61 protein-coding genes and 4 tRNA genes (1 of these 65 only partly in view) are annotated in these 57,671 nt (G+C 45.7%); 54 read left to right on the forward strand and 11 right to left on the reverse strand.

Annotated elements, in window-relative coordinates; translation table 11 throughout:
* From carB to QF041_RS30300, 17 genes are all read left to right on the forward strand, one after another.
* Positions 1-2,322 carry the 3' portion of a carbamoyl-phosphate synthase large subunit gene (gene carB, locus QF041_RS30220; RefSeq protein ID WP_047843734.1) on the forward strand. Its footprint begins 897 nt before the window's first position, so only the last 2,322 of its 3,219 coding nucleotides appear in the window; its start codon lies beyond the left edge, outside the window; its stop codon occupies positions 2,320-2,322.
* A gap of 103 nt (positions 2,323-2,425) precedes the next feature.
* Complete coding sequence (pyrF, locus tag QF041_RS30225; protein WP_272907465.1) at positions 2,426-3,166, forward strand: orotidine-5'-phosphate decarboxylase; 741 nt, start codon at positions 2,426-2,428, stop codon at positions 3,164-3,166.
* Entirely contained in the window at positions 3,163-3,804 is a 642-nt protein-coding gene (pyrE, locus tag QF041_RS30230) for an orotate phosphoribosyltransferase (RefSeq protein ID WP_036674850.1), read from the forward strand. Before pyrF ends, pyrE begins: the two co-directional genes overlap by 4 nt.
* 272 nt (positions 3,805-4,076) lie before the next feature.
* The gene (locus QF041_RS30235) at positions 4,077-5,024 is read left to right on the forward strand and encodes an ABC transporter ATP-binding protein (protein WP_307416753.1); all 948 of its coding nucleotides are present in this window, start codon (positions 4,077-4,079) and stop codon (positions 5,022-5,024) included.
* On the forward strand, positions 4,987-6,096 hold the full coding sequence (locus QF041_RS30240) for an efflux RND transporter periplasmic adaptor subunit (protein ID WP_307416754.1): 1,110 nt from the start codon (positions 4,987-4,989) through the stop codon (positions 6,094-6,096). Before QF041_RS30235 ends, QF041_RS30240 begins: the two co-directional genes overlap by 38 nt.
* The gene (locus QF041_RS30245) at positions 6,096-9,017 is read left to right on the forward strand and encodes an ABC transporter permease (protein WP_307416755.1); all 2,922 of its coding nucleotides are present in this window, start codon (positions 6,096-6,098) and stop codon (positions 9,015-9,017) included. The genes QF041_RS30240 and QF041_RS30245 overlap by 1 nt, the downstream gene beginning before the upstream one ends.
* A gap of 2 nt (positions 9,018-9,019) precedes the next feature.
* Complete coding sequence (locus QF041_RS30250) at positions 9,020-9,883, forward strand: ABC transporter ATP-binding protein (RefSeq protein WP_307416756.1); 864 nt, start codon at positions 9,020-9,022, stop codon at positions 9,881-9,883.
* 21 nt (positions 9,884-9,904) lie between these two features.
* On the forward strand, positions 9,905-11,356 hold the full coding sequence (locus tag QF041_RS30255; protein ID WP_307416757.1) for an ABC transporter substrate-binding protein: 1,452 nt from the start codon (positions 9,905-9,907) through the stop codon (positions 11,354-11,356).
* 106 nt (positions 11,357-11,462) lie between these two features.
* On the forward strand, positions 11,463-11,654 hold the full coding sequence (locus tag QF041_RS30260; protein WP_047843730.1) for a hypothetical protein: 192 nt from the start codon (positions 11,463-11,465) through the stop codon (positions 11,652-11,654).
* A gap of 71 nt (positions 11,655-11,725) precedes the next feature.
* A tRNA-Met gene (locus tag QF041_RS30265) sits at positions 11,726-11,799 on the forward strand.
* Positions 11,800-11,855: 56 nt separating this feature from the next.
* Positions 11,856-11,929: transfer RNA gene (locus QF041_RS30270), tRNA-Ile, on the forward strand.
* 183 nt (positions 11,930-12,112) lie between these two features.
* On the forward strand, positions 12,113-12,535 hold the full coding sequence (locus tag QF041_RS30275) for a hypothetical protein (RefSeq protein WP_307416758.1): 423 nt from the start codon (positions 12,113-12,115) through the stop codon (positions 12,533-12,535).
* A gap of 177 nt (positions 12,536-12,712) precedes the next feature.
* Positions 12,713-14,269 (forward strand): tetratricopeptide repeat protein, encoded by a 1,557-nt coding sequence (locus QF041_RS30280; protein WP_307416759.1) that lies wholly within the window; start codon positions 12,713-12,715, stop codon positions 14,267-14,269.
* A gap of 141 nt (positions 14,270-14,410) precedes the next feature.
* Positions 14,411-14,578 (forward strand): hypothetical protein, encoded by a 168-nt coding sequence (locus QF041_RS30285; RefSeq protein ID WP_307416760.1) that lies wholly within the window; start codon positions 14,411-14,413, stop codon positions 14,576-14,578.
* A 176-nt stretch (positions 14,579-14,754) separates the two neighbouring features.
* Positions 14,755-15,429, forward strand: a complete 675-nt coding sequence (locus QF041_RS30290) for a carbon-nitrogen hydrolase family protein (RefSeq protein WP_307416761.1) — start codon at positions 14,755-14,757, stop codon at positions 15,427-15,429.
* A gap of 116 nt (positions 15,430-15,545) precedes the next feature.
* On the forward strand, positions 15,546-15,668 hold the full coding sequence (locus QF041_RS30295) for a sporulation protein YjcZ (protein WP_083679583.1): 123 nt from the start codon (positions 15,546-15,548) through the stop codon (positions 15,666-15,668).
* Between the two features lie 159 nt (positions 15,669-15,827).
* Positions 15,828-16,157: a DUF1904 family protein gene (locus QF041_RS30300; protein WP_017687348.1), complete on the forward strand. Its 330-nt coding sequence runs from the start codon at positions 15,828-15,830 to the stop codon at positions 16,155-16,157.
* 41 nt (positions 16,158-16,198) lie between these two features.
* On the opposite strand, the gene QF041_RS30305 is transcribed toward QF041_RS30300, so the two are convergent.
* Both QF041_RS30305 and QF041_RS30310 read right to left on the reverse strand, forming a co-directional pair.
* Positions 16,199-17,422: an MFS transporter gene (locus tag QF041_RS30305; RefSeq protein ID WP_307416762.1), complete on the reverse strand. Its 1,224-nt coding sequence runs from the start codon at positions 17,420-17,422 to the stop codon at positions 16,199-16,201.
* A gap of 140 nt (positions 17,423-17,562) precedes the next feature.
* Complete coding sequence (locus QF041_RS30310) at positions 17,563-17,751, reverse strand: DUF6199 family natural product biosynthesis protein (RefSeq protein ID WP_051447369.1); 189 nt, start codon at positions 17,749-17,751, stop codon at positions 17,563-17,565.
* Positions 17,752-18,064: 313 nt separating this feature from the next.
* On the opposite strand from QF041_RS30310, the gene QF041_RS30315 reads away from it, so the two are divergent.
* Both QF041_RS30315 and QF041_RS30320 read left to right on the forward strand, forming a co-directional pair.
* Positions 18,065-19,213, forward strand: coding sequence for a sensor histidine kinase (locus QF041_RS30315; RefSeq protein ID WP_307416763.1), 1,149 nt, complete (start codon positions 18,065-18,067; stop codon positions 19,211-19,213).
* A gap of 109 nt (positions 19,214-19,322) precedes the next feature.
* A complete protein-coding gene (locus QF041_RS30320) occupies positions 19,323-19,805 on the forward strand; it encodes a NucA/NucB deoxyribonuclease domain-containing protein (RefSeq protein ID WP_307416764.1) in 483 nt (160 codons plus the stop codon).
* Positions 19,806-19,999: 194 nt separating this feature from the next.
* Here QF041_RS30320 and QF041_RS30325 read toward each other — a convergent pair whose 3' ends face one another.
* Entirely contained in the window at positions 20,000-20,224 is a 225-nt protein-coding gene (locus QF041_RS30325; RefSeq protein ID WP_017687353.1) for a hypothetical protein, read from the reverse strand.
* 207 nt (positions 20,225-20,431) lie between these two features.
* On the opposite strand from QF041_RS30325, the gene QF041_RS30330 reads away from it, so the two are divergent.
* From QF041_RS30330 to QF041_RS30340, 3 genes are all read left to right on the forward strand, one after another.
* Complete coding sequence (locus QF041_RS30330) at positions 20,432-20,881, forward strand: general stress protein (RefSeq protein WP_124116048.1); 450 nt, start codon at positions 20,432-20,434, stop codon at positions 20,879-20,881.
* A gap of 234 nt (positions 20,882-21,115) precedes the next feature.
* Positions 21,116-21,201: transfer RNA gene (locus tag QF041_RS30335), tRNA-Leu, on the forward strand.
* Between the two features lie 370 nt (positions 21,202-21,571).
* Positions 21,572-24,493, forward strand: a complete 2,922-nt coding sequence (locus QF041_RS30340; RefSeq protein ID WP_307416765.1) for an insulinase family protein — start codon at positions 21,572-21,574, stop codon at positions 24,491-24,493.
* Between the two features lie 218 nt (positions 24,494-24,711).
* Here QF041_RS30340 and QF041_RS30345 read toward each other — a convergent pair whose 3' ends face one another.
* Positions 24,712-25,353: a helix-turn-helix domain-containing protein gene (locus QF041_RS30345; RefSeq protein ID WP_307416766.1), complete on the reverse strand. Its 642-nt coding sequence runs from the start codon at positions 25,351-25,353 to the stop codon at positions 24,712-24,714.
* 250 nt (positions 25,354-25,603) lie between these two features.
* On the opposite strand from QF041_RS30345, the gene QF041_RS30350 reads away from it, so the two are divergent.
* From QF041_RS30350 to QF041_RS30370, 5 genes are all read left to right on the forward strand, one after another.
* Entirely contained in the window at positions 25,604-26,824 is a 1,221-nt protein-coding gene (locus QF041_RS30350) for a MalY/PatB family protein (protein WP_307416767.1), read from the forward strand.
* A 233-nt stretch (positions 26,825-27,057) separates the two neighbouring features.
* Positions 27,058-27,726 carry a uracil-DNA glycosylase gene (ung, locus tag QF041_RS30355; protein WP_221825406.1) on the forward strand — a complete coding sequence of 223 codons (669 nt, stop codon included), beginning with the start codon at positions 27,058-27,060 and terminating at the stop codon, positions 27,724-27,726.
* A gap of 19 nt (positions 27,727-27,745) precedes the next feature.
* Positions 27,746-28,165, forward strand: a complete 420-nt coding sequence (locus QF041_RS30360) for a hypothetical protein (protein WP_017687369.1) — start codon at positions 27,746-27,748, stop codon at positions 28,163-28,165.
* A gap of 231 nt (positions 28,166-28,396) precedes the next feature.
* Positions 28,397-28,981 (forward strand): LOG family protein, encoded by a 585-nt coding sequence (locus tag QF041_RS30365; RefSeq protein WP_307416768.1) that lies wholly within the window; start codon positions 28,397-28,399, stop codon positions 28,979-28,981.
* Positions 28,982-29,101: 120 nt separating this feature from the next.
* Entirely contained in the window at positions 29,102-29,230 is a 129-nt protein-coding gene (locus QF041_RS30370; protein WP_255319930.1) for a hypothetical protein, read from the forward strand.
* A gap of 221 nt (positions 29,231-29,451) precedes the next feature.
* Here the strand turns inward: QF041_RS30370 and QF041_RS30375 are convergent, their stop codons facing one another.
* The gene (locus QF041_RS30375) at positions 29,452-29,718 is read right to left on the reverse strand and encodes a hypothetical protein (protein ID WP_036614763.1); all 267 of its coding nucleotides are present in this window, start codon (positions 29,716-29,718) and stop codon (positions 29,452-29,454) included.
* Between the two features lie 230 nt (positions 29,719-29,948).
* Here QF041_RS30375 and QF041_RS30380 point away from each other — a divergent pair, with 230 nt between their 5' ends.
* The 9 genes from QF041_RS30380 (at position 29,949) to QF041_RS30420 (ending at position 38,250) form a co-directional block, all read left to right on the forward strand.
* A complete protein-coding gene (locus QF041_RS30380) occupies positions 29,949-30,686 on the forward strand; it encodes a glycerophosphodiester phosphodiesterase (protein WP_307416769.1) in 738 nt (245 codons plus the stop codon).
* A gap of 272 nt (positions 30,687-30,958) precedes the next feature.
* Entirely contained in the window at positions 30,959-32,014 is a 1,056-nt protein-coding gene (locus QF041_RS30385; protein WP_036614761.1) for a FecCD family ABC transporter permease, read from the forward strand.
* Positions 32,015-32,016: 2 nt separating this feature from the next.
* Positions 32,017-33,048, forward strand: coding sequence for a FecCD family ABC transporter permease (locus tag QF041_RS30390; RefSeq protein ID WP_307416770.1), 1,032 nt, complete (start codon positions 32,017-32,019; stop codon positions 33,046-33,048).
* A gap of 44 nt (positions 33,049-33,092) precedes the next feature.
* Entirely contained in the window at positions 33,093-34,808 is a 1,716-nt protein-coding gene (locus tag QF041_RS30395; protein WP_307416772.1) for an ABC transporter ATP-binding protein, read from the forward strand.
* A 231-nt stretch (positions 34,809-35,039) separates the two neighbouring features.
* Positions 35,040-35,369 (forward strand): hypothetical protein, encoded by a 330-nt coding sequence (locus QF041_RS30400; RefSeq protein ID WP_307416773.1) that lies wholly within the window; start codon positions 35,040-35,042, stop codon positions 35,367-35,369.
* A gap of 125 nt (positions 35,370-35,494) precedes the next feature.
* Positions 35,495-36,076 (forward strand): DUF3221 domain-containing protein, encoded by a 582-nt coding sequence (locus QF041_RS30405; protein ID WP_307416774.1) that lies wholly within the window; start codon positions 35,495-35,497, stop codon positions 36,074-36,076.
* A gap of 179 nt (positions 36,077-36,255) precedes the next feature.
* The gene (locus QF041_RS30410) at positions 36,256-37,341 is read left to right on the forward strand and encodes a DUF3626 domain-containing protein (protein ID WP_307416775.1); all 1,086 of its coding nucleotides are present in this window, start codon (positions 36,256-36,258) and stop codon (positions 37,339-37,341) included.
* A gap of 295 nt (positions 37,342-37,636) precedes the next feature.
* Entirely contained in the window at positions 37,637-37,816 is a 180-nt protein-coding gene (locus QF041_RS30415) for a ribbon-helix-helix domain-containing protein (protein WP_017687382.1), read from the forward strand.
* 140 nt (positions 37,817-37,956) lie between these two features.
* Positions 37,957-38,250: a DUF6809 family protein gene (locus QF041_RS30420; protein ID WP_047843715.1), complete on the forward strand. Its 294-nt coding sequence runs from the start codon at positions 37,957-37,959 to the stop codon at positions 38,248-38,250.
* 210 nt (positions 38,251-38,460) lie between these two features.
* On the opposite strand, the gene QF041_RS30425 is transcribed toward QF041_RS30420, so the two are convergent.
* Positions 38,461-39,363, reverse strand: coding sequence for a manganese catalase family protein (locus tag QF041_RS30425; RefSeq protein WP_036614750.1), 903 nt, complete (start codon positions 39,361-39,363; stop codon positions 38,461-38,463).
* Positions 39,364-39,624: 261 nt separating this feature from the next.
* On the opposite strand from QF041_RS30425, the gene QF041_RS30430 reads away from it, so the two are divergent.
* From QF041_RS30430 to QF041_RS30445, 4 genes are all read left to right on the forward strand, one after another.
* Positions 39,625-39,933, forward strand: coding sequence for a hypothetical protein (locus QF041_RS30430; protein ID WP_307416776.1), 309 nt, complete (start codon positions 39,625-39,627; stop codon positions 39,931-39,933).
* A gap of 56 nt (positions 39,934-39,989) precedes the next feature.
* A complete protein-coding gene (locus tag QF041_RS30435) occupies positions 39,990-40,310 on the forward strand; it encodes a DUF3889 domain-containing protein (RefSeq protein ID WP_307416777.1) in 321 nt (106 codons plus the stop codon).
* 147 nt (positions 40,311-40,457) lie between these two features.
* Entirely contained in the window at positions 40,458-40,679 is a 222-nt protein-coding gene (locus tag QF041_RS30440; protein ID WP_017687387.1) for a hypothetical protein, read from the forward strand.
* Positions 40,663-40,944, forward strand: a complete 282-nt coding sequence (locus tag QF041_RS30445) for a hypothetical protein (protein ID WP_307416778.1) — start codon at positions 40,663-40,665, stop codon at positions 40,942-40,944. Before QF041_RS30440 ends, QF041_RS30445 begins: the two co-directional genes overlap by 17 nt.
* 422 nt (positions 40,945-41,366) lie before the next feature.
* Here QF041_RS30445 and QF041_RS30450 read toward each other — a convergent pair whose 3' ends face one another.
* From QF041_RS30450 to QF041_RS30460, 3 genes are all read right to left on the reverse strand, one after another.
* Positions 41,367-41,603, reverse strand: coding sequence for a DUF3892 domain-containing protein (locus QF041_RS30450; protein WP_017687389.1), 237 nt, complete (start codon positions 41,601-41,603; stop codon positions 41,367-41,369).
* A 112-nt stretch (positions 41,604-41,715) separates the two neighbouring features.
* Positions 41,716-42,159 (reverse strand): GNAT family N-acetyltransferase, encoded by a 444-nt coding sequence (locus tag QF041_RS30455; RefSeq protein WP_237175710.1) that lies wholly within the window; start codon positions 42,157-42,159, stop codon positions 41,716-41,718.
* A 238-nt stretch (positions 42,160-42,397) separates the two neighbouring features.
* Positions 42,398-42,655: a hypothetical protein gene (locus QF041_RS30460; RefSeq protein WP_307416779.1), complete on the reverse strand. Its 258-nt coding sequence runs from the start codon at positions 42,653-42,655 to the stop codon at positions 42,398-42,400.
* Positions 42,656-42,799: 144 nt separating this feature from the next.
* Here QF041_RS30460 and QF041_RS30465 point away from each other — a divergent pair.
* The 7 genes from QF041_RS30465 to QF041_RS30495 all read left to right on the forward strand — a co-directional run bounded on the left by QF041_RS30465 (position 42,800) and on the right by QF041_RS30495 (position 47,999).
* A tRNA-Val gene (locus QF041_RS30465) sits at positions 42,800-42,872 on the forward strand.
* 188 nt (positions 42,873-43,060) lie between these two features.
* Positions 43,061-43,366, forward strand: coding sequence for a hypothetical protein (locus QF041_RS30470; RefSeq protein ID WP_307416780.1), 306 nt, complete (start codon positions 43,061-43,063; stop codon positions 43,364-43,366).
* Positions 43,367-43,397: 31 nt separating this feature from the next.
* Positions 43,398-45,272: a M1 family metallopeptidase gene (locus QF041_RS30475; RefSeq protein ID WP_307416781.1), complete on the forward strand. Its 1,875-nt coding sequence runs from the start codon at positions 43,398-43,400 to the stop codon at positions 45,270-45,272.
* Between the two features lie 341 nt (positions 45,273-45,613).
* On the forward strand, positions 45,614-45,871 hold the full coding sequence (locus tag QF041_RS30480) for a hypothetical protein (protein ID WP_253501849.1): 258 nt from the start codon (positions 45,614-45,616) through the stop codon (positions 45,869-45,871).
* 1 nt (position 45,872) lies between these two features.
* Positions 45,873-46,871: a glycoside hydrolase family protein gene (locus tag QF041_RS30485; protein ID WP_307416782.1), complete on the forward strand. Its 999-nt coding sequence runs from the start codon at positions 45,873-45,875 to the stop codon at positions 46,869-46,871.
* A 2-nt stretch (positions 46,872-46,873) separates the two neighbouring features.
* Positions 46,874-47,560, forward strand: a complete 687-nt coding sequence (locus QF041_RS30490) for a hypothetical protein (RefSeq protein ID WP_307416783.1) — start codon at positions 46,874-46,876, stop codon at positions 47,558-47,560.
* A gap of 31 nt (positions 47,561-47,591) precedes the next feature.
* Complete coding sequence (locus QF041_RS30495) at positions 47,592-47,999, forward strand: GNAT family N-acetyltransferase (protein ID WP_192134129.1); 408 nt, start codon at positions 47,592-47,594, stop codon at positions 47,997-47,999.
* A gap of 220 nt (positions 48,000-48,219) precedes the next feature.
* Here QF041_RS30495 and QF041_RS30500 read toward each other — a convergent pair whose 3' ends face one another.
* Positions 48,220-49,431 carry a chromate transporter gene (locus QF041_RS30500; RefSeq protein WP_307416784.1) on the reverse strand — a complete coding sequence of 404 codons (1,212 nt, stop codon included), beginning with the start codon at positions 49,429-49,431 and terminating at the stop codon, positions 48,220-48,222.
* Positions 49,432-49,688: 257 nt separating this feature from the next.
* On the opposite strand from QF041_RS30500, the gene QF041_RS30505 reads away from it, so the two are divergent.
* From QF041_RS30505 to QF041_RS30520, 4 genes are all read left to right on the forward strand, one after another.
* Positions 49,689-50,108: an organic hydroperoxide resistance protein gene (locus tag QF041_RS30505; RefSeq protein WP_307416785.1), complete on the forward strand. Its 420-nt coding sequence runs from the start codon at positions 49,689-49,691 to the stop codon at positions 50,106-50,108.
* A 145-nt stretch (positions 50,109-50,253) separates the two neighbouring features.
* On the forward strand, positions 50,254-50,433 hold the full coding sequence (locus tag QF041_RS30510) for a hypothetical protein (RefSeq protein ID WP_017687398.1): 180 nt from the start codon (positions 50,254-50,256) through the stop codon (positions 50,431-50,433).
* Positions 50,434-50,907: 474 nt separating this feature from the next.
* Positions 50,908-51,462 (forward strand): stalk domain-containing protein, encoded by a 555-nt coding sequence (locus QF041_RS30515; protein ID WP_036614723.1) that lies wholly within the window; start codon positions 50,908-50,910, stop codon positions 51,460-51,462.
* Between the two features lie 97 nt (positions 51,463-51,559).
* On the forward strand, positions 51,560-51,877 hold the full coding sequence (locus QF041_RS30520) for a DUF1292 domain-containing protein (protein WP_036614722.1): 318 nt from the start codon (positions 51,560-51,562) through the stop codon (positions 51,875-51,877).
* Between the two features lie 209 nt (positions 51,878-52,086).
* On the opposite strand, the gene QF041_RS30525 is transcribed toward QF041_RS30520, so the two are convergent.
* On the reverse strand, positions 52,087-53,562 hold the full coding sequence (locus QF041_RS30525; RefSeq protein ID WP_047844430.1) for an aminotransferase class I/II-fold pyridoxal phosphate-dependent enzyme: 1,476 nt from the start codon (positions 53,560-53,562) through the stop codon (positions 52,087-52,089).
* Between the two features lie 177 nt (positions 53,563-53,739).
* Between QF041_RS30525 and QF041_RS30530 the strand changes: the two genes are divergently transcribed.
* The 3 genes from QF041_RS30530 (at position 53,740) to gndA (ending at position 57,467) form a co-directional block, all read left to right on the forward strand.
* Entirely contained in the window at positions 53,740-55,032 is a 1,293-nt protein-coding gene (locus QF041_RS30530) for an MFS transporter (protein ID WP_133385500.1), read from the forward strand.
* Between the two features lie 253 nt (positions 55,033-55,285).
* Entirely contained in the window at positions 55,286-55,885 is a 600-nt protein-coding gene (locus QF041_RS30535) for a hypothetical protein (RefSeq protein ID WP_036614719.1), read from the forward strand.
* Between the two features lie 172 nt (positions 55,886-56,057).
* Positions 56,058-57,467, forward strand: a complete 1,410-nt coding sequence (gene gndA, locus QF041_RS30540) for an NADP-dependent phosphogluconate dehydrogenase (RefSeq protein ID WP_036614715.1) — start codon at positions 56,058-56,060, stop codon at positions 57,465-57,467.
* Positions 57,468-57,671: the final 204 nt, after the last annotated feature.

Consider the following 57,671-nt stretch of genomic DNA (forward strand, 5'->3'; position numbering starts at 1 on the left):
AACCCACGGGTAAGCCGTTCATCAGCTCTGGCTTCCAAAGCAACGGGTTATCCGATTGCAAAAATGGCTGCCAAAATTGCCATGGGTTACACGTTGGATGAAATCGTGAACCCGGTAACAGGCCAAACGTATGCTTGCTTCGAGCCTACGCTGGATTATATCGTGAGCAAAATCCCACGCTGGCCGTTCGACAAGTTCATCTCGGCGAACCGTAAACTGGGAACTCAGATGAAAGCAACAGGCGAAGTGATGGCTATTGGCCGGACATTCGAAGAGTCGATTCACAAAGCCGTTCGTTCCCTGGAAATTGGCGTACATCGCCTCTACCTGAAGGATGCCGAAACGCTGGACGAAGCTACGCTGAACGAGCGTCTGATCAAAGCAGATGATGAGCGTATCTTCCTGATTGCCGAAGCATTCCGCAGAGGTTATACGCTGCAACAGCTACAGGATCTGACCAAGATTGACTGGTGGTTCCTGGACAAAATCGAAGGTCTGATCGCATTCGAAGATCGCATTCGCGAAGAATCCGAATTGTCTTCCGACATTCTGTATCAAGCGAAACGCCTTGGATTCACAGACCGTGCCATTGCTGAACTGCGTGCGCAAGGTCAACCAGGAGGCACATTAACAACTGAAGCGGAAGTTAGAACTCGTCGGGAAGCAGAGAACCTGCGCCCAGTGTACAAAATGGTAGATACATGTGCGGCTGAGTTTGAAGCAACAACGCCATATTACTACTCAACTTACGAGACAGAAAATGAAGTAATCCCTTCAGACAAGAAAAAAGTTGTGGTACTGGGTTCAGGACCAATCCGGATCGGTCAAGGGATCGAGTTCGACTACTCTACTGTACACGCAGTATGGGCATTACAAAAAGCAGGCTATGAAGCAGTCATTATCAACAATAACCCGGAGACGGTGTCTACGGACTTTAATACATCGGATCGCCTGTACTTTGAACCGCTCTTCTTCGAAGATGTCATGAACGTGATTGAACAGGAGAAACCAGTAGGGGTTATCGTACAGTTCGGTGGTCAAACGGCCATCAACCTGGCAGCACCACTGCGTAATGCAGGTGTAACCATTCTCGGAACGGATCTGGAAAGCATCGATGAGGCGGAGGATCGCAAGAAGTTCGAACGTCTGCTCTCCCGTCTGGAGATTGCACAGCCAAAAGGTAAAACGGTCATTTCGGTTGATGATGCAGTAGAAACAGCTCAAAGTCTGGGCTACCCGGTACTGGTTCGTCCTTCCTACGTACTCGGCGGTCGTGCGATGGAGATTGTATACTCCGATGCTGAATTGCTGACATACATGGAACAGGCGGTTAAAATCAATCCGGAGCATCCGGTCCTGATCGACCGTTATATGATGGGGAAAGAAGTTGAGGTTGACGCCATCTGTGATGGTGAAACGGTATTGATTCCGGGAATCATGGAACATATCGAGCGTGCAGGGGTTCACTCTGGTGACTCCATCGCGGTATATCCTCCTCAACATCTGTCCCAGGATTTGAAAGAGAAAATTGTAGAGATTACAATCAAAATTGCGAAAGAACTGAAAACAGTAGGTTTGGTCAACATCCAGTTTGTTATCCATGATGGCCAAGTGTACATTATCGAGGTGAACCCGCGTTCATCCCGTACCGTACCATTCCTGAGCAAAGTAACCAACATTCCGATGGCGAACTTGGCAACACAAGCCATTCTGGGTGTGAAACTGAAAGATCTTGGCTATGTTGATGGACTGTGGCCTGAATCGGATCATGTATCTGTCAAAGTTCCGGTCTTCTCCTTCGCGAAGCTGCGTCGTGTAGAACCAACCCTCGGACCTGAGATGAAGTCTACAGGTGAGGTTATGGGCCGTGACCCGAATTACGCTAAAGCGTTGTTCAAAGGCCTCATCGGCGCAGGAATGAAAATCCCGGCAACCGGAGCGATTGTTGTGACTGTAGCAGACAAAGACAAGGACGAAGCGGTTCCTTTGCTCGAAGGTTTCTACAGACTGGGTTACAAAATCATGGCGACCGGCGGAACAGCAGCTGCGCTTGAAGCAGCGAACATTCCGGTAACGACTGTGAACAAATTAAGTGAAGGTTCGCCGAACATTCTGGATATGATTCGTAGCGGCGAAGCAAACTTTGTCTTCAACACACTCACCAAAGGCAAAACACCGCAACGTGATGGATTCCGTATCCGTCGTGAAGCGGTAGAGAACGGCATTGTATGTATGACTTCATTGGATACGATTCGTGCGCTGCTGATCATGCTGCAAACGATCAACTTCTCTTCGGAAGCAATGCCTGTCTTTGTAAAATAAATAACTCTCTGATGAAGGACATCAGTCAGCCTGCGGGCTGGCGGGATGTCCTTTATATCGGGCAAAAACGGAAAAAATGAGCAAGTGGAGGGGAGCGCTGGTGATGAATCAAGCGAGTTTCAATGAAATGGCTGGCCGTCTGATGGTGGCACTGGATTATCCTGGAGCGGAAGAAGCGAAAGCATTGGTACAAGCTCTTGAAGGCATTCCCTGTTATCTGAAGGTGGGCATGCAGCTGTTCTACGCAGCAGGACCGGACTTTATTCGGGAGCTGAAATCCAAAGGTTACTCCGTTTTTCTGGATGTGAAAATGCATGACATTCCCAACACCGTTCGTGGCGGTGCTGAGAGTATCACACGTCTTGGGGTAGACATGTTCAATGTACATGCAGCGGGTGGAGCCCTCATGATGCGTGCTGCACGTGAAGGTGCTGAGGCAGCAATCGCTGCCGATCCTTCCCTTAGCAAGCCCGAGATCATTGCAGTCACCCAACTGACCAGTACAAGTCTGGAAACGATGAATAACGAGATTGGCATCCCGGGAAGTGTGGAAGCTGCTGTGGTCCGTTATGCAGGACTAGCCCAAGAGGCCGGACTCGATGGGGTTGTTGCTTCTCCACTGGAAGTGCCCGCAATTCGGGCAGCGTGTGGCAGTGCTTTTCATACCGTTACACCAGGAATTCGTCCAGCGGGTAGCGGTCTGGGAGATCAGACACGCGTCTTGACGCCAGGTGAAGCCATCGCCAGAGGCAGTCATTACATTGTTGTAGGCAGACCCATTACAGGCGCTCCCAATCCGCGTGAAGCGGCAGAAACCATTTTGAAGGAGATGTTGAACGCATGATCGAACTGAATGAGATTCCGAATCATATTGCTTCCCAACTGTTGAAAATTAAAGCCGTGGCGTTACGTCCGCAGCAGCCATTTACATGGACATCCGGCATCAAATCACCAATATACTGCGATAACCGTTTAACGATGTCCTATCCCGAGATTCGTAATGATATCGCTGAAGCCTTTGCAACGATTATTCGGAACCAATACCCGGATGCAGAAGTCATTGCAGGTACGGCAACAGCAGGTATCCCGCATGCTGCCTGGGTGGCCCAGAAGCTGAATCTGCCGATGGCCTACATTCGTGATAAAGCGAAAGGACACGGCAAGGAGAACCTGATCGAAGGTCTGATTACCGAAGGACAGAAAGTAGTTGTCATCGAAGATCTGATCTCCACAGGTGGAAGCTCGATCAAAGCAGCCGAAGCCGTACGTGTAGCAGGTGCAACCCCTCTCGCCGTTCTTGCGATCTTCAGCTATCAGCTGGATAAAGGTGTTAAAGCATTTGAAGATGCTGGAATTCCACTTCAGACGTTGTCCAATTACACCGCGCTGATGGATGTGGCTTTGGCTCAGGGAACGATTCAGGAGAGTGACTTTGAATTGCTCAAATCTTGGCGTGAAGATCCTTCTTCATTTGGTAAATAATATCATTGATAACTCGAAAAAATGTTCAAGATTGAACGGTATCAAAATTGTAATGATTGCCGTCATAGCGGCAAAACCATCGAATATGCTAGAGGCATCCCGTACTTTGGGGTGCTTTTTTTGTTTGTTCATCAAAATATTAACTTTTTCACTCTACCGTTGTAAAAAGCTTGTAACTTTTAGTTGGGATCGGTCGTTTATAATTCAGTGTAGGTTGGAACAGATTTCTAATTTTAGGTTTTTTGAAGAAATGATCGGGATATCAAGAAAGGATGAGCGTGATTGCTGGCATGAAGAATTTATTTCTCAGAAAAAGACCTGCCAAAAGCCAGTCAGGCGATGAACATCAACAGGGGGAAACACCGTTGGAGGCATTGACGGAGTCGGGAGAAAATACATACATAAGTGAACCAGCGCACCCGACAAGTGAAGTATCTTTATCTGAAAGTGAAATCGCTTCGGATGAATTGACTGCAGCTACTGTCACCACCGTTGATGAACCCCAGAAGAAGATCAAACCAAAGAAGGATATGTTGCCTCCATATGATGGACCTGTACTGGAGGTGCGTAACGTGCATCGCAGTTTCCAGACAGGCAGTCGCATTATCCATGTGCTCAAAGGCATTGATATGGAAGTGAATCCGCAACAACTGGTCATGCTGAAGGGGCGATCGGGCTCAGGCAAAACAACACTGCTGAATATGCTCGGTGGACTGGATCAGCCTTCAAGTGGAGACATTCTGTTCTCTGGCCAGCCTCTTCAGGATTGGGGAGACCGGCGGCGGACCGCTTTGCGGCGCAAAGAGATCGGTTTTATTTTTCAGGCATATGCACTCATGCCCTTATTATCTGCTTGGGAAAATGTAGAACTGTCGCTGCGCATGGCGGACGTTCCGCGAGCGGAATGGAAGGACAGGGTTGGTCACTGTCTGGATCTGGTTGGACTATCCAAACGGGTGAAGCACCGACCTTTCGAGATGTCCGGGGGAGAGCAACAGCGGGTGGCTATAGCCAAGGCGATTGCCCATAGACCCAGATTGTTGCTTGCGGATGAGCCTACAGCGGAACTGGATTCCAAGATGGGCGCTCAGGTCATGGCCGTATTCCGCAATATTATTGAAGTAGAACAAGTAACAATATGTATGACTACACACGATCCTACAATTTTGGAGGTTGCGGACCATGTTTATGAAATGGCGGACGGCAGATTTATCAAGTAAAGGGGCCGCTCCGAAGAGGGGGAAACGCGCAGCACTTGTTGTACTTGGTGCAATAATGGTTGCAACGATGTCCGGCTGCTCATTGCTGCCGTCAGAAACAGAGGAAGAAGTGCTTCCGCCTATCACACCACCAACGATCTCCAAGAAACCGGAATATGAAGTCCGGACGGAAACGTTGGAGAAAAAAGTAAGTGGCAGCGGTAAGATGATGAGTCAGCGGGAAGAGAAGGTGTACTTCACGCTTGATGGCATGCATGTCAAAGAGTTAAATGTTAAACCAGGGGATAAAGTGAAAAAGGGTCAACTTCTTGCTGTCCTCGATGTGGAGAGTGTAGAGAAGGAGATCCGTGGCAAGAAACTGGCTATTCGCAAATCCGAAGTTCAAATGAAGGAAACACTCCGCAAGAAGGATGAGATGGACCCGGTAGAGTTCGAAGAATCAACGATTGCGTTTGAAGAACTACGCCAGGAACTCGCTGATCTGGAGGAACAACTGGGCAAAGCCACGTTGACAGCTCCGTTTGGTGGCACAGTTATTGCTGTGCAGGTAGAGAAGGGTGCAGCCGTGAAAGCGTATGATCCGATTGCTACGATTGCGGATACATCCAATCTGGTTGTGGCAGCTACCTTTGCCAAGGAAGATCTGGAGAAGTTCTCCGCTGGTATGAAGGCAGAAGTAGATATTAATGGAGCTGGAAAAGTCGCTGGCAAAATTAAAGTCATGCCTATCGCGGAAGCATCGGGAAGCGGCAGTGGCGAAGGGACGGGGGAAGGCGGTACGCCTCCAACCAAGGAAACGCTGGATAAGTATGTCATCGTTACACTTGCAAAAATGCCAAAAGGCGTCGAACGTGGCACACCACTATCGGTCTCAATTGTAACGCAGCGTACCGAGAACGCGATTGTGATTCCTGTATCCGCTTTACGCTCCATCGGTTCAAGAACGTATGTACAAGTCGTGGAGAGTGATGGCAGCAAGCGTGAAGTGGACGTTGAAGTTGGACAGCAGACATCGACAGATGTCGAGATTCTGAAAGGTCTGACCGTAGGTCAGAAAGTAGTGGGACGCTAATGGGGCTGCCATTGCTTCGGCTGCTGTTCCGCAAAATGTGGAACACGCGCTGGATGACCTTCAGCACACTGATCGGATTGATTGTGGCGGTAGCGTTCACCGTCAGTATTCCAATGTATGCCGATGGTGCGTTGAAACGGGTCGTCGCGCAAACGCTGCAGGATAACAGTGAAGGGTTGCCAGCCGGTTCGTTGCTTATGAGTTATCAGGCACCCGGTGGCGTGAAGACAGACACACGGGGTCTGGATGAAGTAGATCGTTATATTCGTGAGGATGTTCCTCGCGACATCGGGTTTCCTTTTCATACGTATGTGAATTCAAGGTCTATTCGCAGCACAGAGGTGAGCCCTGAAGATCCAACCAAAGTGGATGCCAGCAGGGCGCGCAGTATGAGTCTGGGTACGATGAGTGGGCTGGATGCACAGGTGAATTACTCTGCCGGGGTGAAACCTGGAAACCAGGTCAAAGATGACACGATCGAGGCAGTCATGTTGGAAGAGGGTATGTACCGTAACGACCTGCATATCGGTGACATTCTGGAATATCCGGTGTATAGCGGTCTTGATATCACGTTACGTGTGAAGATTACGGGGTCCTTCAAGGCAGATGATCCGAACAGCCCTTACTGGGTACAAGGATTTGACGGCATGATGAATGGACTATATGTGGATGAATCGGTATTTAATGATGTTTTACTGAAGGAAAAAGGGATTCCACTTCAGAATTCACGCTGGTATTATGCCTTTGATCTGAAAGAAATTCAAACCAGCCAGTTATCAGGTCTGACTTCCATGCTGGAAAGGCTGGATATCGATCTGTACCAGCGGCTGAAAGATACAAAAGTGGACATCACCTTTGGTGATCTGCTTAAGCAGTTCCGCAGTCAGAGTCTGCAACTGCAGACGATGTTGTTTACCTTGGCAGCACCGATGATTGCGATGGTCTTTTATTTTATTGCGATGAATGCCAGACAGTCATTACAAAAGCAAGAGAGTGATATTGCGGTATTGCGCAGCCGTGGAGCTTCAGCTCGGCAGATCTTCTCTCTCTACCTGCTTGAAGGCATATTTCTGGGCGCTATTGCACTGGTTATTGGGCCGTTGCTTGGTTGGTTTATGGCCAAAAGTATCGGTTCAGCAAGTGGCTTTCTCTCGTTCGTAGATCGGAAGTCTATTCCGATCGGTGTATCAAAAGAAGCTATCCTCCTGGGCGTAGCAGCGGTCCTTGTTGCGATCATCGCATCACTTATCCCTGCAATAACCTATGCACGGGCAACCATTGTATCTGCCAAACGGCGGCAAGCACGGACAGACCGTGCTCCAGTATGGCAACGCTGGTTCCTGGACGTTGTGTTGCTGGGCCTGGCTGGATATGGATACTACCTGTTCTATGAACGTCAGATGTTGACCTTCCAGACCGGAATGACAACCGATCAGTTGCAGGTACAGCCGTTTCTATTCTTTGTACCCGCACTCGCGATCTTTGCGCTTGGACTATTCTTCCTGCGCTTGTTCCCGTGGATATTGAAGCTTATTCAGCTGATCGGTCGCAAATTTCTCCCGGTCCCGCTGTATCTGACATTAACGCAGTTATCGCGTTCTTCATCTTCTTATTATCCGCTGATGATCCTTCTTGTATTGACACTGGGACTTGGGGTGTACAACTCGGCTGCGGCTCGGACGATTGATCTGAATTCCACTGAGCGTACCTTGTACCGTTATGGTTCTGATGTGATTATGCAGACTGTGTGGGAAGGAACACCTGAGGTTAAACCCGGTGGTTCCGGACAGAACGGCGGTACGGGTGGAGGTCAACAAGGTGGTGGCAATGGAGGAGGAGGTTCTGCTGGTGGTGGTTCCGGCGGAGGTAATGGCGGTGGAGGTGCTCCAGGTGGTGGCGGCGGTTCTTCGCAGCCATCCAAAGTCATCTACTCCGAACCTCCATTCGAAGTGTTCCGCAGATTAGACGGGGTTGAACATGCAGCACGAGTGCTGCAGACCAAAGGCAACATTATCGTCTCTGGTAAATCGGGCGGACAGGGGATGCTGGTCGGAATTGATAATGTAGACTTTGCTCAAGTGGCATGGTTCCGCAACGATCTGTTCCCGGCACATCCTTACAAGTACCTTGACTTGCTTGGAAAATATGAAGGGGCTGTATTGATCTCTTCCAAATTTGCTGACAAATTTAAGTTGAAAACCGGAGACCTCGTCTCTATGGGTGTACAGGGACAGGCGATTGAATTCGTCGTGTTCGGGATCATTCCTTATTGGCCAGCCCAGTATCCGGATCAGATGCCATTCTTCGTGGCGAATCTGGATTATATCTATGATCAGGTGCCTTTGATTCCTTATGAGGTATGGCTGAAAATGGAACAGGATGCCAAAGTGGCTCCGTTAATGGAGAAACTTGCAGCAGAAGGTATCGAGTTATCTTCGGTGCGTGACGTCCGCACCGAATTAGTATCTCAGGGTAAACATCCGTCACGAGGTGGCGTATTCGGGATACTGAGCCTTGGATTCCTGGTATCGGTTATTATCTCGTTGATCGGATACGTCCTGTACTGGTTCTTCAACTTGTCCGGACGTGTTGTGCAGTTTGGTGTATTACGGGCCATGGGGTTATCCCGGGCTCAACTGAGCGGTATGCTGCTGCTGGAGCAGGTGTTCACAGCGGGGCTATCGATCCTGCTAGGTATTGGGATTGGTCAGGTATCCAGTCGTTTATTCCTGCCATTCCTGCAAACGACGGATAATGTATCTGCTCAGGTACCTCCGTTCCGAATTGTGTTTGAACAGCAGGATATGTTGCAACTGTATGGGGTCACCGTGGTGATGCTGGTCATTGGTGCAACAATGTTGCTCTGGCAGATTCGCAGATTGCGGGTTCACCAGGCAGTCAAAATGGGAGAGGAGAGGTAAACGTGATCCAATGCGAAGGACTTGTCAAAATTTTTAAATCCAGCGATGTGGAAGTCGTTGCTCTTCAGGGTCTCAACCTGACTGTCAATCAAGGTGAAATGATGGCCATCATCGGTAACAGCGGTAGCGGTAAATCCACACTGCTGAATATTCTGGGCGGGCTTGATCGTCCTACGGCTGGTACGGCCGTTGTGGGAGACTGGGATTTGCTCAAGATGACAGATGCCCAATTGGTCGAATACAAACGTCATACGGTAGGTTTTATCTGGCAAAATAACGGTCGTAACTTGCTGCCTTATCTCACTGCACTGGAAAATGTGGAGACTCCCATGATTCTGGGAGGCAAGCGTGATCGTGCTTACGCGAAACAGTTGCTCGAGTGGGTAGGCCTTAAGGATCGGATGCATAACAAATTGCATCAATTGTCAGGAGGAGAGCAACAACGGGTAGCGATTGCGATCTCATTATCCAATCGTCCCAAAATTCTGCTTGCAGATGAACCTACCGGTTCGGTCGATTCCGAGACATGTGATACAATCATGGGCATTTTCCGAAGAATGAACAAGGAACTCGGCGTCACGATTGTCATCGTTACCCATGACTTGACACTTGCTGGCAAGGTAGACCGGATCGTTGCGATTCGGGATGGCTTGACCAGTACCGAGTTTGTGAAGCGCAACCCTAATTTGGATGAAGAGCATAACTTGTCCGAAGCGGGTATGCCGGACATTCACGAAGCATTTGTCATTATAGACCGTGCAGGTCGGCTTCAGGTGCCAAAAGAGTATCTGGAGGCCTTATCCATTGATAACCGGGCTACATTGGAATTTGACGGTGAACGTATTGTTATTACACCGCCAAGATAATTAATGAGGGGGAATTGGAAGATGAAGAACAGGTTATGGGGAAAACGTGTGCTGGCTGTCATCGCTACTGCGACGCTGGCACTGCCGCTGATTGCCGGCTGTACGGCAAGTGAGGCCAAGGATACGGAGCAGCGTGTATTACGTGTGGCTACGTTGTGGGGAGGACAGGATGACAGTTACTTCCGTCAGCAATTTACCGATGCTTTTGAATTGACACATCCCAATGTAACCATCGAAATTGTAGCTGCTGTTGATCAGAGCAGTATGTATGGGTATGGCAACACGGAAGAACAGCCGGAAGTTCCGGATACGATGGAGAGTCTGAAGAAGATTATGACTGGGGATAACCCGGTTGACGTTATCGTGGCCGATACCGCCACAGTGAAATCATTAATTCAGGAGAATCTGGTGAAACAGCTGGACCCACTGATGCAGGAAGATAAGTTTGATACCAGTGATATCGTGCCTAGTGTACTGGAGGGAATTAAGGACCTTGGGGATCAGAGCATTTATGCATTGACACCAACGTTCTCCTCATCGGCTTTGTTCTATAACAAGGGTATGTTTGAAAAAGCAGGCGTGGAACCGCCAACGGACAACATGACATGGGATGATATTTTCAATTTGGGTACCCGTCTAACGAAAGGTGAAGGTAAAGATCATGTATTTGGTTTCTCCTTCACGACATATCAGGGTGGTTCGCCGTACTACTCCATGCAGCAGTACTACAGCTCGTTGCAGCTGAAGACGTTTGATGACAAAGCAGAGAAGATGACAGTAGATTCTCCTCAATGGGAGAAAGTGTGGAGCACCATAAGCAAACTTGCGATTGACAAAGTTATTCCTAAAGGCGACGAACCACAGGATCAGGATCCGAGTGGGCGTTATGATCCAGTACAGGGTGACCTATTCCTGAGTGGCAAGTCAGCCATGGTTATTGGCGATTACAGCTATATTAATCAATTAATTGATGCTAATAAAAATGCGGATAAAATGAAAGACTTTACGAAAGTGGATTGGGATGTGGTAACACCTCCAGTTCACCCGGAAGCTCCTGAAATTGGAGGTAGCATCTACCTGAGCAACCTCATGGCGATTAATAGTGCGGCTCAGAACCCGGATGATGCATGGGAACTGATCAAGTACATGAACAGTGAGGACTGGGCTAAGATCAAAGCACGTAGCAGCTATGAGATGGTATCACGGAAGAGCTTCATTAAGCCCAAAGACGGCCTGGATTATAACATTCAAGCATTCTATGCGCTGAAGCCGATTCCGCCAACCAATACCAATCTGGATAAAATGTATCAAAAATCCCCGGGCTTATGGCAAGTCAATGAAAAAGGTATGGAATATTTCAACCAAGTACTGGAGAACAAAAAGACACCAAAAGAAGCGCTTGGTGAGTGGGCAGCTAAAGGAAACGAGATGCTGGAGAAATTGAAAAAGGATCCTAAAGCTACGTTCCAATGAGATTTGACGAAGTAGTCATAACATAAGTTAAGGATAGCCGCTGAAGATTTTAATCTTTGGCGGCTATTTTTATGAAAATGGGGCATTCTACAAAAAGCAGGAATAAATGACGACTCCGGAAAGGACGAGCGGTATGCACTGGGTATATTTCAGCAAATTGTATGCAACCAAATTTCAGGCAGGATGTCTGGCCAAACGTATGGAGCAGGATGGATGGATTTATGGTCATAATGAACCAGCGGAAGTAGAAGTTTATCGATCACGTAAAGGACGTTACGGTGTACGTTTTATTCCCTGACATTACCCCTTGACTTATTAGGATAGAATGGTGTATATTAATTAAGTCGCTGTTTTAATATTTCTTACTGACGCGGGGTGGAGCAGCCCGGTAGCTCGTCGGGCTCATAACCCGAAGGCCGCAGGTTCAAATCCTGCCCCCGCAATTTAGTTTCACTTGGATGATTCACAGCCATCATCTGCACGTTATACATTATGTCTAGGGCCCTTAGCTCAGTTGGTTAGAGCGGTCGGCTCATAACCGATTGGTCACAGGTTCGAGTCCTGTAGGGCCCATACTCTTAAAACCCTTGCCTAGCAAGGGTTTTTTTCTGTCTGCATGTAAGGCTCTGGAGTAGAAGGTATCTTGTTAATGGTGTCTTTCTAGAATGCCCTTTTTTTCGAATCTCATTGTATGTCCATGCCATCTACCAAATCTCGCATATACTATCCTATTCCAACCCATAGGAGGTAGATTTCATGAGTCAATTTCTTGATGCAAGAACATCTCAGAATGCGAGTTTGGCTAACTCTATTGCAATACCAATCCTGGTTATTAACACACCACAATTATTCGGTCAGATTGGTCTGCAAACAGCAGGAGCAGGGGCAAACCCACGGGTACAATTCAAAGGAACGGTGTCTGTGCAACTTCCTTTGGCACTCGTTGGTATAACCATCGCAATTGTTAGGGGAACTTTGGCTACGGACCCTGTGATTTATTCCGCAACATCTACGTTTAGCTTAAGTGTCCTTGCACCACAGATTATTACGTTCTCTGCAGATGACTTCAATCCGCCTATCACGCCTCAATTGACGTACACTGCATTTATCAGTTCCAACTTGCTCGGTACGATCCGTGTAGGCCCTGAGAACTTTGATGGAGCCCTGTATTCCGACTAAGGACCTGCCCTCAAAAGCAGGTTTTTTTCCTGTTGAAGGGGAAAACTGAACTTCATCGAGTAGGTAGTGTTCTATGATATAATGCATTACAGAGATTGAATGGTATTAGACATAAAATAGTACATGAACATCTGAGAAAACTTATGAAATTAGCGATAGAAAGCAGGTTTCCGTTTAATGACGTCAAATGAAAGTCAACGTTTTCGTTACAGTGAAGCACCGGTCTGGGATTGGCAGAGAGCTTATTATGAACAGAAGGGGCTACAAGCTTGGACAGAGAACCAAGTCCCTCAATATATTACCAGTAATCCGATGATTGCCACGGCGTATGCAGAGATGATCTTTGGCTTTCTTCAGGACCTCTCGAACAAAGGAAAGATCAGCGAGACCGTAACCATTCTTGAACTTGGAGCGGGTGTAGGGCGTTTGGCACACCAAGTTCTCCTGAAACTGCTTGAGTTAAAGGAATTTGCTGGAATACAGTTACCGCCTTTCAGATATGTGATGACGGATCTCGTAGCGGAGAATGTGCTGGGTTGGCAGGAGCATCCATCCATGCAATCCTTTATTCAACAAGGTATAGTGGATTTTGCACGTTTTGACGCTGTAGCGGATACAGAATTGAATCTGGCCGTTGCAGGTACGGTTATTCGGCCCGGTGATCTGGAACAACCGTTGTTGTTGATTGCTAATTACTTTTTTGACAGCATTCCACAGGAATTAATCTACATTGGGGATGGCGGGATCTATGAGTGTGATCTGCTTGTACAATCTCCGGATCGTCGTCTTGATCTTGAGCCTGCTGAGATGCTGAAGAACATGACGCTGAGTTATGAGTATCGCCGAGCGCCGGAATACAGTGCGGATAACTATCCGTATCAGGAGCTTATCACATTGTACAAAGAGGAACTGGAGGATTCGCACATTCTGTTCCCTGCAATCGGGTTATCCTGTCTCGAAAGGTTGAACAAGCTGTCACAGTCAGGTTATGTGTTGATTACCGCTGATAAAGGGGATCATCGCCTGGATAACTGGAAGTTCGCAGAGCCACCTGAATTTGTTCTTCACGGGAGTTTTTCTCTAACGGCTAACTACCATGCCATTCAATATGTCTTGGAACAACAGGGTGCCCATACACGATTCACAACACATCATTATAAAGATCTGAATGTTGGATGCATGTTGATGGTTGAAGAACCCATTAGTTATGTGAACACACGTCTGGCCTACCATCGATTTGTTGAACGTTTTGGACCAGATGACTTTTTCAGCATGAAACAATGGGTAGACTCTCGAATAGAAAGTATGGAGTTGAAGCATATTTTACCATTTTGGCGTCTGGGCGGGTATGATGCGGAGTTCTTGATCCACAGTGCGACGCACATTTCCAGTCTTCTTCCTGATGCAAGTGATGAGGAAATGCTCGATATTCAGTCAGGAATTCATACGATGTGGTCGTCCTACTATATTATGGAGCAGCAAGGAGGTCTGGCTTTTCTGGCAGGGCAGTTATTATATGAGATGTATATGTATGAGGATGCAAAACGGTTTCTGGAGATATCGTTGGTTGCAGATCCGAGTAACCATAATCCAGCCGTCTTATACGATTTGGCTGTGTGCTGTTATGAACTTGAACTGGAAGAAGAAACCCTATCATATACCCGAAAGGTACTAGCTCTGGAACCTGATCATGAAGAGGCGGCAGCGTTGCTCCAGAGTTTCGAGTTGATCTGAACGGAACAATTGTAGTTTGTCTCCTGTATGCAGGATGTAATTGGTAATGTTTATATAGAAATTGAAACCTTTAATTGAACTTCATCGTATTAATGGGATATTCAACCAATTATTTCTATAGTACATAAAGGAGACAGAGCTATGAAGAAAATGTTATCCGTTGCATTATATCCACTTGCTTGGGTGCTGGGGGCCCTGAGTATCTTATCTGGAAATGCAGACAGCGCTCTATTCGCTAAGGATATCGCTACAGATCGAAGCTATGATGGGCAGGCTATATATGATAGTATTGAACGTAGAAATGCCTAACTACATATCATTCAACTGTAAAGGTAATTGTGTCGTCGAGCAATAACATGAGAAACAATTACTCTTGAAGCGAAGTACGGTGAGCAGGAGTTCTGTTCTGTCCGTACAACCTTTAAGCCGGTTTCGTACCTTATTCAGGTATGAACCGGCTTTTATTTATGAATGGGGGATACCAGATGAAAACTATCATTGGACAACCGAGGTTGGAACAGGATTTGTTGCAGCTTGAAGCCGAACTCAAGCAACACCCTGATGCGGATATATTGTTTTTTCCTGAAGGTTATCTGAACCAGAATGTTGAGGAAGCTTGCAGGTTAGCGGCTGAATATGGGACCATGATTGTATCAGGTCATCGCAGACTGGACGAACGTCCAAAGGACCGATCGGTTATGATCAGTAAGGCTGGAGAGATTGTATTGGAGAAAGCAAAATATACACCTGCTGAGACGGTTGAGGAACAGGGTTGGGTAATAAGCACTTTGTTGTGTGATGAGCTGGTCCTGCAAGGATTTCGCAACGAGAATATAGGAAATGTGGACATTGTGATGCATTCCATTGGTGTGGGGATGTTCAGTGAAGAGCAGTACAGTGAGTGGGTCGAAGAGGCTCGGCAGATCGCCTTGAAGCATCAATGTATTGTCATGGGGACTAGCCATGCGGATGGTTCGTACCGTGATAGCGAGATCTCCATTCCGATCGCCTACTGTATAACACCTGCTGGAGAGGTTGTTCTGGCATCCCGAAGTGATACACGTACTCGTACAATCCTTCTGGACAGAGGAAATACAGCCCCTTCACCTCAGGAGTCACAAGAAAAACAACTGAGAATCTCCATCGACCCATCTGGTTAAGTTACCAGGCATGAATACCAGATGAATGGGCTGATGAACTTGCCGAATCGCCCGGTCACTTGCGCGGAATACGCATATGTTATGGCATACCTTGAAATTCAAAGGAGGCCAATCAAATGAGTCAAGTTGGATACGGTTGTGGCAATGTTGGTGGATTCGGCGGCGGATGGACTTCCACAAGTGCAATTCTCGTGCTTTTCATCCTGCTCGTGATCATCACAAAATCTTTCTGGCTGTAAGTCACGTGTAGAAACGTGCAAACAGTGGCTCCGCTGAGACTTCAGCGGGGCTTTTCCAGTTTATAAGAAGCAACATATGCCATCCATGACATTTGACAACTGAAAACAATGTGCTTAAAATCACATAAGAGACTATTAACAGAGATTGAAGGGATAGCAATGCCGTTTATTCGCTTTAAAGGATTCACAGGTCCTCAGCTAGAGGAAGTTGTACCCCAAATTACAGAGCAGATGGCCCTAATTACTCATATTCCAAGGGAGAGAATGAAGGCAGAGCGTCATGATGTACAAGCGCTAACACCTTCTCCGGCTTCTATAGAGATTCTGATGTTTCAACGTGACCAGGAGATTCATAATCGGATTGCATCGTCGGTGCAAGCTATTTTGGAAGAAGCATACATGCCGGATGTGCATATTTTCTTCAATATATTGTCACCTACTTTGTATTATAAAAAAGGCAGGCCGCTGACAGATTATCGATTGGATTGAGATTGTGAGGGACGAGCAGAATGTTGCTCGTCTCTTTTGATTTACATATTTTTCGTATGTTTAGCAATGGTATGGTTCCTGTGAACCCTGCTCAACGATAATGAGCATATCGCAGATACAATAAACAAGGCTCCACCGATAAGGTATACCCATCGAACGCCCAGTTGATCGGCGACTAGACCAAAGATAACTATGGATACACTCATAACCGTGGATATCAAGACGCCATGAGTGGCGTATACCTTGGTTAGGGATTCGACAGGTACACTGTTCTGAAGCGCTGTCTGCTGAGCCACATCACGAATCTGATGAATTGGACCCATGAGTATGCATAACACCAGAGCGAGCCATGGCAGGTTGTTTAGACCATAAACGACGGTCAGCAGGCTGAAGAGAAGAGAACCTATGGTCATACTAGCGATTAGATGCTTCTGAATACGTTTGGCCAGTGCAAGAGCCAGAATACCTCCAAGCATGGTTCCAGCAGCGTAACTCGAGTTCATGAGTCCCCACCAACCTTCTCCTCGTCCCAGAGCTTCTTTTGCAAAGGCCAGCGTAACAGCTCCGATCCAGATGGAACCTGCAAGAGCCTGGGCAATGTCCATAAGCGTAATCAGTCGTAATGATGGATTGTTCCAAAATATACTCCAACCTTCCCTCAATACATTCCGCGATACAGCAGATTTCTGGGGTTGTTCTACATTCCGTGTGAGCGAGCCCATAGCAATCATGAAGATCAGAACGGCCCAGGACAGGCTTGTAGCTGCCCAGAAGGTCTGTGACGCCCCCCAGTTCATCACGGCAAATCCCGTCATGGCGTAACCGACAATGGTTACAGTCTGATTGGAGAAAGATAGCAGGCTATTTGCTTTTATAAGGTCTTCACCTTGAACCAATCGTGGCGTTAAAGTCTTCAGTAACGGAGTTTCCCATCCGTCCAAGAAGGATAGTATGATCACTCCGAGAAATAGAAGCGGAAGTTGTGAAATCAAGTGATTCAACGAAATGGCTATACAGGTCATGATTAATGTTTTGGCTATAGAAATGCTGATCAATAGTCTGGAGAATGGGAAACGGTTCACAAGTAATGGCAAAGTGAAACCAGCCATTATGCGTGCAATGATCTGAATAAGTGGAAACATTGCAGCTGAAAGTACCGATCCAGTGAGACCGTATATAAACGTAGTAATGACCATGATATATATGACATTAATAAGCGAGAGCAGCGTTTTGGCGGCCCAGTACGGATAAAATGCAATGTTCATGCCAATGTTGTCCTTTCCGAAACGATATATCTATATTACGGGCATTGTCATCATTGCACCACAAACAAAGTTATCATTTTCCCGTCATTTCACCACAAAAAAACTGCCCAACAGGGCAGTCATCTTCTAATGCCTATAGTTCATGCCATAGCGAGTGTAAAGGCGATAAGCAACATCAGCAGGCTGGTCGTTCTGACCATAGTCATATAAGGCCTGCTGGGTTCGGCTTCACCCCGGGAAATCCAGCCATAACGCAGATACCAGCCGAATTTTGGGAAACAGAGATTGATGATACAGAGTACCATGAATATAAAAAAGAGGGTTCTCATACCCATCTTCCTTTCTCGCTTACATAACGGATCTCATCTTAACGTTTGCGTCTGGTAAAAAAGACTACAATCAAAATGATAATGATGATAATTAACAGAAATTTCATGTATGTTCCTCCTGATGAGTAGTTAGGTTATTGTGTAATGTTAGTTATCAACTATTACCCAAGAACCACATGACTTGAATAACTGTGTTACAATTAAAATATATTGATTTAATATCAACACATTCCGTTTGGTTAGTTTTCTCTCCTTATAATGTACGATTGCAGAATATATAAACATTAATGTGTGTGAGATGAAGGAGGAAGGCATGAGCCAACATAATCAACTCTCATTACAATGGGAATTTATCATCTCGAAAGTGAAATCCTCCGTGACGGTGGTCGATGCTACCTTGCCTGAGCTTCCGCTCATGTATGTAAACGAACACTTTACCCAACTGACAGGATACACGTATGAAGAGTCTGTCGGACACAATTGCCGATTTTTGCAAGGGCAGGATACAGACCCCGAAACGGTAATGCAGATTCGTGATGCATTAAAGAAACAACAATCCATTAAGATTGATATTTTAAATTATACAAAAAGTGGTCAGAAGTTCTGGAACGAACTGAATATTGATCCGATCTTTAATGAATCCGGAGAGTGTTTATATTTTGTAGGCATTCAATACGATATTTCAGAACGGAAGTATGCCGAACAGCAGTTGAAGTTTGCAACTTCCATGGCTGAGATGAACAGCAGAGGGCAATTGGAATTCATCGGCAAGCTGAATCACGAGCTTCGTACCCCGCTTAACGGCATTATGGGCATGATTGAACTTGCCAGTATGGGTGAAACTACGGATGAGCAGAAAGAATATCTGGAGCTAGCACGTCAATCAGGTGAGGCGCTCCTTAACATCATTAACAATAGCCTGGATATGGCGAAACTGGGCAGAGGCAAAATGGATGTTGAAAACATTGAATTTCAGCCGTTGAAGCTGATCCAACAGATTGTGAAGACACATGAACCTGCGGCACAGAATAAACACATACGTCTGCTCTGTCATGCTGATCTGAATATTCCTGATGTGCTTATCGGTGATCCGCTAAGACTTCGGCAGGTACTGGATAATTTGCTGAGTAATGCAATTAAGTTCACAGAACAAGGTGAAGTGCAGTTACAGGTGGATGTGAGGCAACAGCTGATGGATACCGTTGTATTGGTATTCTCTGTACGTGATACGGGAATTGGCATTCCTCAGCATCAGATCGAACAATTGTTTGATGCATTTACCCAGACCGACATCTCCCATGCGCGCCGATTTGGCGGAAGTGGTCTTGGTCTGACCATCTGCAAAGAACTGCTGGAACTGATGAATGGTCAGATTTCGGTGGAGAGTACAGAGGGGAAAGGTACACAGTTTGAGGTGACACTGCCCTTGCTGCGCCAACAGGCCATTCCCAATGTAGGATAATTAATCAAGCAGGACAGCCGGGTGGTCTCGGCTGTTTTTTTATTTTATTGGATTGTTTTACGAACGGGCGTTCTGTTATAATGCAAGTGTTGAATGGGGGAGACACAGCATGAGTAAGAGACGCACAAGAAGTAAACGCAAAGGCAAGCAAGGTTTCAAAAAGCAGGTTCTGACGCTGGTAGCGATGCTGCTGGTAGCCCTCTACGCCTGGGCTGGGGGAGAATGGCCCGAGGAGATACCTAATCCATTCGCTGGGACTAATAAGAGTGTTGACCATACCATTACGTTCCCTTCAGAGCGTTATCCCGAAACGGCCAACCATATTAAAGCGGCTATCAAGGCAGGGCATTCGGATGTATGCACCATTGATCGTAATGGAGCGGAAGGCAATCGGGATTTATCACTTAAGGGTGTTCCAGTCAAAAAAGGTAAGGATCGTGACGAGTGGCCCATGGCGATGTGTGCTGAGGGAGGAACAGGTGCAGATATCCAGTACATTACCCCGAAAGATAATCGTGGTGCAGGTTCATGGGTAGGGAATCAGTTAAGTACATATCCGGATGGAACACGAGTGAAGTTTGTAGTGAAGTAACAACAGGATATGGTTGGGCAGAAATAAGGATTGTAAGGCCTTTGTTGTGAGGTCAGTGGCAGCGTGGTACAGGATAAGTAGAAGAGAAGAACCAGACGTGCATGCGTCTGGTTTTTTGGTATAAAGTGCTGGCATAAATAGATCTAGTTAACGTATCTATACGGGAACTGGAGTTTCTAGGATTACAGAGCCGACTAAACGAGTTGCATTCCGCTTAAATGATGAGACCGGATGCTTAACAGACGCGTAACATGTTCCACCTCATCAAACGGTATCCACAGACTGCCGTGAACCGTACGTAAGGAGAGAATGGATGTATCAGCGGTACGCTCGGGAAATCCGGTTACCGTCTGACCGCTTGTATTACGAACCATGATCTGTTGCTTGCGCCGGATGGCAATTTCTACCTCTTTTTTCATAAGTCATTGCTCCTGATTATGAGATGTTAAATCCATATGTCAATGTTTTCAATGGTTAATTTGTCTTCTTTATCTAGTCTATCAGAACTAGGTATAGATTTCCAGAAGAGAAATCAACATTCTTCTAGGTGATTTGTCTTAGCTGTGGACGATCCGTTTTTGAATGGGGATTACGGGGTTATATTAGGGTAAAAGGAGGGGAACGGAATGACACAATTGATTATTGGGCTGGCCCGTACCGAGAACGAGGCTATATTGATGCTGAATCAGGTGAAAGAGGAAGGCATCAAGGATAAATATTTGGGGGCGGTGGCGAAGGAGCAGCTTAATCTGGAGCTGGTGAGCGAAAAGACGGGGCTGCCCAAACCTTTGAAGGGTGCCGGAACAGATGGTGCCTTTGGCGCTCTGAAAGGCATATTGGCTGGTCTGGGGAAGCGAATGGATCAGACGATGTCGATCGGAAATGCAGTGCGCAGACTCGCTGGTAATGAGATTGGGAGTGAGACCGATGATTTGGTGCTTACACTGACTGAAGCGGGGATCTCGGAGGAGGATGCGCGGTATTACGAAGATTGGCTGTTAAAGGACCATATCTTGGTTATCGTGGAGTGCAGTGAGGAAGAAGCGGCTCGTGTTCGACCTATTTTACTTTTTTAGTTTAATTTAAGGCTGATTTTAGGTTTCTTTAATGTTGGGGAGGTATTCTTATCTCACACCTCCCTTAATATAGATTGGTTTACCGGAAGTCCGGGACCGCAACTCGGACTTTCTAGGCACTGTGAGCTGACGCTTGCAGTGCCTGTTTCATTTTTTTATTATTTTTAATAAAAGTGTTGCAAAGTTAATTAGTTCATGGTAAGATATTTCTTGTCGCCAAGAAATAATATCCATGCCGGGGTGGCGGAATTGGCAGACGCACAGGACTTAAAATCCTGCGGTAGGTGACTACCGTACCGGTTCGATCCCGGTCCTCGGCATCTTAAAGAAAAGATCGTATGACGCTTGTTAACCAAGCTGCATGCGATCTTTTTTTATGTTCATTAATATCAATGTCACTTCATTGATGACCACTTCACCATGCAGCTCATAAACATAAACCCTGCATAATACATATCAGAAGGTACATTTATCTGACTTTTATGAAGAGACGGGACAATGGTGTATACTATCCGTAGGCATATATTACCTTCACTTGCTGAACGATATAGGTTCAACTACACATTTACACGATAACGGAGAGGACAGCTGTTGTTCTGTCATCGGAGTGCCCGTGTAAATAACCATATTTGAACTTATGTAGAGTCACAAAACCAATAAAACAATCTTATGGACGGAGGACTCAAGTTTATGTTGAAACAGCTTAAGCCATACAAGGTGTTACAGGAGCGCAGAATCGAAGAACTGAAATCGGATGCGTATCTGCTTGAACACCAGAAATCCGGGGCCAAAATTGTACTTTTGTCCAATCAGGACGACAACAAAGTATTCAGTATCGGTTTCCGTACACCTCCCGAAGACAATACAGGGGTAGCCCATATCCTCGAACACTCCGTGCTCTGTGGGTCCAAGAAATTTCCGGCCAAGGATTCTTTTGTTGAGTTGCTGAAAGGTTCATTGAATACATTCCTTAACGCCATGACGTATCCCGATAAGACGATCTATCCGATCGCAAGTCGTAATGATCATGACTTCCATAACCTGATGGATATATATCTGGATGCGGTATTAAATACAAATATTTATGAGAATGAAAAGATATTTTTGCAGGAAGGCTGGAACTACAACCTGACCTCTGCTGACGATGAGTTAACCTACAACGGTGTTGTATATAACGAGATGAAGGGTGCCTTTTCTTCACCGGAACGAATGGTGCGCAGAGAAGTGCTGAACTCCCTTTTCCCGGATACTACATACTCCTCCGAGTCTGGTGGATTCCCGGAAGCTATTCTGGATCTAACGTATCAGGGGCTGCTGGATTTCCACACGAGATATTACCATCCTTCCAACAGTTACATCTATCTCTACGGGGATATGGATATGGAAGAGAAGCTGCAATGGCTGGATGAGAACTATCTGAGTGCATATGATCGAATCGAGATTGATTCGGCCATTCAACTTCAACCTGCCTTTGCAAAACGGGTAGACACGGTTAAGACTTACTCTGCGGGAAGTACGGAATCGGAAGTGGATAACAGCTTCTTGACCTATAACGCGGTGATTGGCACAAGTCTGGACAAGGAACTGAATATTTCGTTCCAAATTCTGTTATACGCCCTTCTGAACGCTCCGGGAGCGGTATTGAAACAGGCTTTGCTGGATAAAGGAATTGCGAAGGACGTCTATGGTTCGTATGATGACAGCCTGTATCAGCCTGTGTTCACTGTGGGACTGAAGAAGAGCAATCTGGCGAGCAAAGAGGATTTCCTGGGAACGGTCCAAGAAGTGCTTGAGCGTGTGGTAAAAGAAGGCTTTGATCCTAAGGCACTGCTTGCAGGCATTAACTCATATGAGTTCAATCACAGAGAAGCGGACTATGGCAGAATGCCGAAAGGCCTGATCTACGGATTCTCCTCCCTGCAAAGCTGGTTGTACGATGAAGAAGCACCTTTCACCCATCTGGAAGCCAATGACGTATTTGCTGAACTGCGGACAAAAATGAACGAAGGTTACTTCGAGCAACTGATTGAGAAATATATTTTGCAGAACACACATACTTCTTTTGTGGCGCTTACCCCGGATAAGGGGCTGAACTCACGCAAGGATGAGGCGTTGAAAGCACGTCTGAAAACTATTCAGGCCAGTCTTAGCGAGGAAGAAGTTCAGACGTTGATTCAGAAAACGGAAGCACTCGCCGAATATCAGAATACACCTTCAACCAAAGAGCAGCAGCAGGTCATTCCGACGTTATCGATTGAAGATATTGAACCGAAGGCCTCTACGTTGCATCAAACGGTGAACCAGGTCGATGGCACAACCATTCTCCATCATAACCTTTACACCAACGGAATTGGTTATCTGAGACTGTTGTTTGATATCAAAGAAGTGCCACGTCATCTCCTGCCGTATGCAGGATTGCTCAAGAATGTGCTGGGTTACGTGGACACTCAAAACTACTCGTTCAATGAACTGTCCAATGAAATCCATATCCATTCAGGCGGTATTCATAGCGGGATTGGATCTTATGCCAACGCGCATAAGCACAATGAATTCAAGGCGACCTATGAGTTCAACGCAAAAGTGTTATATGACAAGCTTGGATTTGCTTTTGATATGATCAAAGAAATTGTGTTCACGTCCCAATTCGATAATTCGAAGCGGTTATATGAGATCATCTCCCAGATGAAAGGTAATCTGCAACGTAATCTGATCAATAGCGGACATTCTGCGGGAATTGGCCGGTCTTCGTCCAAACATTCAGCAGTTGCCGATTTCAGGGAAGCTGTAAGTGGCATTGCCTTTTACCAGTGGCTTGAGGATCTTCAGGCGAATTTTGAGGCGAGAAAAGAAGAGTTATCTTCCAGCCTGCAAGAGTTGACGGGGTATATTTTCAGACCAGAGAACTTGCTTGTCAGTTACACTGCCGATGAGCAGGGATATGAAGGACTGGAACAACAGGTGTCTGATCTGAAAGCGAAGCTGTTCACACATGAGGTTGCCAAGGAAGAATTTACATTCACACCGGCTACTCATAAGGAAGGATTCCGATCTCCTTCGGAGGTGCAGTACGTGGTGCAAACGGGCAATTATATCGACAAAGGATATCAATACACCGGTTCACTACGGGTCTTGCAGGGAATCCTGTCCCTGGATTACTTGTGGACCAATATCCGCGCCAAAGGTGGAGCTTATGGCTGCATGTCAGGCTTCAGACGAAACGGAGACAGCTACGTTGCATCGTATCGTGATCCGAACCTCGATAAAACGTACAAAGTATATGAAGAGATACCGCAATATTTGACCGATTTCCGGGCAGACGAGCGGGAAATGACACGTTATATCATTGGTGCCATTCAGGACCTCGATACACCGAGAACACCTTATGGCGAAGGGGCATTCTCCCTGGAGTGTTATCTGTCGAATGTGACTGAAGCGGATCTGCAACAGGAACGGGACGAAGTGTTAAGCACAAAGGAAAGCGACATTATTGGTTTTGCTGAGCTTTTATCGGCCATACTTGAACAGCAACAGCGCTGTGTGATTGGGAATGAGAACAAGATTGAGGAACAGAAACAAATGTTTGACGAGACGCTGGATTTAATTAAAAACTAAGCGTTAGTCTCGTTTATTCCACGAACGAATAGGCGTAAAGCGAAAGGCACTTCTATGAGCTGGTTTCAACAGCTTATAGAAGTGCCTTTTCTAATGGGGAGGAACTGTCTCCATCCCATATGATATGAGAATGTGTGACGCGCTGCGTTGTTCAAGTGACAGCGAGCATGTTGTATATTTTCAAGGTCCGAAGATCTTCCTTTGAGATTTTTAATTCATTATATAACTCCTGATTCTCGGGCAGCGGGGTTCTGGAGAATAACATTTTGAGCGCGATAGGCATGAAAGGTCTGAAGGAGACACCCGCCATCAGTCCCCACTTTTTTCTCCGATTCCTGAAAAGACGCCAGAATATTAATATATAGGTTCTCCAGCGGCGTGGCCTGATTTTTCAAAATCAGGGTGGTGAGTGTGTCATAATGCTCGGTGTGGCCCCAATACATATTCTCGCACTCTTGGTAGTTCTCAAAATCCTTCACATTCATATACATCACGGTGCGATAACGGTTGGCATCCGACTGAGCCATCATGTCAATGACACAACGAATGAGACTGTTGTTACGCCCATCATAGAAGTAGGAATAGAAACGAGTGGAGTTCTTGAAAAAGCTGGACGGGACCGCATTCATCAGGGGAGAAGCATGTCTGGGCTCTTGGTATAAGAGTTGCTCCACCTGGATATTGAGCGCGTTCGCAATATGATGTAACGTGACCAGATCAAGTGTAATATCTCCGCTCTCATATTTGGACAGGGTGCCCTTGCTCTTGAAGATCTGATCCGCAAGCTGTTGAATGGTCAGTCCCCGCCACTTCCGAAAGTTTCGTATTTTCTTGCCAACTTCCTGATTGATATTGTTCATAACCGGTTCTCCTTATGCAATGTTTCTTGAGAGTACGTGAAAATGATGAAAGTCATTCATAAAAATGATGTTATATGAGAAATATATCACTTTTTCATCGAAATACCTATTCTGGAGAAACAATAAACTTCATTTGTTTCGTCAGAATAGATTGTATTGTATTTGATGCAATTCCTACGTCATGAAATAATAGGTGTAATACGACATGAAACGACAATGAAAAAGTAAAGCAGATAGAGGAGCAGAAGCTATGAAATACGACTTTGATGAGATTATAGACCGCACAGGTACAAATGCCATGAATACGGATGGTTTCCGTCAATATATTTTTAATGCCACAGAGGACATGACTTTTCCATTCAAAGATGAAGAATTCATTCGCATGTGGATTGCAGATATGGAATTTGCCACACCTCCCGAGATTCTGGATGCAGTTAAGGAGCGTCTGGACCGTAGAATCATGGGTTACTCCCAGGTGTTTGATCCGGCGTATTACGAAGCTGTCTCGAACTGGATGAAAAGATACTATGACTGGTCCTTCCCAAAGGAACATTTGGAGACCTCAAACGGGATCATTCCCGCTTTGTATGAACTGGTGGAATATATCTGTCAGTCGGATGAGAAAGTACTGATTGTGACCCCGTCTTATGGTTTCTTCAAGTCAGCTGCGGAGCATAATGATCTTGAATTGGTATGTTCGGATATGATCAACGAGCAGGGGCGTTACTCCATTGATTATGAGGATTTTGAAGCCAAGGCCAAGGATGAGAAGGTAAGGGTATGTATTTTCTGTAACCCGCATAATCCGTCTGGACGTGTTTGGACTACCGAAGAGTTACAACGTGTGGGTGAGATATGCCTGCGGAACAACGTATGGGTCATTTCGGATGAGATTCACTGTGATCTGCTGCGGACGGGTAAGAGACATACGCCACTCGCAAAGCTGTTTCCGGATACGGATCGAATCATTACATGCATGTCTCCGAGCAAAACATTCAACATGGCTGGTCTGATGTTCTCCAATGTCATTATTCCGAATAAGACACTTCGAGACATCTGGCAGGCACGCCATTATGGTTTCAAAAACCCACTGAGCATCGCTGCCACTCAAGCGGCTTACGAAATGGGCGATGAATGGCTGATAGAATTGAAATGTTATCTGGATGCCAATTTCGCCTGCGTAGAACAGTATGTGAAACAGCATCTGCCACGGGCTGTTTTTCACATCCCGGAAGCCACGTATCTGGCCTGGATCGATATTTCGGCATATGCTCCCCAAAATGTAAGCTTACCTTTATTTTTCGCTGAGCAAGCGGGTGTATTACTCGAAGATGGTCATATGTTTGTAGCCAATGGTGAGGGTTGTATTCGGTTGAATCTGGCTTGTCCCCGTTCTGTCCTTCAGGAAGGGTTACGAAGAATCAGCAGTGTACTTGTGAATGTGGTCGAAGAGGTACCCGTTCAAGTATAAAGTCATCACGCAATAGCGAGGTGACTTTTTTGTATGAGTATACTGAATGTAGCAAGAATACGATTTAATACGAGGTGAACGTATACCCTGATGCGCAATTCTGGTCTGCTGTCCCCGGTTATGTTAAAATGGTGGATAGTCTATGAGTTGCATGACATGCGGCTCTCAGAAGGAAGAGCCCAGTAGATGGGCTGAACGAAACTGCATTCACCAGGGGAAAGGAGCCTATACATATGTTTGGAAACGATTGGGACAAGGTGCTTCAGGAAGAGACGGAAGCCGACTATTTTAACAAGATTCGTTACACTCTCGCCGCCGAGTACAAAACGCAGACGGTCTTTCCGCCCAAAGAAGACCTGTTCTCCGCACTGAAGCTGACGCCATATCATCAGGTTAAGGCCGTTATTATTGGCCAGGACCCTTATCACGGAGCGGGACAGGCTCATGGATTAAGCTTTTCGGTTAGACCCGGGGTACGCGTACCGCCTTCTCTGAAAAATATATATAAGGAACTTCATGCCGATCTGGACCTGCCAATTCCGAATCATGGATCTCTGGTTCATTGGGCACAGCAGGGAGTCCTGCTATTAAATGCTGTTCTGACGGTTCGTGAAGGTCAGCCTAACTCGCATCAGGCACTAGGGTGGCAGACATTTACGGATGCTGTCATTCGTGCGTTGAATGAACGTTCAGAGCCAATGGTATTTATGCTGTGGGGCAGTCATGCCCAGAAGAAAGGTGCTTTTATTAATAGGGACAAGCACCTGGTACTGGAGTCTACACATCCCAGTCCGCTGGCTGCGCATCGTGGATTCCTCGGCAGTCGTCCCTTTTCCAAAGCCAATGATTTCTTGACCTCCAAAGGTATTGAACCGATCGATTGGAAGATACCTGAAAACTAGACAGATGGAGGTGAGAACATTGCGACATTGGATAGGACGAAAAGTAGCGGTATATCGTGCAACAGGCATACGGGAGCCATTGAAGGGAACGCTGGTCGAGTGGGATGAAGAAGCGGAATGTGTACGGATCGGACCGAAACGGATTAAGGTATCGTTTGACAATATCGCAATGATCAGACCTCTTCCCGAAGAGAGTCTTCCCTTAAAGAAAGCACGTTCTGAAGTGCACAAGGTTGGATATGTGATGAAAAAGGCGATTCAGTTCGAAAATGCGATCTATTTCAAGTCACAGGTTATGATCTGGCGCCGGGCCAAAATTGTAGCGTTATCCACGACGATTCTGCGTCATGACGAGGATCAGGTTGAACTTGCAGATGGTCGGGTTCTTCGTAAAGACAAGCATATGTTTGTCGTACGTTCACGCCGTGGGATACGTTAGTTATACGAAGATTTAATATTCATTTCATGCAAAGATCATACGGATTTAATGTTTGGTCTGTATATTAGGTAATAACAACCCCTTCTAAATTGATGTGTATTGAAATGGGAGCCCGGCCGGCTGCAAACGGTCGGGTTTTTTTTGTCCATTGGTTCTGTTAACCTGTTGTACATACCCATTACATTCATGTTGTATACTATTAAAATAGATCATGAGAAGGAGTGAAACCCAATGAAACGTATAGCTGTTTTTGCAGGCTCCAATCCGGGAAATCACCCCGATTATACAGAGAAAGCTGTTCAACTGGGCAAACAGATTGCTGATAGTGGTTATGCACTGGTCTATGGTGGTTCTTGCATGGGCTTGATGGGTGCAGTAGCCGATGCTGCTCTTGAGCAAGGGGGAGAAGTAATCGGGGTTATGCCTACCGGATTGTTCCGGGGCGAGGTTGTTCACGGAGGACTCACACAACTGATTGAAGTGGGAACCATGCATGAACGGAAGGCTACGATGGCTGAATTATCCGATGGATTCATTGCACTTCCCGGAGGCATGGGTACATTTGAAGAACTATTCGAGGTACTGTGCTGGGCACAGATCGGTATTCATCGTAAGCCTGTTGGCTTATTAAATGTCAACGGATATTATGGACCGCTGATGAAGATGGTAGAACATAGCGTACAGGAAGGATTCTCCAACACTTCGCATCTCAGTCTGTGGAGTCTGGAAGCTGATCCGGCTGAACTCATCAAACAAATGTCATCCTATATTCCTGCAGAGATGACTCAGAAGTGGTCACAACTCAACGGGAAATGAGTGCATAAGAAGATGGGTCTGTACCCACTCGTTCCTCGGGAGAATTTTCGATCTGCCCAAGCAAGTTGCGCTATCGGACATAGTCTATAGTGTACTTCGATGAAGAGGGGAGTGTCACTGATGAGCGAACTCAAAGGTACAGGTTACGGATATTGCGGAGGCTTCGGTGGTGGAGCATGGACATCGACAGGTGCAATTTTGGTATTGTTCATTCTGTTGGTTATTATCTCTCGCACATTCATTCTGTAATTCGGTCAGTATCCCGGGACGGGGATCACGCTGCAGAGGCAGCGCCCGAATAAAAAAAATGACCTTTCCAAAGAGACGCCGGTATATGCCGGCGTTTCAGGGGAACGGTTTTTTGACGTTTCCAGCATGCGTTAAGTAATTGAAAAAGCAAAAACCTGCCCCTGAATAAGGTCAGAAGCAGGAGAGAGCCTCCTGAGCCATTAGCTGCGCAACAAGCAGCTTTACACCACAACAGCAGTTTGATCCGGATTACTTAACGATTTCCAGGCGATATATAGCCCGATGGCGGCTGCAATTAAGGAGAGTATTGCTGCAACAATAGCCAGCTGATCCAGTGTGTTGGGTGAACTGGAGTTAAGAGAACGCTGATTAGCCGTCTTGCCGGATTTGTTTTTGATATGGACAGATGATCTGGAAAGCCTGGAAGCCGACTGTAACTGGGATGTGTGAGGACGCGTAGGTATCGATTTTTTCTTTGAGGGATTCAATAGTCAACCTCCTTATAACGGAGTTCAGTGCTTCCATCGTTCATACTATGTTATGTCGATTTTCAGATTGAGTTCGCATAAATGAGTGAATCCCCAGCCCGTTAGATGTTAAACACGGTCGCGAGTATTAGCGAAGTAGGCAACCAATTAAACGCTCTGTTAATACAGGTCTAACAAACGGTGTTTATAGTGAGGATCATAGGTGAAGCTTGAACACAGGAGGCGCTGGAATGAGGAACATGGAGATTATTGCCCATCGTGGTGCATCTGCCGTATGCCCGGAAAATACGATGAGCGCTTTTGAACGGAGTCTGGAGCTTGGAGCGACAGGCATTGAGACCGATGTGCAGATGACGAGTGATGGCAGACTGGTACTGATTCATGATGAGACGTTAAGCCGAACTGGCGGCGTAGAAGGTTGGGTTAAGGATACGACTTACGATCAATTGCGCACACGGGATGCGGGGTCCTGGTTCCATGCTGATTTTACCGGGGAACGTATTCCTTCTCTGGAGGAGTTATTCAAGCTGGTACAGGGGAAAGGAACACTGCTTAATCTGGAATTGAAAAATGGTATTGTGAGTTATAAAGGGATGGAAGAGAAGGTCATACAGGCGATCCGGGATTGGAATCTGGAGCAACAGGTTGTGCTGTCGAGCTTCAATCATGCTTCGCTCGTGAGATGTAAACGTCTTGCCCCGGAGATTCGTACAGCACTTCTATATATGGAAAAGTTATATCGACCCTATGATTATGCCGCCAAACTCGAAGCTTCCGGCCTTCATCCCTACAAGCTGGCAGTCACACAAGAAGATGTTGCTGCTGCATTGGCACATGGCGTTGTTACCTATCCATTTACGGTGAATGATCCTGCCGAGATGCAGGCCATGATTGACATGGGTGTGCAAGGGATCATTACTGATGCTCCGGATGTCCTGGCATCCTTACTTACGGTATATGCCCGTTAAACGAGTCTGTATTTTACATGTTCTACATATGCAATGATAAGGCTGTGTTCGAGCTTTTTGGCTCCTGCGCAGCCTTTTTGCGTGTAAAATTGTGTGCAAATCTTCATATATGCAATAAACATGTCCTATTTGTCCATTGCCAGAGCCCGTGGATTCACTTACAATGGTCTATGGGAATGAGAATCAATATCATTAAAGTTCGGTATTTATAGAGAGGTGATTGTTATGTACATAGGTTTGAGCAGCTCCACTCATAACGAGGGTGGGCGCGTATGAGTTCACAAGCTTCACCAGAAAAACATAATCCGGATTCACCCACAGCGAAGATACACACTCGTCCGTGGGCAGCCACACTTATTCTTACAGGGGGAGTTTTGCTACTCGCTCTGGGTATGGCGTTGTCCATTTCTTTTGGCGCTGCTGATATTAAGCTTAGTGTAGTCTGGAAGGCCATCTTTGACTTCAATCCTGAGCTGACTCCACATCAGATCATATGGGAGATTCGGTTGCCACGTATTCTTGGAGGAGCAATGGTAGGTGCATGTTTCGCTGTAGCTGGGGCGATCATGCAGGGCATGACTCGTAACCCGCTGGCCGATTCAGGTCTGCTTGGGTTGAATGCGGGAGCTGGATTTGCGCTTGCAGTTTGTTTTGCCTTCTTCCCTGGCTTGCCATTTATGTATATCATCATGTATTCCTTCCTTGGAGCAGGGCTTGGTGTCCTGTTGGTGTATGGTTTTGGTGCAGCTTCCAAATCGGGTCTTACACCACTACGCCTTGTGCTTGCAGGTGCGGCTGTATCAGCGATGTTGTCGGCACTCAGTGAAGGGATTGCATTGTATTTCAGAATTGGACAAGATCTGGCTTTCTGGACAGCGGGTGGTGTAGCCGGAACGAAGTGGTCTCAACTTGAGGTCATGTTCCCATGGGTACTCGCGGCACTGATCGCAGGTCTTCTCATCTCCCGTTCCATAACTCTGCTTAGTCTCGGAGAAGATATTGCGGTGGGCTTGGGGCAACGTACTGGGCTGATCAAGCTCATAGGCCTGATTGTTGTACTGATTCTCGCCGGTACGGCTGTGTCCGTGGTCGGTGCGGTCGGTTTTGTTGGACTCATTATTCCCCATCTTACGCGGAAGCTGGTTGGGGTCGATTATCGCTGGATTATTCCATGTTCCGCTGTGATGGGCAGTTTGCTGCTCGTATTTGCGGATCTGGCTGCACGTATGATTAACCCGCCGTACGAGACGCCAATTGGCGCATTGGTTGCCCTCATCGGGGTACCATTCTTCCTGTATCTGGCGCGTAAAGAAAGGAGGACTCTGTAACGATGGAATCCTCAACAATAGTTGGAGCAGAGCGCAAGAAGAGAACCAAGAGTGCGATTGTCCTCATTGTGCTTGCCCTATTAATTATTACGGCTTTTGTGGTGAGTATGAACACAGGTTTTACCAAGCTTTCGCCGCTTGAGGTGATGCGAACCCTGTTTGGTGGAGGCACGGCGAAACAGGAATTGATCCTGTTTGAATTCCGTCTGCCACGTATTGTGATTTCGGTGCTGGTCGGGGCCGGACTTGCGTTATCTGGCTGTATTTTGCAGGGAGTATCTCGGAATGCGTTGGCAGATCCGGGGATCCTCGGGATTAACGCAGGTGCTGGTCTGGTCGTCATGTTATTTGTTTCCTTTTTCCCGACAACGACAGCAGCGCCGGTATTTCTTTTGCCAATTCTGGCCCTGATCGGTTCCGGTTTTGCTGCATTTCTGATCTACATTCTCTCTTACAAAAAAGGAGAGGGCATCCTGCCTACGCGTATGTTGCTTACAGGGATCGGGGTAGCGGCGGGAATCAGTTCTGCCATGATCGTGCTTACATTACGGCTTAGTCCGGAAAAGTATCAATTTGTAGCTACCTGGATGGCAGGCAGCATCTGGGGTTCGAACTGGAAATTTGTAACGGCATTGCTACCGTTTCTTATTATTCTTGTCCCGCTTGTTCTGTATAAGGCACGTGTATTGAACGTACTGAATCTGGGGGACCAGACTGCAAGCGGACTCGGGACTCCGGTTGAGCGTGAGCGGTTGATTCTGCTTGCGGCTGCTGTAGGACTTGCCGGCTCATGTGTATCTGTGAGTGGGGGGATCGGTTTTGTTGGTCTGATCGGACCGCATTTGGCACGTCGTCTGGTGGGTCCAAAACATCAGTTCCTGTTACCCGCATCTGCGCTGATCGGTTCATTGCTCGTGCTGGTTGCAGATACGCTGGGTCGTGTCATACTACAGCCTTCGGAGATTCCTGCGGGGATCCTGGTTGCCATTATTGGTGCGCCATACTTCCTGTACCTCTTAAGCAAGACGAAATAGAACGTAATCATTATTGTGTGATTGCATAAGGAGGACTTCAGTCCATGCTTCGCCGTTTCTTTGCCTATTATAGGCCTTACAAAAAGCTATTTATTCTTGACTTCAGCTGTGCGATTCTGGTCGCGCTGCTGGAACTGGCTTTTCCACTGGCGGTCAACCGGGTAGTCGATGATCTGCTGCCAGGCGGTCGCTGGGACTGGATTCTATGGGCATGTCTGGCATTGCTCGGCATCTACTTATTGAATTCATTTTTGAACTTCGTGGTTACCTATTGGGGACACAAGCTAGGCATTAACATTGAGACGGATATGCGTAAAAGTCTGTTTAATCATGTGCAGAAGTTATCGTTCCGTTTCTTCGATAATACAAAAACAGGACACCTCGTGTCCCGCATGACTAACGACCTGATGGATATCGGCGAGATTGCCCATCACGGTCCAGAGGATGTATTTATCGCGGTCATGACGCTGATTGGTGCATTCAGCATCATGATGAGCATTAACGGAAATCTGGCGGTGTTAACCTTTATCATCGTGCCGCTGATTATTTATCTGTCGCTCTATTTTGGTAGCAAAATGTCCAAGGCATTCAGTCGAATGTTCGGAGATATTGCGGACTTCAACGCTCGTGTAGAGAACAATATTACAGGTATCCGTGTTGTTCAGGCTTTTGCTAATGAAGAGCATGAAAAAGCACAATTCGCTGTGAACAACGGTCGTTTCCGTCAGACCAAGCTAATCGCATACAAAATCATGGCCTGGAACTCCTCTGTCAGTTATATGCTGATGAAGCTGGTATCCCTCTTTGTCTTGGTATGCGGAACATGGTTTGTCATTCAAGGCAGTATGACCTACGGTCAGTTCATTGCATTTATTATGTTGTCCAATGTGTTCCTAACACCAATTCAGAAGATCAACTCGGTTATTGAGACGTATCCAAAAGGGATTGCAGGCTTCAAACGTTATACGGAGCTGCTTGATATGGAACCGGATGTGGAAGATCGCCCAGGAGCCGTATCAGTATCCCATTTGCGTGGAGATATTCGTTATGAGCAAGTGACCTTTGGTTATTCGGATCAGGAGCCTGTGCTCAAAGGTATCGATCTTAATGTGCATGCAGGGGAAACCGTGGCTCTCGTTGGTCCATCGGGTGCAGGAAAAACAACGCTGTGCAGTCTGCTGCCACGATTCTATGATGTGCTGGAAGGTCGCATCACGATTGATGGTCAGGAGATACAGGACATGACGCTGGACTCCTTGCGCAGTCATATCGGAATTGTACAACAGGACGTGTTCCTCTTCGATGGAACCATTCGGGAGAATATTGCCTACGGCAAGCTGGATGCATCCGAAGAAGAAATCTGGATGGCTGCCAGACGTGCACAGATGGAACCTTTGATTCAATCGATGCCGGAAGGATTGGATACGTTAATTGGTGAACGCGGCGTGAAGCTGTCCGGTGGACAGAAACAGCGTTTGTCCATTGCTCGTATGTTCCTGAAAAACCCGCCAATTCTGATCCTGGACGAAGCCACATCTGCGCTGGATACAGAAACGGAAGCGGCGATTCAGCAATCCCTTGCTGAGCTGTCCGAGGGACGGACTACCCTGGTTATCGCCCACCGATTGGCTACGATCAAAAATGCAGACCGCATCATTGTCGTTGCTGAACAAGGCATTACTGAGCAGGGACGTCATGAAGAATTACTCGCAGCAGGTGGGGTGTACAGCCGCCTTCACTATGCGCAGTTTGGTGCGTAACCTATTCGATGTGGATGTAACAATGTAAATACGAGAAGTAACGCCATCGTTCTTGACTTGGAAGGAGTCAGGACGGTGGCGTTTTTTTCTATTTCTTGATTAGGTGTGAGTCTGAGGTGCAACGTTGTTGTCTGCCTGTGATCATGGATATGGAAACGGGTAATATAGTAAAGAGAACACTTAACGTGTAAGATATGTTCATCATCTTGCAAGATATAGGAGGTACACGATATGCAGTTGAACGATATGCTGAAAATTCTTATAACCTGTCTATTATTTATTCTGATTTGGTGGCTTCTGACTCAAGGGATTCGCAAAATTTCCAGAAGTCGTGCGGGGTCCGGTTTCCAACGCTGGGGTGGATGGTCCATTGGAATTTTTATTGTTGGCGCCGTGCCACTCGGTTTTTCGCTGTACACAGAGATCTTTGATGAGCGCCTGGATGCCAACATTGGGTTGGGGCTTGCCATGTTTTTTGTATGGGCTTATTGTGTGATCTTGTTGTGTGCGGCGTTGGTGGTATGGGGAAGGTATGTGTACAAAAGGGATATGAAGAAGTGAATATTTGGGTTGATCGTGCTGAGCCCGTCAGGAAGTTAAGGGTGAGCTGACAGCTGTATTTGTAACAATAAACTGATATGGAACGTTAAATTTAGAAAGAGGTGTTATTAAAGGGGGATTTACATATGTCCAATCTTCGTCGAGTCCTCATATTGCTCTCAATCCTAATCGTATGCATTACGGGATGTTCAGGACATATCGAGTGCAACTCTGTGCAGACTCAAGCGAATGCACCAAGTGAAGATGGTTTCACTGGTTATGTGGTTGAACGCAAAGACAATTCCATTCTTGTGGTTGATCCTGCATATGAGGATTTCAGTGCGAACGGAGGAGGAAATCGGTATTATCCGGCAAAATGGTTCTCCAATGCGCCTGATCCGCAGATCGGCTCTTATGTTGAAGTCTGGACGGATGGAGGCCCGGAAAATCAACCCTATCCTGGGGAGGCCAGAGCAGAAAAGATAGCGGTATCTTGTCCAGTGGCACCAGATGGTGCGCATATGACGGATGCCGATGCGATTCGTAGCGGACTTCTTTCACCTGATGCAGAGAACATCCGTGTTCCAGTCATTGAGGACAAGCGGTTTGATGCAGATTCAGGGACATGGACCCTTCTTATGCGAGATGCGATGACAGCGAATGAAGGGCAAGCCGTGCATGTGACCGTGAAGGACGAGGAGCAAGTGGGGAAGCAGGGCGGAGAATGAGGGGATTCATGGCATTATGATGGTGGAGAAGCGCGAGTTGCACAAGATATGATTCAAATTGAAAGAAGTGACACGGATTGATTCATTGCACAATATCATGATTTTTGAACCGCCTGTAAGTTCCCTCACTGTCCATCATGTATTATGAACTTTAAAAAAAGGGAAAGGACTCTTCTGCCATGGAATTATCAAGGTCTCAGCAGTTAGCTCAAGAGCATATAACCAATTATGCAAGAAGCCGCAAAAATGAAGCGGAGCAAACCATTAGGGAAATCCTTCGTATGTCCAACATCGAGCTGAAGACATTTGAAGATGCTATCACTAAACTAAAATCTCATGCAAGTATCGCGTTACACTTTCACCCAGATCGATTAGATCCGAATATGAAAAGCGTGGCTGAAGCACTACTTGAGCAGGGAGTTTATAAAAGTCAATTTGAAACTTTTTTATCGAATGGAAGTGTATCCGCATTTTCAGGTGGTGAACGTGACGTTTGGGAGAATAAAATGTTTGGCGGAGCGTACCAAATAAATGGCTCAACCAATAGCGAACGGCCCAAGTATGGGGCACTCAATGTCATGTTACATCCCGATGGACCTGCTCCGCGTTTTGGATCATGTTATTTCCTTTTATCCACTGAGGTCTCTCAGCGTTGCACGTATACATATTTGGATTCTCACCAAGACCCCGAGGAAAAGGGAACGTATGAGGAATTTGACCTCATTTTAGCTGCTCTTATGAGGGATGTATTTTATAGTGATTTTGCCATTGGTGAAAGAAATCTAACGGTTCAAAAGTTAATTGACCATATGCACGCCAATCTTGAGAAACCATTCCAAAATCCATCAAACCAAGAGTCAAACCGAAATCTGGACCATTATATCGAAGCTCAGGTTCATGGTGATATTTCCCTTGAAAAAGATGTCAAGATACTTGTTGCCGACCCATCATTTAAAGGCACACATACAGGACGAATCTTAGAGCAGATATGTTTAAAGTATTCAATTGATCTCCACTGGCACATGGGCTTTACACTATTAGTTAATGACGTTCCTATGGATTTTCGAGGTCCTTCGATGACTTCACTAGCCAAAAGAATTGCAAAAAGTGATTTGATTGATGCAAATATCATTGGTTCTGCAGCTATGGACTTGAAACGAAACCCAAGCCATTGGAGCGATAGAGGAACCTACAAAGAAGTTCTACAAGAGTTAAAATTACTCTGGCATGTCTTAGTGAGATATGGAAAGCCAATGGAAGAGTGAAAACATTTTTCGAAATTAAAAATATTGAATATGTAGTGATAAAAATGCTAAAATACCAAATTCTTTTTCCTACTTGTTTGCGTGTCTCCTGAATTTTAAATTGTTACTCAATAATAGTACTCTAACAACCTTGAGCGCCTAGCCGTTCAAGTTTTTTTATCATTGAAACGGATTACAGACTATAAATTTATCTATGAATCTGCTGTCACTAAAACGAACGTAAGTTTTATAATTAAATTGACTTTTTGTCCTGACAATAACATATTATTGTCAGGACAAAAAAAGAGGTGAAGCAATGTCCGCCAAAAAGATGGGGCGGCCTAAATCTGACAAACCCAAAAGCAGAACGATTGAAATACGTGTCGATGAGGAAATTATGAACAAGCTCGATATTTCGGCTGAGAAGCTGAATACGAATCGATCAGACATCGTTCGCAAAGGGATTGAGAAGATTTACGACGAACTCCAAAAATAAAAAAGGAAGCAGCGCTAGTCCCACGAAGAACACGCTGCTTCCTATCACGCAATCACTTGAATGAGCGACTGCATAAATATCCTACCATGTGTAGAACGTTCATTCAAGTGAGGTGTGAATTGATATACAGGAGGATGCACATGAATTCGATATTAGAAGCATTATATAATGGACGACTTCGACCAGATGAGATGATGATGCCGACACATCCTGAATACCAAGCGTTGGGGCGGCAGATTGCAGCTCTGACAGAGCAATGGAAGAATCGTTTGAGCGAGAATGAATTTCTTGAGCTTGAACAGTTATTTGACTTGTGTGGCAGATGTGAGGGCATGCATACGGAAGCAGCGTTTGCACAAGGTTTTCGTCTGGGTGCCAACATGTTGATTGAAGTCATGAGTCAGCGGGAGGAATCGGTGTTGGAGTTTAACTAAGTTTAACGATGTGAGCAGAGATCAGGTTTACTTTTACAGCTAGATTCTCAGGAAATGACGTGCATACAATATACTCATTTTGTATCATAAATTGATTATAACAAAGCCCTCAAATCCTCTCTGCATTCAGTAGCAGGGTTCGAGGGCTTCACTTAAATATAGAGTTAACAATTTATATATAGTGAAAGAACCTGTTAAACAAATTGTTCCTTAATCCGCAATATTCCCCGCCATCTTCAGACGACGTGCAATCTCTTTGAAGTCTTCTTGTGATATACCTGGTGCGAATTCTTCCTCGACCGCAGGAGCTTCCGGAATCGGGAATCCTTCAGGAATCCCTTGGATGACTTCAAGAGGTTGTCCATCTTCGGGGTGAGTTCCTTTCCAGATCTGTCCGATCGTGTTGAAATCTTTATCACTATAGGTGTACAGCTTGGTGTGTACCCCTTTTTCTTCATATTTGCGAGCCTCGTTGAAGGCTTTGTTGTTCAGTGAAGGGATAGGAACCAGCTTGGTCACATTTACGCCAGTTGCAATCTCAAGTGCTTTCGCATATGCGACAACATGCACGCCGCCACGTACCAGCAGGAAACCAACCACTTCCCGGGCTGCCGGGTGATCCGTCATCTCATATACTTTCATCTTATGGGTACGAGCGCCACATTCTAGGAAGAAGTTATGCAGCAGATCCTCGACTAGGTTGCCACTGTTAAAGACGTTTGCTCCCGTCCATGGATTACCCATAGAGTCAAAAGGCATTGCGCCTTGTGCACCTGCCAGATAGTGATACGAAAGACGAGCATCTTTTACGGAACCTAGCGGCGTATCGTCGGGTTCTTTGTACTCGGTTGAACCTCTGAGGCACTTGTTAATGCCATGAGACACGAGCTCAACATGACCCAATTCTTCGGCGGTAATACTCATGACGAGGTCATAGAAGGGCTTCAGCTTTTCTTTGGATCGAAAATTAAACGATTGATAGAGGTAGTTGTTCAACGTTGACATTTCTCCGAATTTGCCGCCGAGCAATTCTTGTATGGCTGCCGCAGCATTCGGATCTGGCTTCTCGACATTGGGAATCTCAATCAGGATTTCATCCAAGCGTTTGAACATTCGGGTGTAACCTCCTCAAATTGGTATTACAGATCGTGTAGGGTTTCAGATCGTGAAGTCACTCTGTCATGGCCTATTACACGTCTATTGGGTTTTTTAAACAAAAAACCAACCAAATGGGACTTAAGCATCGCATAACGCAAGCCACATACCTTCTCCCATTTGATATTTCTATTACGGTAAAATTTATGTATAATCAAACATTCAAACGAGTCTTCAGGTACAAGAGAAGAGAGCCATGAATCCATAAAGGAGTAAGAGATGAACAAGCGTTGGATACAAATAGTTGGGATTGTAATGTTTCTAATGATTCTGATGTACATAAGCAGCGAGCCTGCCACAGCATATGTCGTTACGAACGAGGTTCAGGTGGATGAAGCAACGAGGCAGTTACTTGAAAAGAAATACGGGTTGGAACGTCCTCAGGAACCACAGACTCAACAACACGTTTTCTCGGGTGACTGGGGAATTAGCTTCCGGACTGAGCCTCCTGATTCGTTTGACCGGCTTGTTCATGTGGTTCCTTTTTCCCTACGGCCACTGGCCTGGATCTTTCGTTTATTCGTGTAAAATGAAACCCGGACGGGCAATATAACAGAAACATATTGTCCCAAGGAGTGAGTGAAATGAGAATGCTCATCGTTACCGTCATGTCGGTAGTCCTGAGTTTAGCTGGAATTACATCAGGAACAGGTGGCGCTATCCCAGATTATGCGAAGTGGGGAATTATTGCGGTCAAAGAAACACAGACCAAGTATAATGTGGATATTTTGGACTATAAGCATATCGGTCGTACTTCTCTAACAGCGGATCAATCACGGGAACAGTTCAAGCTATGGGTTCGTGCTAAAGACGGCAAGCAATTCGCAGTCTATGTGAATGTTGATTTTAATCCATCTACACAGCAGTTAAAGAGTGTACAATTTTCGGAATCGGACCGACACTGATCCGTTATGAACCAGACTGCCTTATTCATTAAGGTGAAAGTCTGGTTTTTTTATTTTACAAAAATCCTTTTTTTACTATATGAATAAAGAACTTATGTTCGCATATAATATGAAATACAAACAAACGTTCTTATTGGAGGGATGGTTATGCTAGGGAAATATATTGGCCAGATGGTGGAGCTTGTCTACATGGATCGTGCAGGGCAGATTACGCAGCGACAGATTCGAATTAACAGTGTACGTGGCGGGATGATTAGAGCATCAGCGGGAAAAGAAGGCTCACCCCGAACATTTCTGGAGCAAGGTATTCTGGCATGGCGTCCTGTTACCGATCTGAATGGGGAGGTAAAGTATGCTGAACGACTTTGAACGAAAGATTTTGCGTATTATGGTGAACTATGCTGGACAACGGCGCAGGCTGCCGCGTATGGATGAACTGGAGAACAAGACGGGACGAAGCAGAGCTTACATTCATGAGTCATTGCTGGTGCTTGAACGCACCGGGCACATCGCGTGGGAGAACCGGTCTACTCTTGAAGGGATACAGATTTTGCAGGCATGGGAACAAGTACAACAGCCGGTTCGCAGAAGCCAGCCTTCTGGGGACTCCGTAAAATATTTTACGGACTATTAAGGTGTGCTTTCAAACTTAAGCAAGCTATACGATGATGGATGTCAGCATCTAAACAGTCTGGAAGTCCAAGTTGGCTGATGCTGGCGAATGAGTAGATGATTTTCTAAGGAACACAGGACGTCTTATTTGGCCTTCCGCTCCTCTTTTTAAATTGTAAGCAACATCAGACACCTTATTTCCCGAAATCCCCTGACAAAAACGCTATAAAGGCCAAAAATTCTGATATAGCGTGTCTCAGATTCCTTAGATTTCTAAGGGGGCTTCAAATCCTAGAATAAGACGCCTCAGATTCGTTACCGCTCGTGGGTCTGAGTTCGGCTTTCAGTAGGTTTGAAGACACCCTCTAGTGAACATAAGAAAACGCCAACCCGGATATCCGGATCGGCGCTTACTGTGTCACACATACAACGTGTGCATCTATTTTAGAAATGGGGAAGTTGGTCCAGGTTGTTGGTTGGGTCACCGTCGGCATCGCCGCGAATGTACATTTCGCCATCCTTGCCTTTAAATACATTCACACCGGCAATAGCGCCAGCTTTTACTTCTGCAAGTGCCTGCTGATAATCCAGTACACGTCCTGCTGAAGTTTGAAAAGCTGTCAGGTCACCGTCACCATTTTTCTGTACTGCTGTGAAACTCTCGCGTGTTGTTTGATCCATGATGTCACACTCTCCTTATATGACGAGATAGGAATCTGTCTACCTGATTAGCCTATCCGAATTCATCGGAAGTATGCATCATATGCTGATAAGACCTGCCAACGCCGAGATTTTACAAGCTCTTTTTCATACGAACATGCAGAATATCTGCATCATAAAAAGGTTCTTCCGAAATCACTTCATAACCCAGTTTTTCATAGAATTTCTGTGCCTGACATTGAGCATCCAGTACAGAATAGGATAAGCCGAGTTCACGTGCCCGTTCCTCCATCGCGAGCAGAAGCACACGTCCATAGCCAAATGAACGATGAGACTCAAGCACCGCGATCCGCTGCATTTTGGCCGTATCCTTGCTGTAATAGATCAGACGTCCTGTGGCTACAGCTTGGCCATCCGTACTTAACAATACATGATGCACATCTGGACTGATGACATCATATTGATCAATCTCAATCTCGGCAGGCACCTGTTGCTCGATCACAAACACGTGATGGCGAATCCCCAGGGCTTGCTCCAGTTGTTCTTCTGTAGATACATAACTAATCTCAGCTGCCAATTCCATTCCTTCTTTCTGCTCTTGCGCGACATATCAGACTGAATTATACAAAAAAATGTTTTTCCTGTATAGTGAAGTCTGGAACATATTGGGAGAGGAGGGGGTAGTGATGGGCATGACAGGCATCATGGTAATTACATTGCTAATGTCGGCGGGAATGATTACTCTGTTGTATTACGTTACGAAGAAAGCATACTCACGCAAGTGGGATGAAGATGAGTAATTCACCTGTTAACCTTCACGGCAAGACTTCACTGCTTCCTCGCGGAGAATATACATCTTGAATTACAGATTTGGAGTATACGTCCAGCCAGACGGGCAGAGACTCACCATTTTCATTGGGCTGTTGTAATTGTTGGAATTGTACCGTATGTTCATCCTTCTCCAAGCCGCAACCAGTAACGGTTGTAATGAGAATCATAAGCCCAACGCAGGGGAAGAAGCATTTGGTAAATGTATATTTATTGGATTTTGACCGTTTTGTTATGTTTCTCATAGGGAATTCACCTCGTTGTAGAAATGGTAATCTTTCGTTTATTGTGCACCATTTCGGGTGAATTATAACCAAATAAATCATTGACAATGAACACGGTTACTTGATATGATACTGTTACTTGATTGGGAAACATTTATATATCATGATCTGTTAGCTCAGCTGGGAGAGCACTATCTTGACAGGGTAGGGGTCAGTGGTTCGAGCCCACTACAGATCATACATGAGAAGCCTTACAATGTAAGGTTTCTTTTCTTTTTTTTACATACAAACATGAATGCAATTTGCGATAGTTTCATTTTCGCTCCTCTTTTTAAACAAAACTTAAATAAAACATAAATTCAGCGTAAGCTTCGTCTTCTATACTTGGTTCTGAGGTCAACATAGAACAGGAGAAGGAGAGAACTTATGAATTATTCAAACCCATTTACATCAAAGTTAGCCAGAGTAGGGATCGCGGGTACACTGGCTTTAATACTGGCAACAAGCCCACTTGCCAACATGGGGGTTGTTGCCGCGGAAGCAGACCCAGCGCCTGTATCTACGAAGATACATAACACACAGAAAGACTCTCTAGAGCAGACCCCGATTCAATACCAGATCCAGGCTCGGCTGAATGAGAAGGACATGACAATCCAGGGGAGCGAGAAGGTAACGTATCACAAACACAAGCAAGGATACCCTCCAGCAGCTGGTCCTTCATACATATGCTGATGCAAACCTCTCCAAGTCTACACAGGCGAGCATGTACCAACAGCATAATGAAAAGATTAGTGAAGATCACCCGGAGAAGACAGCGGAGGACTTTCTGGGTGGCATCGATATTCAGGCTGTAACCGCAGATAGCCAATCGCTGGACTTCCATAAGGAAAACCAAGCGTTGACCGTGCAGTTGAAGAAGCCCGTACAACCAGGTGAATCGGTATCATTCCAACTGGAGTTTCAGTTGGATATACCCTATGGCTCACAGCGAGTTTCCTACTACAAAGACATGATCAATGGTGCACACTGGTTCCCGGTGATGTCTGTATACGACGAGGTTAAGCATCAATGGAACAAGGCACCGTATAGTCGAACATTTGAGAGCGATTATTACACCTCATCGGACTTTGAAGTTCAATTAAATGTTCCTGATGAGTATCAGGTAGCCATGCCGGGCACGATCACCACTCAAAACAGTACAGAACATGGACGTAAGATTGTGTCTGCTGTAGCCGAGAATACGAGGGAGTTTGTTTTCTTTGCAAGTCCTAATCTTCAAGTGGAACGCGCTACCCGTAACGGTCTGACGGTGGAATACTACTATTATAACGATGATCCATCCAAGAAAAAGATAGTTGACCGGTACATTAATCAGGCATTCAAGGTCATTGATTTCTATAGTGAGAAATATGGCAAGTATCCTTATCCAGAGTTCCGAATTGTCGAGACGTATGTACAAGGCGTTGCCGTGGAGTATGCGAGGCTCATTCAGATGGGACAGATTCAAAATGGTGCTATTCCAGAAGAAGACACAACATTTGTTCATGAAATAGCGCATCAGTGGTTCCATGCATTGATCGGTAATAACTCGGAGACAGAATCCTTTCTGGATGAAGGCTTTGCTGATTTCTCCATGGTGTATTTTGCCGAGAAACAGAGAGACAAGCTAAATGGGTTCAGATCCATACAGTTTGATACTGCACCCGTAGATATGGCGATTGCGTCAACAAACGATGAAGCTGGGGATTTGGCAGGTTTGGTGTATTATCAGAAGGGAAGACAAGCGATCTATCAGCTTTACCGTTCCGTCGGTGAAGAGAAATTTGACGAGTTGATGAGGACATATTTCAAACGCTACGTGTACCAAAATGCAACGGTAGAGGGGCTGCTTCACACCATTGAAGATGTGCTTGGTAAAGAAGTACGTTCAGAAATGCAAATGGCCCTATATCAGCCTAATTTTGTCTTAAAGCCGGAATACCAATTATCACAGGAAGAGACCGCCGCCTATGTACATGACATGTTACAACTACAGTATCAGGCTGTCATGAGCATGATCCCTAATCTGCCTTATGAAGTGATGAATCGATTGATGGACAAAGTCCTTCAAGGCGAGGAATTAACCATTGTGCTCAGCGATCAGGTGAGTAAACTTGCAGCTAAACAGCAGGAAGATATGGTTAATCAGTTGACCGGATTCCTTGATATGACCGGTATGAGATACGACATTATACGGGATCGCAAGGAACTGAAGCAAAAGATGAAAAAAGAGATCGGCAACAGCAACCTTATTGTCATTGGCAATGCCAAGTCAAACGGATTGGTGCAGGCTTTGAAATTCAACATTATCGACCGGACGAAACAGACGGGTTTTCCTTGGAAAAATACCATGAATCAACCTCTCGCCGCGGGTGCATATGTTATCAAACATCCTTATAACCAGAATCGATTGATGCTTCATTATTTCTGGAATGAGGATCATCTGAGTGATGTTGCATTTGAAGCTTTTAAGCTGAAAATACAGGAGTCTATCGGATTCACTAACGACTTTTATCAGTACTATGTATTGGATAACCAAGGCAAGGAGAAATCCAATAAAAAAGTTGTGAATCCCATATCTTCACTTTTTGCGGAGTAATAAGTAATTGGTTTTAGAAAAGTGAAGAAAGCATCCCTTGTAACACCACGAAATAATTGTTTAAGAGAACATCTATATTGCAGTTTCTTCCTCTAATCAGGTTAGCCAATTGTTATTGGTTAGCCTGTTTAGTCATTTTAACAAAAGCAAACCGATGGTTGCACAACTCACTCCCCTCCAAAGGAAAGATATAACCTTCAAAAAGTCTAAAAGGGGATAAAATTTTATGTTGTTTTGCAAACCAGTCTTGGAATATTAGGCCTTAAAATGGGCATGATGCTTTAACAGAAAGGTAACTTCATGAATATACTTATCGTGAGAAAACAATAGGAGGGATTAATATGAAGGATCAACATTATCCGGGCATGCCATGGAAAGAGACAGTCACTGATCACAACGGTAAGGAAAGCAAAGGAATTAACAAAATGAAAGCGTATTCATATAATACAGGCATTCGCTCTATCATTCGTGTTATTCAGAGGCCGGCTGCGAATATGGGTAATGTTGTTGATCTCTCAAATCTACTAAAGGGCGCATCGGAATTAGTATACTTCTCTCCATTGGACATTGTCACCCTGAACGTTAAGGAGGTTGTGTAACATGTCAATGGTTGAAAAAACTATCCAGGCAGAACAGACTGCTAATGTCACAGCCAACAGTTTCACTTCACCTTATGATTATTGCGATGCAGAAGCCAGACGGATGTACACGCCTCAATTTGATAAAAAAATGGACAATCCTATGTATACCGCTGCAATGGCGGGTCTGCAATCGATCTATTGGTTTCGGGCGATCAAGGTAAAGGGGCTTATCCCTGATGCAAAAGCAGATTATTATGCTACGTATTCTACCAACCATAATCACATCGGAGGAATTGGACTAGCCTATTCGAACAGCCCGACAGGACCATGGACCAAACACGGACAGGTGTATCTCGATACTGTGGTTGGGAATTCGACGGAAACTCCATTTGTGATCTGGAACGATGAAGAACAATTGTTCTTTATGTATTATCAACAAAACGGACTGGGGATCAATCAATCAACGGCACTTGCGACCTCTGTAGACATGATCAACTGGACAAGAGTGGGGTTGATTTTGGACAAACCTCCCGGGTTCCCAGGTGATGGTCATACCGGTTACTTCTCGTGTTTCAGAAATGGCGGCAAATGGATTGGTTTCTCTGTGATGGGCGGTGGTGACTTTGGTCGTAAATGTATCTGGCATTCACATGACGGACGTAGCTGGTTAGCTGATCCAAGACCATTAATAGGTGGGAATGATGCCACTTTAAGTGCAGGAGAAAACATTTCGAGATCCAATGCTGGTGTATTTATGTACAAAGGGAGCATGTGGTGGCTGGGCATGTTATCGGCTTATGCTTCCGGTGGGGTTACGACTGTAGCTCGACCTGCCATTGCCAAGATCAGCGCAGACTTTCGTCAACTGCTGGACAAACCTACAGATATATATTTTCCGGCATTGAATTGGGAAACGACGAATATGCAGTCCTTGATGGTGTCCGTTATGGACGGTATAGTGTACGTGTATTACAATACCGATCATAATATCGGTGTAGCCTATTCGGTGGGGGTGTAGAGATGGTTATACGTGATGCAGCGGGTCAGATTGTGCCCTTTGGAAAGGTTCACAAACAGCTTGTGGCCGATTTTCTTTACGGAACGTTACCGGATTGGATGGAGGTAGTGGGCACCCCTACGTTTGAGCCTTTGCCCGACAGAGGAACCATAACAGTTACAACACCGACAACGGCAGGAGCCACGGCAGAGTTGAAAATGAAACATCTGATTGATAGCTCGAAAGTAACAGCAATTGCAATAACTTTGGAAGCGCTACAATTAAACGGGAACATTGGAATTTCAGTTCAGGTTGGCATTAAATCGAAGGATAGCAAGGCCGGAATCACCTTTTTTCAAAACGTAAATCAGAAGTATGGTATGGTCCGTGCCTATAAAGCAGATGGAACCTACACGGATTTTAATCAAAACATGGTGTTCTTCACCACACATGGCGTAGCAGGAGATGAAGCACAGAACCGTAAGAATCTCACTGTGTTGCTCTGTACCGGATTACAGTTCTCAGCTGGACTCGAGAGACCGTCCGTATGGCTTGGTGCGGATGATCAGTATGGCGGTGTTGCGGCTGACCTTAGTGGTGGGTTGTTCCAACATGGAGAACTGCAATGTCTTTTGAAACTGACTACAAGCAAGGCTGAGGCCAAGTATTTCAAATGTGCACAGATGAAAGTGGATATTTGGAGCAACTGAACTAAAATGGAGTAGATAGAGGAGGTATCTGATGAGAGAATCGATACATTATTCAATAGAACCACCTGAGAGCTTCGACCAATTATTAACGCTATATGAATCTTTGGGATGGAATTCGCTGAATTTATCTCAACATGAATTGGAACGTATGTGCAAACAAAGTTGGTATGCAATGTATGCTTATGATCAGCAGCGCTTAGTGGGCATGGGGCGTGTAATATCAGATGGAGTGATAACAGGTATAATATGCGGGGTAGGCGTTCTGCCTGACTATCAATCTCAAGGAATAGGTACAGAATTAATGAAACGAATCGTTGAGCATTGCGAGAAAAATAAGGTGATTCCACAACTGATGTGCACGGAAGGATTGGAAACCTACTACGCAAAACTGGGATTTGAGAAGTTTACGATTGGAATGACGAAGAGGATAAATCGATAATCTGCATGGAGCGGTAAAAAAGGTATGCTTAGAATAACCTGGTACCCGTACACTTGAACACTTTGAAAAAGAAGTGTTCAAGTGTACGGGTACCTTTTTTGTATACTGGATTGATAAGTGAAGGAAAGCTTATGAGAAAGATGGGATTACTCCTGTAAGAAGCCGAGGAGATGAGTACCCATGCAGCTGACAACACCGAAAATCTCTTATGAAAACAAAGTTAGAGTAGGTTCATGATTGTACCGCCTGCTGCACCAGCAACGACAACGATCCACGGTGGTACTTTCCAAAAAACGAGCATTAGAAACAAGATACATACCAGTGCAAAATCAACAGGAGTTAGGATCGCAGTTGTCCAAAGCGGATCGTACAACGCTGCTAACAAAATACCTACAACGGCTGCATTAATTCCGATTAATGCTCCTTGAATTTTCGAGCTTTTACATAAAGAACTCCAGAAGGGCAATGCTCCTACGATCAGAAGGAATGCGGGCAAAAAGATAGCAATCGTTGCAACCAAAGCACCCGGAACCCCACGCATCATCGCTCCTAAATAACCGGCAAAGGTGAACAAGGGTCCTGGTACAGCTTGTGCTGCTCCATATCCCGCCAAAAAGTCGGACTTGTTAATCAGACCTGTAGGGACGAATTCACGTTCCAGTAACGGAAGTACAACATGCCCTCCACCAAATACAAGTGATCCTGAACGGTAGAAGCTATCAAAGAATAACAGCCATCCCGAACGATCAAAGGGTGTGAGTACCGGGAGAAGAATCAGGATTCCAAAGAACGTAGCCAAACAGAATATTGCCAAGTTACGACTCACCGGGATCGACAAGTCTGCTGTCTTAATGCCTGTCATTTTTCTGAAATGGATCATGCCTACTATGCCTGCAATAACAATAAAAAGGATTGGAGTGAACGCAGTCTGCCACACAAGAGTCGCCGCTGCAGTAAAGATAGCGATGGTTGCCCTGTAACGGTCAGGAGTTAGTTTTTGCCCCATGCCCAATATCGCTTGAGCGACAATAGCTACAGCAACAATCTTAAGGCCGTGAATCCAGCCAGTACTGCTGATATCAAATCCTTGAAGAAAGAAAGCGAACAAAACTAACACAATGACAGAAGGAAGTGTGAAACCAAGCCAAGCTATCAGTCCCCCCACCAAACCGCCGCGGATGATGCCAATTCCAATCCCGACTTGACTGCTGGCAGGCCCGGGCAAAAATTGACATAGCGCAACTAAATCTGCATAGCTTCGTTCATCCATCCATTTTCTACGGCGAACATATTCTTCATGAAAGTAACCGAGATGAGCGATCGGTCCTCCAAATGAAGTCAGGCCGAGTTTGGTAGATACAGCCAACACCTCAGAAAGTGCTCTGACTTTATGTTTGGGCTTGTCCCGGGTTAGAAATGAATTATTCTCCAAACGTGTTATTCCTCCTTAACGGTTCGACTTAGGTTATTCGATGGATGAAAGTTAAGGAAGGATACATTTCCTCTACCGATAACTACAGTATAATCCTCCTCATCGCTATTCATTTAAACGCAGCATTAAATTATATTATTTTTTTATATTAACTATTTACATACACAATTTAATTGTGTACAATGTAATTGTTAGCGACACAAGAGAGATCAAAATTTAGTCAAAATAAATCTAATTAACTAAAGGAGTTTTCACAAATGAAAACATTATATGAAACAACAGTAATCAATACAGGCGGACGTCAAGGCATCGTACAATCCCCGGATAACGTGTTTATGTTGGATGTAGCTGCACCGCCTGAACTCGGAGGACAAGTGACGACAGCTACCAATCCGGAGCAGTTGTTTGCAGCAGGGTATAGTGCTTGTTTTAACTCCGCACTGGAGTTTCAATTGAAGAAACACAAAGTTGAAATTGAAAGAAGTACCGTAGCTGCAACCGTAATGTTGGTGACAGACTCTGAGGATAACGGCGTGAAGCTTCAAGTAGATTTGGAAGTTAAAATCCTTGGTCTGGATGAGGAGACGGCTAATAAATTTGTGAAACTTGCCCATGACTACTGCCCATATTCCAAAGGAATCAAAGGGAACGTGAATGTTAACGTGGAACTGGCGTAATCATTTATACTATTTGTTGTTGATAAGAAGCCTCCGAGAAATCGGAGGCTTTTTGGTGTTTTATGCAGAAAAATCAATTTCATACTCAATTATGGGTTATAATGGTAGTGAGTTTACACACAACTGCTGAAAGGGGAATGTACTTATGATGGATTTTAGCAAACCACCCCATGGCTCTGAGACCGATACTCACCGTCAGCGTCATCAAGAGAATGAACAGAAATATCTCTCCGGAGGCAAGAGCATTTGGTATGAAATCAGCAACTGGCTCATTCTTGGAGGTATCCTCCTTGTCATATTTTTATTATTTAAATACGTTTTTTAAATAGACACACAACCGGGCGAATCCCCATATGATGCATTACATCAGTAAGCACTTGGGGAAATGGGGAATCCGGGATGGCAAAAGCAAAGGGCAAGAAAGCTCCCGCATTAAAGAGTGATAAAATACGTGTATCCATGAAGTTGGTCACTTCGGATGTATGTGAGAGATGTAAGACACCATGTACGCGAGGAATGGATTATGCTGCACGTATGAGAATTGAAGGGGCTTTAGGCAAGGGCGTTCCCTGTATATTGACCCGCCATACTTCTTCATAACTCTTCGTATAATCCCGTATATATAATAATTATAGATCAGGGGCATCCTTTAATGAGGATCGCCTCTTTTTGTGCATTCCAAGGGGTGGAAAAAATTCTGGATAAAAAATGAAAAATGATGAAAAACAGCGCAACTTTGTGGATGAATCTGCAGTATAAATGTACAACAGCTAGCAGCAGGGGAGGGAATATTGACGGGATGAAATGGAAACGAATATTGCTTTGTGTCACGGTATTCTCCTTGCTCGGCGGGTCTTTATTGTTTGCAGATTCGGTGAACGAGAAGATTCGTGTTCTCATTAACGGCAAGGAAGCAGCTGATGGAGGTTATCTCATTGATGGAACGACCTATGTACCTGTAAGAGAAGCCGGAGGCGTCGTCAAATGGGACAGCAGTAACAAGAGAGTAACGGTGATCAAACCGAATGTACATATTTTTCTCTTCAAGGGAGACACTGTATTTGGCAACGTTAACGTAGGTAAGCTGAAATTCAATGTATTTTCACAAGTGGATAGTCTGACAGCAGATGTAGCTGCGGTGAAAGTAACGATTACCAATCCAAGCGGTCAGGTGAAGGATATCCAGTCCCAGGAGCTTACGACCCAGAAGGATAACTTCTGGTTCCGCACATATGATTTTACGTACGATTTCAGTCGTGCCGGTAAGTATCAGGTTGGCTTTCATATTAAAGAAAATGCAAACAGCAGCTACGTCCTGGTAGCGGAGAAAATCATTACAGCGCTGAACGATTGAAGCGAAAATTACCCTGTGAGTTAAATTGACCTGGGTCATTGAACATGTTACGATATGCAAGGTTACACAATTTCTATTTATAAAGCGAGGTATTTCAATGAGCGATCACACACATGAACACGGCGATGGCTGCGGATGCGGGCAAGACCACGACCACGACCACGAGCATGAAGAAGTCCTTCTCACATTAACAGACGAGAACGGCCAAGACGTGGAGATGGTTTTGGTGGAGACGTTTGACGTGGAGAAGCATGTTTATGCGCTCCTGCTGGAACGTAACAATCCTGAAGCTGACGGCATCATCCTGCGTATGGAAGAAGAAGACGAGGAAATGGTGCTCTACAATATTGAAGACGAAGAAGAGTGGAACCGCGTTGAAGCGGCTTACAACGAACTCGTTGCATCACAAGAATAGTCATTCTTTTGGAACATAACATGAAGGCTCCTTGATCTCAGGGGGCCTTTTGTTTGTTTTTTAAGAGGTATACGAGGATTTACACCACCGGTTTGAACGACGAAATAGACGGAAAAATGCAAACTTGCTTGTCTCATAAAATAAAAAAAGGACCAAGCTTAAGGCTTGGTCCTTCAAGTTTATTCCATTCACAGGGTGATGGAGTTGTTTTAGAAAATGGCATCGGCTTCCACGATCACTTTAACGTTGGTTACGCTGCGATCTTCGGGTCCTTTGACGGGTAATCCAACTTCGACATGATCGATGATGTAGTCGATGTTTTCCTGGGTGATAACCTCACCCGGTAACAGGATTGGAATTCCTGGCGGATAGACATAGATGAATTCCGAGATAATACGTCCTGCGGATTCCTTAAACGGAATCACTTCGGTATCACCGTAGAATGCATCGCGTGGAGTCAGCATCAACTGTGGAATATCCGGAACTTTTACGACCAGTTCATGGGCCGGGTTCACTTGATAATAGGTACGGGAGAGATCCTGCAGAGCGTTCAGCAAGATATCCACACTGTCATCCGTATCTCCTGGCGTGATGAGACACAGAATATTGTACATATCACTAAGTTCGACCTCGATGTTGTAATGTTCACGCAGCCAGTTCTCTGTCTCATACCCTGTAATACCCAGATGGCGAACATGGATCGTTACTTTGGTTGGATCATAGTTGAAGGTCGCTTCTGTACCCAGCAGCTCTCTACCGAAGCAATACAGTCCATCCATATCGTTAATCGAACGTCTGGCAAACTCAGCCAGTTCAATCGCCTTCTGTGCAATCTCACGACCGTGGAGTGCCAGGTTACGTCTTGATGTATCGAGTGAAGCAAGCAAAATGTATGAAGTTGATGTTGAGGTGAGCAGACTCAGGATCGTCTGTACACGCTGCGGATTCACGAACCCATTCTTCGTGTTCAGGTTGAGTACGGAACTCTGTGTCATGGAGCCACCAAGCTTGTGAACACTGGTTGCAGCCATATCGGCACCTGCTGCCATCGCAGACAACGGCAGATCCTCATGGAAATGAATGAGTACGCCATGTGCTTCATCAACAAGTACAGGAACTTGGTAGCTGTGTGCCAGCTCAACAATCTCTTTCAGATCGGTAACCACGCCGTAGTAGGTCGGGTTAATTACAAGCAATGCCTTGGCATCTGGATGACGCTCAAGTGCGCGACGGATAGACTGTGTAGTCACTCCATGGTCAATGCCTAGATTGGCATCTTGTGAAGGAGAAACAAATACGGGTTTGGCGCCTGAGAAAATAATCGCGGACAGAACCGATTTATGCACATTACGGGGCACAATAATTTTGTCACCCGGTGAGCATACAGACAGAATCATGGTCATAATGGCACTGCTTGTGCCTTGTACACTAAAATAGGTATAATCGGCTCCGAAGGCATCTGCTGCCAAAATCTGTGCTTCCTGAATGACACCGGTTGGCTGATGCAGGTCATCCAACGGTGCGATGTTAATCAAATCTATGGAGAAGGCATTATCGCCAATAAATTCACGGAATTCGGTATCCGCTCCCAATCCTTTTTTATGGCCCGGAATATGAAACTGTACCGGATTGAGTGCCGCATGATTTTTTAAAGCGGTAAACAGCGGCGTACGGTGGTGATTCATCAGTGCTGTCACAACCCTTCCTAATAAAATTGGTAAACAAAGATGAGTATAGCAAATTAAGAACCGAATGCAACAGTATAAATCGACAATTTTTTAAATTGCCGAGATTTGGGCACATTCCCCACGGTTACACTAAGGATAGGGAATAGGCAAATGAACACCGAAAGGGGAAAAAGAATGCAAACCGATACAAAACCAGCCAAAATTTTGCGATCACCATTTTTTATCGCGATGTGGCTGACACTTTTTCTAGTTGAAATTATCAAAGGGGCCCTATTGGTAGCTGTTTTGCCCGTGTATATGGACAATATACTGGGTCTGTCTGCAGGCGTCATTGGTGTGGCATTTGCTCTTCAATATCTGGGAGATAATCTGTTCCGGGCGCCTTCCGGCTGGGCAGCAGAACGGATCGGGTTCCGCGCAACGATGGTTACAGCACTAATCTGTACCTTAATCGCTGTTATTATGATCCTTTTTCTCAAAAGTGCCTTTGGACTGGCCATGGCCTGTCTCATTCTTGGCATTGGTACGTCACCACTCTGGCCTTGCGCCATGACAGGGGTGACGGCGATGTCAGGCCCACAGAACAAGAATGGTACAGCAATGGGGGCGCTGGAGATGGCTGCTCTCGGCGGAACGGGGCTTGGACCTATAGGCATGAACTGGCTGCTGGAGCGCACGCATCATGATTATCGAACTATATTCCTCGTGCTGATGGGTTGTGCCATTCTCGTTATTCTGGTGGCCATGATTCTTCCTGGACGTGTCATTGTTGAAGGAGAGCATGCCGAGCAAGCAGCGAAGAATAGTGATGTGAAATATCCAGCCAAACCGAATCTGCTCACGCCGTTCATCCGGCTGCAAAAGAGTGTGAAGGGCACACTGCAACGAGTGCGCAGTACGCTTAATGTAAATCCACTGGTGTATCCTGCCTTGTTTATGCAGTCGTTTGTCATTGGGCTGCTCAGTCCAGTAATCACGCTATATACACGCACAGATCTGCACATCTCACCAAACCTTTACAGTTTGTTGCTGATTGCGGGAGGTGGAATAACCGTTATTGCCTTACTGCCTGTAGGTAAAATGGTAGACAGGTTTGGTACGAAACCGTTCCTGAACGTTGGTTTTTTGATGGCGGCGGCGAGTCTGTTTGCATTCTCCTCCATAACATCCATTCCGGTGGTGTTTGGTGTTGTTATGCTGGTGGGCATCAGTTATGCCATGATTCTGCCCGCCTGGAATGCTTTTGTAGCCACACTGATTCCCAAAGGGGAGCGGGGAGCGATCTGGGGATTTTTCCTTACATTGCAGGGATCAGGCATGGTTGTCGGCCCCATTGTTTCCGGACTGCTGTGGGACCACGTGAGCCATCCGGCCCCATTCATTGGCAGTGCCATCGTCATGGCAGGACTTGCCGTTGTGCACTTTGTGTTATCCCGCAATCCGTTTCGCACCGCTCCGGCCAAATAAGCAAAAGAAAAGGGAGTTCCACCAACGGTCTTGGTTGTGGAGCTCCCTTTTTCGCGTCCATTATATCACGATAATCGGGGGCTTGCCCCTGTGCGTCTGCGGAAAGCTGCAATCCTGCGGTCCTTTCGGTGAAAAATAGTCAAATAACCAAGTACCCTTACATAAAATGAAGTATAAAATAGGGTAAGCCGATTGAGTAGAAGCGATTGAAGACGAGGGCCGGAGTTGATCCGGTACAGATGGAGGGAGTGCCGTGAATAAGAGTTATGAAGTTGAATATTGCAATCTGGAGCTGCGGTTCAACCGTCGGCATATCCAAAATTTGATCAGAGACCTTATTCGTGAGGGATATTCACTATATTGGAGCGAGGACGAATCCTTTTTTATCCTGTCAGTCCGGACCGGCCGCAAGCTGGTAAAGCTCCGCTTTCAACAGACACGCACGGGGAACTACAAGATGACTGGAGATTATATCATTAAGGATGCAAAACTTGCAGAGTGGCTGGAGAAGCTGATTGGAGATACACGCGGGCATGCGGTTGTGAAGCGGTTCAAGGATCAGCAGATGACCGTGGAGAACATTTTATTCGGTGAAGTGATTCGGCTCGTGGAAGTTTCCGGATTCAAACAGCGTGTCATTTTTCAAAAGGAACCTGCGCCGACGGCGGAAGAGATGGAAGAAATGTTCCTCTCGCGTGAAGGCGAGGAAAGGCTCATGTTGTTGCGCATGGAAGTGGACGATGAACTGGAGCGCCTCTACACGGCCATGCAGATGGATAATATCGAAAAAGCAAATGCTTGCCGTCAAGTCTTAAAACAGTTGTCCGGACATCTGTTAATGTTAGAAGGCTGACAAGATAAGGCCGTATTTATGAAAATACGATGAACACCTCAGCAGATTGGGGTGTTTTCTCGTTGCGTAGCTGTGCCACGGGGTTCACTTCTATACATAAAACCGTTAAAATGGGAGTATTGTTGAGAATTTATTTCAATAAAATTAATTGGAGCAAAGGATGGAGGACCAGATGACAAAACAACAAATTGGCGTAATTGGCCTGGCTGTCATGGGCAAAAATTTGGCCCTTAACATTGAAAGCAAAGGTTTCTCAGTATCGGTATTTAACCGTTCCCCGGAGAAAACCAATGATCTTCTGAAAGAAGCTGAAGGTAAAAACCTGACAGGCTCATTCTCCATTGAAGAGTTCGTAGCATCCCTGGAATCCCCGCGCAAAATTTTGATCATGGTACAAGCCGGAAAAGCGACCGACGCTACCATTGAACAACTGCTTCCTCACCTGGATGAGGGCGACATCATCATTGATGGAGGGAACGCATACTTCCCTGACACGCAACGTCGCAGCAAAGAGTTGGAAGACAAAGGCATTCGTTTCATCGGAACAGGTGTATCCGGTGGTGAAGAAGGCGCACTGAAAGGCCCTTCCATCATGCCAGGTGGACAGGAAAGTGCTTATAAACTGGTTGAACCGATCCTGACGGCGATCTCGGCCAAAGTCGGTGACGATCCATGTTGTACATATATTGGACCAGACGGTGCCGGACACTATGTGAAAATGGTGCATAACGGTATCGAGTACGGAGATATGCAGTTGATTGGTGAAGCGTACCACTTGCTCAAATCCGTATTGAACGTTTCTGTTGAAGAGCTTCACGCAATCTTTACGGAATGGAATCAAGGGGAGCTGGATAGCTACCTGATCGAAATCACAGCAGATATCTTCTCTAAATACGATCCGGAAACGGGTAAACCAATGGTTGACGTCATTCTGGACGCGGCTGGACAAAAAGGAACAGGTAAATGGACAAGCCAAAGTGCGCTGGATCTCGGTGTACCATTGTCCATGATTACGGAATCTGTATTCTCCCGTTTCTTGTCTGCGATGAAGGACGAGCGTGTAGCAGCTAGCAAAATCCTGAATGGACCAGCGACTGAAGCGTTCTCCGGTGACAAAAAAGCATTTATCGAGAGCGTGCGTAAAGCCCTCTTTGCAAGTAAAATCGTATCCTACGCACAAGGATTTGCACAAATGCGTGCAGCTTCCGACGAGTATGGCTGGGATCTGAAATACGGCAACATTGCCATGATCTTCCGCGGTGGCTGCATCATCCGTTCGCAGTTCCTGCAAAACATCAAGGAAGCTTATGATAAAGACGCAGCTCTGAAAAACTTGCTCTTAGATCCTTACTTCCAAAACATCGTTGAGTCTTATCAAGGCGCATGGCGTGAAGTTGTAGCGGCTGCTGTAAAACAAGGTGTTCCAGTACCTGGCTTCTCCAGTGCTCTGTCTTACTACGACAGCTACCGTACAGAGCGTCTTCCAGCAAACTTGCTGCAAGCTCAACGTGACTACTTCGGTGCTCACACGTTCAAACGTGTGGACAAAGAAGGCAGCTTCCACCACAACTGGATGGAGTAGTAGCACATATACAAGTCTCTTAGATTTGGCCAAAGCGCCTTTAAGCAGGAGCTTTGGCCTGCTAAGAGGCTCAAAAGAGGTTTGGCGTTCCGGGGATTGCCGGTCAACGCTGGGCCTCTTTTTTACTGTGTTATACAGAAATAATGTTGATGGAGAAGACATGTAGCTGCCTCTAGACCTAATGAACATGAGACACCCTATTTT

Origin of the sequence: Paenibacillus sp. W2I17, from assembly GCF_030815985.1 — a bacterium.
GTDB lineage: Bacteria > Bacillota > Bacilli > Paenibacillales > Paenibacillaceae > Paenibacillus.

Excerpts from the sequence above, each read along its gene's own strand:
- pyrE (WP_036674850.1), top strand. The coding sequence starts at position 3,163 with ATGATCGAACTGAATGAGATTCCGAATCATATTGCTTCCCAACTGTTG.
- QF041_RS30395 (WP_307416772.1), top strand. The coding sequence starts at position 33,093 with ATGCTTCGCCGTTTCTTTGCCTATTATAGGCCTTACAAAAAGCTATTT.
- QF041_RS30430 (WP_307416776.1), top strand. The coding sequence starts at position 39,625 with ATGAACAAGCGTTGGATACAAATAGTTGGGATTGTAATGTTTCTAATG.
- QF041_RS30365 (WP_307416768.1), top strand. The coding sequence starts at position 28,397 with ATGAAACGTATAGCTGTTTTTGCAGGCTCCAATCCGGGAAATCACCCC.
- QF041_RS30385 (WP_036614761.1), top strand. The coding sequence starts at position 30,959 with ATGAGTTCACAAGCTTCACCAGAAAAACATAATCCGGATTCACCCACA.
- QF041_RS30495 (WP_192134129.1), top strand. The coding sequence starts at position 47,592 with ATGAGAGAATCGATACATTATTCAATAGAACCACCTGAGAGCTTCGAC.
- QF041_RS30330 (WP_124116048.1), top strand. The coding sequence starts at position 20,432 with ATGACACAATTGATTATTGGGCTGGCCCGTACCGAGAACGAGGCTATA.
- QF041_RS30245 (WP_307416755.1), top strand. The coding sequence starts at position 6,096 with ATGGGGCTGCCATTGCTTCGGCTGCTGTTCCGCAAAATGTGGAACACG.
- QF041_RS30390 (WP_307416770.1), top strand. The coding sequence starts at position 32,017 with ATGGAATCCTCAACAATAGTTGGAGCAGAGCGCAAGAAGAGAACCAAG.
- QF041_RS30345 (WP_307416766.1), bottom strand. The coding sequence starts at position 25,353 with ATGAACAATATCAATCAGGAAGTTGGCAAGAAAATACGAAACTTTCGG.
- QF041_RS30530 (WP_133385500.1), top strand. The coding sequence starts at position 53,740 with ATGCAAACCGATACAAAACCAGCCAAAATTTTGCGATCACCATTTTTT.
- QF041_RS30450 (WP_017687389.1), bottom strand. The coding sequence starts at position 41,603 with ATGGATCAAACAACACGCGAGAGTTTCACAGCAGTACAGAAAAATGGT.
- QF041_RS30295 (WP_083679583.1), top strand. The coding sequence starts at position 15,546 with ATGAGTCAAGTTGGATACGGTTGTGGCAATGTTGGTGGATTCGGCGGC.
- QF041_RS30370 (WP_255319930.1), top strand. The coding sequence starts at position 29,102 with ATGAGCGAACTCAAAGGTACAGGTTACGGATATTGCGGAGGCTTCGGT.
- QF041_RS30460 (WP_307416779.1), bottom strand. The coding sequence starts at position 42,655 with ATGAGAAACATAACAAAACGGTCAAAATCCAATAAATATACATTTACC.
- QF041_RS30315 (WP_307416763.1), top strand. The coding sequence starts at position 18,065 with ATGAGCCAACATAATCAACTCTCATTACAATGGGAATTTATCATCTCG.
- QF041_RS30510 (WP_017687398.1), top strand. The coding sequence starts at position 50,254 with ATGATGGATTTTAGCAAACCACCCCATGGCTCTGAGACCGATACTCAC.
- ung (WP_221825406.1), top strand. The coding sequence starts at position 27,058 with ATGTTTGGAAACGATTGGGACAAGGTGCTTCAGGAAGAGACGGAAGCC.
- QF041_RS30405 (WP_307416774.1), top strand. The coding sequence starts at position 35,495 with ATGTCCAATCTTCGTCGAGTCCTCATATTGCTCTCAATCCTAATCGTA.
- QF041_RS30320 (WP_307416764.1), top strand. The coding sequence starts at position 19,323 with ATGAGTAAGAGACGCACAAGAAGTAAACGCAAAGGCAAGCAAGGTTTC.
- QF041_RS30470 (WP_307416780.1), top strand. The coding sequence starts at position 43,061 with ATGAATTATTCAAACCCATTTACATCAAAGTTAGCCAGAGTAGGGATC.
- QF041_RS30310 (WP_051447369.1), bottom strand. The coding sequence starts at position 17,751 with ATGAGAACCCTCTTTTTTATATTCATGGTACTCTGTATCATCAATCTC.
- QF041_RS30425 (WP_036614750.1), bottom strand. The coding sequence starts at position 39,363 with ATGTTCAAACGCTTGGATGAAATCCTGATTGAGATTCCCAATGTCGAG.
- QF041_RS30325 (WP_017687353.1), bottom strand. The coding sequence starts at position 20,224 with ATGAAAAAAGAGGTAGAAATTGCCATCCGGCGCAAGCAACAGATCATG.
- QF041_RS30435 (WP_307416777.1), top strand. The coding sequence starts at position 39,990 with ATGAGAATGCTCATCGTTACCGTCATGTCGGTAGTCCTGAGTTTAGCT.
- QF041_RS30505 (WP_307416785.1), top strand. The coding sequence starts at position 49,689 with ATGAAAACATTATATGAAACAACAGTAATCAATACAGGCGGACGTCAA.
- QF041_RS30490 (WP_307416783.1), top strand. The coding sequence starts at position 46,874 with ATGGTTATACGTGATGCAGCGGGTCAGATTGTGCCCTTTGGAAAGGTT.
- QF041_RS30350 (WP_307416767.1), top strand. The coding sequence starts at position 25,604 with ATGAAATACGACTTTGATGAGATTATAGACCGCACAGGTACAAATGCC.
- QF041_RS30275 (WP_307416758.1), top strand. The coding sequence starts at position 12,113 with ATGAGTCAATTTCTTGATGCAAGAACATCTCAGAATGCGAGTTTGGCT.
- QF041_RS30480 (WP_253501849.1), top strand. The coding sequence starts at position 45,614 with ATGAAGGATCAACATTATCCGGGCATGCCATGGAAAGAGACAGTCACT.
- QF041_RS30255 (WP_307416757.1), top strand. The coding sequence starts at position 9,905 with ATGAAGAACAGGTTATGGGGAAAACGTGTGCTGGCTGTCATCGCTACT.
- QF041_RS30340 (WP_307416765.1), top strand. The coding sequence starts at position 21,572 with ATGTTGAAACAGCTTAAGCCATACAAGGTGTTACAGGAGCGCAGAATC.
- QF041_RS30285 (WP_307416760.1), top strand. The coding sequence starts at position 14,411 with ATGAAGAAAATGTTATCCGTTGCATTATATCCACTTGCTTGGGTGCTG.
- QF041_RS30235 (WP_307416753.1), top strand. The coding sequence starts at position 4,077 with ATGAGCGTGATTGCTGGCATGAAGAATTTATTTCTCAGAAAAAGACCT.
- QF041_RS30400 (WP_307416773.1), top strand. The coding sequence starts at position 35,040 with ATGCAGTTGAACGATATGCTGAAAATTCTTATAACCTGTCTATTATTT.
- QF041_RS30445 (WP_307416778.1), top strand. The coding sequence starts at position 40,663 with ATGCTGAACGACTTTGAACGAAAGATTTTGCGTATTATGGTGAACTAT.
- QF041_RS30380 (WP_307416769.1), top strand. The coding sequence starts at position 29,949 with ATGAGGAACATGGAGATTATTGCCCATCGTGGTGCATCTGCCGTATGC.
- QF041_RS30415 (WP_017687382.1), top strand. The coding sequence starts at position 37,637 with ATGTCCGCCAAAAAGATGGGGCGGCCTAAATCTGACAAACCCAAAAGC.
- QF041_RS30420 (WP_047843715.1), top strand. The coding sequence starts at position 37,957 with ATGAATTCGATATTAGAAGCATTATATAATGGACGACTTCGACCAGAT.
- QF041_RS30240 (WP_307416754.1), top strand. The coding sequence starts at position 4,987 with ATGTTTATGAAATGGCGGACGGCAGATTTATCAAGTAAAGGGGCCGCT.
- pyrF (WP_272907465.1), top strand. The coding sequence starts at position 2,426 with ATGAATCAAGCGAGTTTCAATGAAATGGCTGGCCGTCTGATGGTGGCA.
- QF041_RS30520 (WP_036614722.1), top strand. The coding sequence starts at position 51,560 with ATGAGCGATCACACACATGAACACGGCGATGGCTGCGGATGCGGGCAA.
- QF041_RS30300 (WP_017687348.1), top strand. The coding sequence starts at position 15,828 with ATGCCGTTTATTCGCTTTAAAGGATTCACAGGTCCTCAGCTAGAGGAA.
- QF041_RS30290 (WP_307416761.1), top strand. The coding sequence starts at position 14,755 with ATGAAAACTATCATTGGACAACCGAGGTTGGAACAGGATTTGTTGCAG.
- QF041_RS30410 (WP_307416775.1), top strand. The coding sequence starts at position 36,256 with ATGGAATTATCAAGGTCTCAGCAGTTAGCTCAAGAGCATATAACCAAT.
- QF041_RS30485 (WP_307416782.1), top strand. The coding sequence starts at position 45,873 with ATGTCAATGGTTGAAAAAACTATCCAGGCAGAACAGACTGCTAATGTC.
- QF041_RS30440 (WP_017687387.1), top strand. The coding sequence starts at position 40,458 with ATGCTAGGGAAATATATTGGCCAGATGGTGGAGCTTGTCTACATGGAT.
- QF041_RS30280 (WP_307416759.1), top strand. The coding sequence starts at position 12,713 with ATGACGTCAAATGAAAGTCAACGTTTTCGTTACAGTGAAGCACCGGTC.
- QF041_RS30260 (WP_047843730.1), top strand. The coding sequence starts at position 11,463 with ATGACGACTCCGGAAAGGACGAGCGGTATGCACTGGGTATATTTCAGC.
- QF041_RS30305 (WP_307416762.1), bottom strand. The coding sequence starts at position 17,422 with ATGAACATTGCATTTTATCCGTACTGGGCCGCCAAAACGCTGCTCTCG.
- QF041_RS30475 (WP_307416781.1), top strand. The coding sequence starts at position 43,398 with ATGTACCAACAGCATAATGAAAAGATTAGTGAAGATCACCCGGAGAAG.
- QF041_RS30515 (WP_036614723.1), top strand. The coding sequence starts at position 50,908 with ATGAAATGGAAACGAATATTGCTTTGTGTCACGGTATTCTCCTTGCTC.
- QF041_RS30525 (WP_047844430.1), bottom strand. The coding sequence starts at position 53,562 with ATGAATCACCACCGTACGCCGCTGTTTACCGCTTTAAAAAATCATGCG.
- gndA (WP_036614715.1), top strand. The coding sequence starts at position 56,058 with ATGACAAAACAACAAATTGGCGTAATTGGCCTGGCTGTCATGGGCAAA.